Here is a 51,075-nt window from a genome sequence, read left to right on the forward strand (position 1 = left end):
CGCCGCCCACCGCCCCTCCGGCCTTATCGCGCCCACAACCCTGCGCGAGGGCGCCGAGAAACACAACCCGGTCTAAATCACCAACCTCTGACGGGGTACGCGCGCCCCCGGCCGCCCAGCCGGGCCGGGGGGCGCGCCACACCGGAGGGAACACCATGGCACTGCCTGCGAAAGGGCCCGCCACAGGCCCGGTCTCCACCCCGCCGGAGCACATCGAGGACGCCGTCACGTCCGTGCACCCGGTGGACGAAAGGCTCCACCCCTCGCGGCTCGTCCCCGCCGCGCTCCAGCACATCGCCGCCATGTACGCGGGCGTCGTCACTCCTCCGCTCATCATCGGCCAGGCCTGCGGGCTCGGCCTCGAGGCCCGCACCCGGCTCATCGCGGCCTCGCTGCTCATCGCCGGCGTCGCGACCCTGCTGCAGACCCTCGGCGTGAAGGGCTTCGTCGGCAACCGGCTGCCCTTCGTCAACGCGGCCTCCTCGGCCGGCATCGCCCCGATCCTCGCCATCGCCGAGACCAACTCCCCGGGCCACCAGCTCCCCGCCGTCTACGGCGCGGTGATGGTCGCGGGCGTCTTCTGCCTGGCCGTCGGCCCCTTCTTCGGACGACTGCTCAGGTTCTTCCCACCGCTGGTCACCGGCGTGGTCATCACCCTGATCGGCGTCACGCTGATGCCCGTCCCGGTGGGCTGGGCCCAGGGCGGTGACAAGACCGCCGCCGACTTCGGCTCGATGGGCAACCTCGCGCTCGCCGCCTTCACCCTCGGCGTCATCCTCGTGATGCAGCGCTTCGGCCGGGGCTTCCTCCAGCAGGTCGCCCTGCTCCTCGGCCTGCTGATCGGCACCCTGGCCGCCATCCCCTTCGGCATGGCCGACTTCAGCGCCCTGCGGACCGCACCGGTCGCCGCGCTGCCGACGCCCTTCGCCTTCGGCGCCCCCGAGTTCCAGCCCGCAGCCATCCTGTCGCTGTGCATCGTGATGCTGGTCCTGATGACCGAGTCCAGCGCCGGCATGCTCGCACTCGGCGAGATCTGCGACCGCCGCGCCGACGCCCGGGTCATCACCCGCGGCCTGCGCACCGACGGCCTCGCCACCCTGTTCGGCCCCGTCTTCGGCGGCTTCCCCACCTCCGCCTTCGCCCAGAACGTCGGCGTCGTCTCCCTGACCCGGGTCCGCAGCCGCTACGTCGTCGCCGTCGCCGGCGCCACCCTGCTGGTCCTCGGCGCCTTCCCGGTCCTCGGCGCGGTCGTCTCCCTGGTCCCCATGCCGGTCCTCGGCGGCGCGGGCATCGTCCTCTTCGGCTCCATCGCCGTCAGCGGCATCCGCACGCTGTCCGAGGCCGGACTGGACGACAGCTCCAACATCATCCTGGTCGCCGTCGCGCTCGGCGCGGGCATCATCCCGCTGGCCGCACCGACCTTCTACGCCGGCTTCCCGGCCTGGGCGCAGACCGTGCTCGGCTCCGGCATCAGCGCCGGAGCGATCGTCGCGGTCGTCCTCAACCTGTTCTTCCACCATCTCGGCACCCGGAGCGGCAGCACGGTTCCGGCACTCAAATCCTCCTAGGGTCCTGCCGTGCCCCCCTCGTGGGTACCCACCCAGCCCACGGGCCGCACCGACAGACAAGGAAGCAGCATGGCAGCAGCATCGCGGGCCGAGCGTACGGTCATCGAGAACTGCGCGATCGCCACCGTGGACGCGGACGACACCGAGTACGCCCTCGGACATGTGGTGATCGCCGGCAACCTGATCGAGTCCGTCGGCGCGGGACCGGCACCCGAGGGCCTGGAGAACGTGGTCCACCGGATCGACGCGACCGGCCACCTGGCCACGCCCGGTCTGGTCAACACCCACCACCACTTCTACCAGTGGATCACCCGGGGACTGGCCACCGACCACAACCTGTTCGACTGGCTGGTCGCGCTGTACCCGACCTGGGCGCGCATCGACGAGCCGATGGTCTACGCGGCGGCCCAGGGCTCGCTCGCGACGATGGCCCGCGGCGGCGTCACCACCGCCGTGGACCACCACTACGTCTATCCGCGGGGCTCCGGCGACCTGTCCGGCGCCATCGTCCGCGCCGCCCGCGAGACGGGCGTCCGCTTCACCCTAGCCCGCGGCTCCATGGACCGCGGCGAGTCGGACGGCGGGCTGCCGCCGGACTTCGCGGTGGAGAGCCTGGACGACGCGCTCGCCGCCACCGAGGCCACCGTCGAGGAGCACCACGACGCCTCCTTCGGCGCGATGACCCAGGTCGCGGTGGCCCCCTGCTCGCCCTTCTCCGTCTCCACCGAACTGATGCGCCGGGGCGCCGAACTGGCCCGCCGGCTCGGTGTGCGGCTGCACACCCACGGTTCGGAGACCGCGGAGGAGGAGAAGTTCTGCCACGAACTGTTCGGCATGGGCCCGACCGACTACTTCGAGTCCACGGGCTGGCTCGGTGCGGACGTGTGGATGGCGCACTGCGTCCACATGAACGACTCCGACATCGCCGCCTTCGCCCGCACGGGCACCGGCGTCGCCCACTGCCCCTCCTCCAACGCCCGCCTCGCCGCAGGCATCGCCCGCGTCCCCGACCTGCTCGCCGCCGGCGTCCCGGTCGGCCTCGGCGTCGACGGCACCGCCTCCAACGAGTCGGGCGAACTCCACACCGAACTGCGAGCCGCCCTGCTCATCAACCGCCTCGGTGCCCACCGCGAGGCCGCGCTGAACGCCCGCGAGGCGCTGCGTCTGGGCACCTACGGCGGCGCCCGGGTCCTCGGCCGCGCCGCCGAGACCGGCTCCCTGGAGGCGGGCAAGCTCGCCGACCTGGTGCTGTGGCGGATGGACACCCTGGCCCACTCCTCGATCGCCGACCCGGTGACCGCCCTGGTCCTCGGAGCCCCGGCACCGGTCACCGCGTCGTTCGTGAACGGCCGCCGGATCGTCGAGGACGGCAGGCTGCTCACCGTCGACGAGGACGCCGTCGCCCGCTCCACGCGGGACGAGGCGAGGCGCCTCGCGCGGATCGCCGCGCGGGGCTGAGCACCGTACGACCGAACACCCCATGATCTCCGGCGAGAGGGACGGCTCCCGCCGGTAGCCGTGGACCCGAGCGGGGTCCACGGTGGCCGTCTCCGGGGTGCGCGCACCCGCGCGCGCCCCGGAACGGTGCCGTTCTCCCCCGACGGACCGTCCCGGTCCCTCCCCCCTCCTCGGCACCGTCCGAGCAGGAGGTACCGCTGCCCACCCGCACCACCTCCCTGACACCCACGTCAGAGTCGACGTGTACCCGACCGGAGGGACGCCGCCGTGGCCGACCACCCTGTTGACGAGAAACTCCCGCCACTGAAGATGGCGACGACCGGCCTGCAGCACGTGGCCGCCATGTACGCCGGAGTCGTCGCCCCGCCCCTGATCGTCGGCGCGGCCATCGGCCTGAGCGCCACCGAGCTCACCTTCCTCACCGGCGCCTGCCTGTTCACCGCGGGCCTCGCCACCTTCCTGCAGACCCTCGGCATCTGGAAGATCGGAGCCCGCCTCCCGTTCGTCAACGGCGTCACCTTCGCCGGTGTCGCCCCCATGACCGCCGTCGTGGCCTCCACCGAGGACAAGTCCGACGCCCTGCCGATCATCTTCGGCGCGGTCATCGTCGCCGGCCTGCTCGGCTTCCTGGCCGCCCCCGTCTTCTGCAAAGCGATCCGCTTCTTCCCGCCGGTCGTCACCGGCACGGTGATCACCCTCATCGGCATATCCCTGCTCCCGGTCGCCTTCGGCTGGGCGCAGGGCCCCAGTCCCACGGCCGGCGACTACGGCTCGTCGACCAACCTGGGCCTGGCGGCGATCACGCTCGTCATCGTCCTGCTCCTGCGCCGCTTCACCCGCGGTTTCGTCAAGCAGATCGCGGTGCTGCTCGGCCTGGTCGCGGGCACGCTCATCGCGATCCCGTTCGGCGTCACGGACTTCGGGCCGGTCGCCGACGCGGACGTCGTCGGCTTCCCGACGCCGTTCCACTTCGGCGCCCCGCAGTTCCAGATCGCCGCGATCCTGTCCATGTGCGTGGTGATGGTGGTCTCGATGACCGAGTCCACCGCCGACATGCTCGCCCTGGGCGAGATCGTGGAGCGCCCGGCCGACGAGAAGACCATCGCGGCCGGTCTGCGCGCCGACACCCTCGGCTCGGCCCTCAGCCCGGTCTTCAACGGCTTCATGTGCAGCGCTTTCGCGCAGAACATCGGCCTCGTCGCGATGACGAAGATCCGCAGCCGCTTCGTCGTGGCCGCGGGCGGCGGCTTCCTGGTCCTGATGGGCCTGTGTCCGATGGCCGCCTCGCTGATCGCCGTCGTTCCCCGGCCGGTGCTGGGCGGTGCCGGCGTGGTCCTGTTCGGCTCGGTCGCGGCGAGCGGCATCCAGACCCTGGTCCGGGCGAGCCTGGACAAGGACAACAACGTCCTGATCGTGGCCGTCTCCCTGGCCGTCGGCATCATCCCGATCGCGGCGCCGGAGTTCTACCACGCGTTCCCGGAGAACGCGAAGATCATCCTGGACTCGGGCATCTCGACGGGCTGTCTGGCCGCCGTCCTGCTCAACCTGGTCTTCAACCACATCGGCGGCAGTGGCCGGGACGCGGAGGACGTGACCCACCCGATGGAGGCGGGGGAGGAGATCAGCGAAACGTCCCGCACCGCCGTCGCACCGTGACGGCGGCACCCGGTGCGCCCGGGGCGTTAACGGGGGCCGGCGCCTCGAGGAGAGGCGCCGGCCCTCACCGCGTGCTACAGGCCGAACAGCTCCGGCTGGGCCGCGAGTTCCTTGAACCGCTGCCGCGGGTCGGCCACCAGCCGGCGCTCGCGCAGGTCCATGAGCCCGCCGACCGCCTCGATCTCGGCCGCCACGGTGCCGTCGGCCTTGCGGACGGTCTGCCGGATCCGGAACGTCTTGCCCTCGCCCCACTCGAAGACGCAGGTCACCGCGACCTCGTCACCGGCGAGCAGCTCCCGCCGGAAGCGGATCGTCGTCTCCAGGGCCACGGGCCCGACTCCCCGGGCCACCAGGTCGGCCTGGCGGACACCGGCGGCCTGGAGCAGCGACCACCGGGCGTGCTCGGCGTAGTTGAGGTACACGGCCTGGTTCAGATGCCCCTGCGTGTCGGTCTCGTAGCCGCGGACGGTCACCGGAACGGAAAACGGCTCGCTCACCACGCCTGCCTCTCCTCGTGGACGTACTGACCGGACGATCCTGGCACGGGCGTCACACCTTCCGCGGAGAGGCCAGCAGATAACGGGTCCGGCCGCGGGGCTCGGTGTGCTCCCCGGTCTGCCAGCCCGCCGCCTCCAGCGTCGCCGCGCAGGCGCCCAGCTCGGTGCCGTCGGCCGCGTGGACGGCGACGGCCTCCGGCTGCGGTGTCGCGCGCACCCGGTACCCGTCGTCGCCGCCGGGACCCGCGGGACGGTGTCCCGCCGCCTCCAGCGCCAGCGCGGCGGCCCGCACCAGATGCGTCCGCTCCCACCCGCACGGCCGGTCCACGGCCCCGTCCGGAAGCGTCATCCGGCGCAGCTCCAGCAGGCCCTCCCAGGCCCCCCGTACCTCGCGCAGGCGCGCCGGCCCGGCGTCGAGCGGCCCGTCCTCCTCGCCCCCCACCCGCGCGGCGAACACGCCGTCGGCGGCAGCGGGGGCGGCGGGCTCCGGAGCCGGTGCCGTCGCCGGCTCGGCGGGCGCCTCCCGTATCCGGTGCCCGGCCGGGGTGAGGAAGCAGTCGTGCGGAGGGCGCGGGTGCCGGAAGGCGAGTCCCCGCTTCACCAGCGCCGCGAGCTGCGTCTGCGTGCCCCGCAGCCGTCCGGTGACCGGGTCGGCGGCGTCGATGACACGACGCTGCGCGGCGGTCGGCGGTCGTGTCACGGCATCCCCCTCTCCTCACCGGCGGCACCTTCGAAGACTACGACGGGGGTCTGACATTCCACGCGGCGATCACCGGCCGCCCGTGCTCCGTTCCCAGCCGGCACAGGGTGCCCGTACCCAGCTGGAACAGTGCCCCGTGGGACGCCGGGAGCCCCAGGTGCCGCGCGGTGAGCACCCGCAGGAAGTGCCCGTGCGCCACCAGTACCACGCACCCCTCGGTGTCGGCGAACGCGGCGTCCACCCTGGCCAGCACCCGGTCGGCCCGCTCACCGACCTGCTCGGGCGTTTCGCCGGGGTGGTCCGCCGGCCCGGGAGTGACGCCGTCCGTGAACAGGAACCAGTCCGGCCGGGTCCGCTGGATCTCGACCGTGGTGATCCCCTCGTAGCCGCCGTAGTCCCACTCGTGCAGGTCGGGGTCGACGCGCACGCCGTGCAGCCCGATCAGCTCGGCCGTCTCGCGCGCCCGCTGGGAGGGGCTGACGAACGCGGCCCCGATGCGGTGCGACCGGATCAGCGGCACGAGACCGCGCGCCTGCTTCCGTCCGTTCTCGGTCAGCGGCACGTCCGTCAGCCCGGTGTGCCGCCCGGACCGAGACCACTCGGTCTCGCCGTGCCGGACCAGAAAAAGATCACCCATGGACACCGATCCTTCCCACGATGCTCGTCAGCACGGTGTCACACGTGTGCCGCGACCGGCGGAACCGACTCGTTCACACGTACGCGTTCCAGGCGGATCCGGCGCCTGATGCGCGGTCATTCCGGTGCAGGACGCACGAGTTGGCCCGGCGTTGTGATCATGAACACGTGTGGTCGGCCGCTACTGGCGGTACCCGCTCAGGAAGCGCCCGATCCGGCCGATCGCCGCCTCGAGGTCGTCCGCGTACGGCAGGGTCAGGATGCGGAAGTGGTCGGGGGAGGGCCAGTTGAAGCCGGTGCCCTGGACCACCTGGATCTTCTCGCGCAGCAGCAGGTCCAGGACGAACCTCTCGTCGTCGTGGATGCGGTGCACCTTCGGGTCGATGCGCGGGAACGCGTACAGCGCGCCCCTGGGCTTCACGCACGAGACGCCGGGGATCTCGTTCAGCTTCTCCCAGGCCACGTCGCGCTGTTCGCGCAGCCGCCCGCCCGGCGCGGTCAGCTCACGGATGGACTGGCGGCCGCCGAGCGCGGCCTGGATGGCGTACTGGGCGGGCGCGTTGGCGCACAGGCGCATGGAGGCCAGCATGGTCAGGCCCTCCAGGTAGTCCCGCGCGTGCTGCCGCGGTCCCGTGACCACCAGCCAGCCGGAGCGGAAGCCCGCCACCCGGTACGTCTTGGACAGGCCGCAGAAGGTGAGGACCACCAGGTCGGGGGCGAGGGCGGCGGCCGAGTGGTGGACGGCGTCGTCGTACAGGATCTGGTCGTAGATCTCGTCGGCGAAGACCATCAGGCCGTGGCGCCGGGCGAGGTCGAGGATGCCCTCGACGATCTCCTTGGGGTAGACGGCCCCGGTCGGGTTGTTCGGGTTGATGACGACGACCGCCTTGGTGCGGTCGGTGATCTTCGACTCCATGTCGGCCAGGTCCGGGTACCACTCGGCCTGCTCGTCGCACAGGTAGTGGACGGCCTTGCCGTCGGCGAGGGTCGTCACCGCCGTCCAGAGGGGGAAGTCGGGGGCGGGGATCAGGACCTCGTCGCCGTCCTCCAGCAGGGCCTGCACGGCCATGGAGACCAGTTCGGAGACGCCGTTGCCGAGGAACACGTCGTCCACGCCGACCTCGAGGCCGAGGGCCTGGTAGCGCTGGGCGACGGCGCGCCGGGCGGAGAGGACGCCGCGCGAGTCCGTGTAGCCGTGTGCCTGCGGCAGCATCCGGATCATGTCCTGGAGGATCTCCTCCGGCGCCTCGAAGCCGAACAGGGCCGGGTTGCCGGTGTTCAGCCGCAGCACGCTGTGGCCCGCCTCCTCCAGGGCGTTGGCGTGCTCGATCACCGGGCCGCGGATCTCGTAGCAGACCTCGCTGAGCTTGTTCGACTGCCGGAACTCCATGCGCCGATTCCCCTCCGGTATCTGGTGTTGCTTGGTTTTACCAAGTGTGAGCTTGGAAAGTCCAACAACGTGTCTACACTGCGTCGCATGTCACCTCGCCGAAGCTACGACCAGTACTGCTCCGCCGCCCGCGCGCTCGACGCCGTCGGCGACCGCTGGACCCTGCTGATCGTCCGGGAGCTCCTCGCCGGTCCGCGGCGCTACACCGACCTGCACGCCGACCTGCCCGGCGTCAGCACGGACGTACTGGCCTCGCGGCTGAAGGACATGGAGCGCGAAGGACTGACCACCCGTCGCCGGCTGCCGCCGCCCGGAGCGGCGTACGTGTACGAACTCACGTTCAGGGGGCGGGAGTTGCTGCCCGTCCTGGAGGCGCTCGGGGCGTGGGGCGCCGGTGAGCTGGGGGAGCGGCGGCCCACGGACGCGGTGCGGGCCCACTGGTTCGCGCTGCCCCTGCTGCGGGCCCTGCGGGCGGCGGGAGCGGCGCAGGGGCTTGTCGAGGTCCGGCTGGAGGAGGGCGACTTCCATCTGTACGCCGGTGCGGACGAGGGCCCGGTCTACGGCGACGGACCCGCGCCGGGCGAGCCCGACGCCCGGCTGGGCATGGACGCCGGGACGTGCGCGGCCCTCAGCCGCGGGGAGCTGGATCTGCGGGACGCGGTGCGGGACGGGCGCGTCGAGGTGACCGGCGACGGCGCGGCGGCCAAGGCCCTCGGGGAGGGGTGAAACGGCAGGAGGCCCGCCGGGGGCGGGCCTCCTGACCGGGTCTCAGGCGCCCGGCGGCACCCGCGAGGGGCGTCCCGAGCCGCGCGTCAGCGCGTAGCCGCCGATGCCCGCCAGCGCGGCCAGCACGGCGCCGATGCCGGTCCACACCCACCGGTCGGACCACCAGCCCGACGACCAGCCGTCCTCGGGCTCGATCGCGGACAGCACGGCGCCGCGCCCGGAGTCGTCGTCCTGCCCGGACTTCACCGCGACGCCCGGCACCAGCGGCTCGGCCAGCGAGCCGTCCACGGCCGCCGCCCCGCCCATGTCACGGGAGTCGACCCGGACCTCGGCGCCGACCGGTATGCCGAGGTCGGACGTCGGCAGGTTCACCACCGTCAGCCGGACGTAGTACGTGCCCGGCAGCGGGTCGTTGGCCCACGCCTCGGACCAGGCGCGGACCGTGCGCAGCACGCAGGCCAGCTCCACGGAGGGGGTGCCCTCGGCCGCCGTGCGCGTCTGCGCGCCCCACTGGCAGGCCTGGCGGCGGCGCAGACCGTCGTACACGTCGATCCGCCAGGTCTCGGCGGCGTGCTTCTGGGGCAGCTTCACCGTGGCCTTCACGGTCGGCCGCTGTTCCGCGTCCGCCGGGAACGACCAGTACAGGTAGTCGCCCGCGGAGCCGCTCGCCGTGGCCCGCTGTCCCTGCTCGATCTCCGTCGCCGTGCGGAAGGACGTGCCCGCCGAACTCGGCGCGCCGCCGTCGCCCGACGGGCTCGCGGAGGGCGAGGAGTCGGCCGCCGCGGGCGCCGCGGCGAGGCCGAGCAGCAGCAGGCCGGCGCTCAACGCTCGGGTGATACGCATCAGTGGGTCCTCCAGACCGCGAACCGCCAGCGCGACAGCCAGCCCCACAGCAGACCGGCGAGGAAGCCGACGAGCACCAGTACGCCCAGCAGCCACCAACCGCGCCCGAGGCCGAAGGCGGCCACGTCGGCGGCCTGGTTCGGGCCGTCCACGACGTCGACCGTCAGCTCCAGCGGCAGACCCGGAGTGGTCTTCACGCCGGGCGCGACGGAGAAGGAGTTGGTGACCTGGAGGCACACGGTCTCCGCGGCCGGCTTGTCCGTGTCCGCGTCGTCGATCTCCGGCTTCGGGTAGCGCAGACCGGTCGAGACCACGTCCGTACGGCCGTTGTCCGCCGCCTCGCCGCGCACGATCTCCCGGCCGTGCACGGTGACCGCCCGCAGCAGCACGCCGTAGGACGGATTCACGGCCCGGTCGGCGGACACGCTCACCGAGGCGCGCAGCTCCTCGCCGGGCAGCACGTCCACCCGGTACCAGCGCTGCTTGCCGAACTCCTCGCGGTCGGTGTACAGCCCCGACTTCAGCGCGGGGGCCTTCGCGCACGCGTCGGCGCCCTCGACGGCGACCGGGGTCACCACCGGGTCGGCCGCGCGATCCACCAGCTGGTTCACCTTGTCGGTGAGTTCGTCGGTGTGCTCCACCGAGGTGTAGGTGCCGCCCGTCGCCTCGGCGATGCAGCTCAGCTGCTGCCGCATCTTGGCGTTGGGGACCAGGCCGAGCGTGTCGATGGTCAGCCCGATGCCCTTGGACGAGATCTCGCGGGCCACCTCGCACGGGTCGAGCGGGGCGCAGGTGTCCTCGCCGTCGCTGATCAGCACGATCCGCTTGGAGCCGGTCCCGCCGTCGAGGTCGCCGGCGGCCTTGAGCAGCGCGGGTCCGATGGGCGTCCAGCCGGTGGGCGACAGGGTCGCCACCGCGGTCTTGGCCTCGGTGCGGTCCAGCGGGCCGACCGGGTAGAGCTGCGCGGTGTCCTTGCAGCCGGTCGCGCGGTCGTCGCCCGGGTAGTCGGCGCCCAGCGTCCGGATGCCGAGCTGCACCTCCTCGGGCGTCGCGTCGAGCACCTCGTTGAACGCCTGCTTCGCCGCGGCCATCCGCGTGCCGCCGTCGATGTCCCGGGTCCGCATCGACCCGCTGACGTCGAGCACGAGATCGACCTTCGGCGCGTCCTCGCCCGTGGGTTCACCGGCGGCCGCACCGGCCGGCAGGGCGATCCCGGCCGTCAGTGCGGCGAGCAGAGCGCACACGCCCGCCGCCAGCCGTTTTCTTGTGATCATCGGCGGATCCTATTGACCGCGACTGCCGTGCTCCAAAACGAGACCGCCCGGACGCCGCAACGTCACCTGGCAGAAAGGGGATTGGGCAGCTCCGTCCACAAGTCGCCCTCCGTGACGGGCGACATGCGCATCAGCGTCAGCGCCTTCACCGGCAGCGGTTCCTCACGCAGCGCCACGAGGTCCGGCGTGGACGGAAGTTCGCCGACGGCCGAGTCCAGGGCCGCGCCCAGCACCGCCCCCGAGCCCGCCGCCCCCGCGAGAGCGCCTGCGACCAGCGAGCCGAACAGCTTGCGGCGCAGGGCGGCCGGATCGTCGGTGAGCATGCGCGCGGGCAGGTCCGGGGCCGCCAGGCCGTGCCGGGCGAGCCGGGCCGGGCTGACCCGGATGTCGGCCAGGTCGCGGTAGACCAGGCGAAGCGGCTCGCCCGACGCGGAGAGCACCACGAGCAGGTTCTGACCGTGCGCCTCCAGCGCCACGCCCAGCTCGAGCAGACCCAGCCCGACGGTGAGGCAGAGGCGCGCGAAGCCGGCCAGCCACGCGGCGGACCGCGGCAGCCCGGTGGCCGCCAGCGCCGCCACCGGGACGACGTGCTCGCCGGCCGCCGCGTACGCGCCGGGCGGCTCGCGCAGGACGGCGGCCAGGTCGGGGGAGTGCGCGGTGGCCGCGCCCAGGGTGCGGGTGACGTCCAGCAGCCCGTCCGTGCGCCCCGCCACCGCCCGGCCGAACGCCGACAGGGTCTCCGACGCGGCGACCGAGGCGACGGAGATGTCCCGGACCGAGGACGTCAGCCGTGCGCTCACCGCCGTCTTGACGTGCGGACCGCCGGGCACCGCGAGCGTGCGCAGGGACATCAGCGGATGCGCGGGAAGCGTCGCCTCGCCCGGCCGTTTCAGCACGTGGGCGGCCTGCCACGGATGCACCGGGATCAGCAGCCGCCCCCCGTCCCGGAGCTCCGGCGGCCACACCCCCGTCACCAGGCACCCGGCCGCCGGGACGGGAATCAGCCCGAGCTCCACGACCGGGCCGTGCTCGGGCCCGTAGGCGAGCTGCTCGGCCACCGAGAAACCCGGCCGGGACCGGCAGGCGGGGTGGAACGGATGACCGTCGACCACCCGCTGCTCCCAGCCCCAGTCGCTCTCCGGCCACTCGTCCGGGTGATCCTGCCCGGCCCGCGACAGGGCCGTGGACGCGACACTGTGCCCGAGTTCGGCGGCGAAACCCGCCGAGTGCGGCACGGCGAGGTCCGTCACCAGCCGCGCGGGGTCGTCGTACGGGGTCCCGCCGAGCCGCACCGAGGTGACGTACGCGTCGGTGCGGTACGGGTCGGCGGCCGGGCCGCGCAGCCGCCTGCCGTCCCCGAGGCGCAGCACGAGGCCGCCCCGCGCGGACTCCCGGCCGGTGATCCACGGCAGCGGCTCGTGGGCGAGCGCCCGCCACAGCCGGGTCAGCACGGCCGCGCGGGCGCCGGGCAGCTCGGCCCGGTACCGGGGGACGAGACCGGGCCGGACGACGGCCAGTTCGTCGGCGACCTCGGCCTCGGCGGTGGCGGGACGGTGCACGGGCGGGCTCCTCGGGTACGGGACGGGTACGCGGGCGGGACGAGCGGGACGTCACGGCGATCGGACCACGGCAGACATACTGATCGTCCCCGCCCTCTGACAGACCGTAGGGAACGAGTGGAACGCGTGGATCTCCTGCCCCCGTCCTCCGGCGCGGACGCCGCCTCGCCGGACGGCGTCGCGGAACGTGCCGACGCCCACGCGGCGGTGCCGTTGCTGAACTGCCTGCTGCGGGAGGTGGCCGAACCGGGCCCGGCCTCCGGCGACCGGCCGGTGTACCGGCTGCCCGGCGGCCGGCTGCTCCGGGTCCGCGGCGGCCGGCGCCCCGCCGAGCCGGAGGTGCGCGCGGCGGACGGCTGGCACCGCGTCGGCCACGCCGAACTGGTGAGACTCGTCGCCGAGGAACTGCGCCGCCACACCGGCCTGCCCAACCACGAACTGCCCACCGAGATGACCGACAGCCGGGACGCGGTCGCCGCGCTGCTGACCGCCCGCGCCGGGGCGGCCCCGCCCGACGACCCGTACCTGCGCTCGGAGCAGTCCCTGCTCACCGGCCACACCCACCACCCCGCCCCCAAGGCGCGCGGCGGCGGCCCGCACTCCGGCTGGCTCCCCTACGCGCCGGAGGCCCACGCCCGTTTCCCGCTGGCCCTGCTCGCCGTGCGGGCCGACTCGGTGGTCGAGGAGGGCGACACCAGCGCCCTGGACGCCCTCGGAGCGGCCCCGCCCGGGTACCGGCTGCTGCCCGCCCACCCCTGGCAGCTCGGCCTGACGGCGACGGCCCTCGCCCCGGCCTTCGCCGACGGACGGCTGCTCAGGCTGGGCACGACCCCGTTCCCGGTGTGGCCGACGGCCGCGGTCCGCACGGTGTACGCGCCCGAGTACCCGCCGGGTGGGGACCTGTTCCTGAAGTTCAGCCTCGACGTGCGCATCACCAACGACATCCGCCGCCTGTGGCGCCACGACCTGCTGAACCTGCGCCGCACCGACACGGCCGTCACGGAGGCCTTCGCGTCGGTCGGTCCGCCGGCGGCCTGGCTCTCCGACCGCGGCTACCGCACCGCCGACTTCGCCTTCGAGGAACTCGCCGTCGTGGTCCGCGACGGGCTGCGCACCGGCCTGCTGCCCGGTGCGACCCCGCTGCTCGCCGCGGCCCTCGCGGAGGGCTTCCCCGGCAGCCCCCTGGCGGCCGCGCCGGACCCCGCGGCCTGGTGGGAGGGGTACCTCGACGCCGTCGTCCCGCCCGTCCTGACCGCCTTCGCCGACGACGGCGTCGTCCTGGAGGCGCACCTGCAGAACACGCTGGTCGCCGTGGACGCCGGCGGCACCCCGGTGCAGGCCCTGTTCCGGGACGCGGAGGGCGTCAAACTCCTCCCGGACATCCCCCGCGCGGCCGGCTGGGAGCGGCTGGTGTACTGCCTGGTCGTCAACCACCTGCTGGAGATCGCCGGCGCCCTCGCCGAGCACCACCCGGGCCTCGACCCGCGGCCCGCCCTGCGCGCCGCCCTCGCCCGCCACGACCTGCCCGAGATCCCGGCGCTGCTCACCGCCCCGGCCCTCCCCGCCAAGACGAACCTCCTGCTGCGCTGGACCAACGCGGACGGCGCCGCCGCGCGCTACCGTCCGCTGCCGAATCCGCTGCTGCCCGGGGCGTGAGACCCGGCGCAGTCCGGGAATCCCGCGCGCGGCCGGTACGGCGCCGTGTCCGCACGCACCTCGGCGTCGCCGCCGTCGGGGTCAGGCCGGGCAGCCTGAGTCCGCGAGGACGTAGTAGCCGGGAGCGGTCTGCTCCAGGGTGTGCGTGGTGAACGTGTTCCACAGCCCCATGGACTGCCCGGAGCCGTCGGCATAGGTGAGGCCGCCGCTCTGGTGGGCGCGCCCGGCGGTCGTGTGGCCGTAGTTGCTCGCCGTGTGACAGGAGGGCGTGTACCCGGTGGTGGTCGCGCTCACCGGCGGGGAGGCCGCACCCGTCGCGCCCGCGGCGTCGACGGCCGCCACGGTGTAGCGGTGGGCCGTACCGGCGGCGAGACCGGTGTCGGTGTACCCGGCCGACGTGGTGGTGCCCACCGTCGTCCCGTCGCGCCGGACGGCGTAGGACTTCGCGTCGGCGACCGGCTGCCAGCCGAGGGTGACCGTGGTGTCGGAGACCGCGGTGACCGTGAGTCCGGTGGGCGCGGGCAGGGTGCCCGTGTCCGGGGCGCCGCCGTCGAGGCCCCAGAAGCGGGCGGTGTGGTAGCTGGAGCAGATGGTGTCGAGGTAGTAGGTGCCCGTGCTGCCGCACTGTTCCGGGCCGGTGCCCGGATCGACGGCGAGTCCGTGGGCCATGCCGGAGACGGAGTAGACCTCGACGGCGGGCCGTCCGGCGGGGTCGTCGTAGACGCTCAGCGTGGTGCCCCCGCCCAGGCTCTCGGTGCGGGAGGGCGTCTGGCCGGTGCCCCACACGTCGGTCCACTGGTCGCGCAGTTCGGTGGCGTTGGCGGGGCGGACGGTGGTGTCGGCGGTGCCCTGCCAGATCGCCACCCGGGGCCAGGCGGCCGTGCCGGCGGGGGCGGCTGAGCGCACCAGGTCGCCCCACTGCGCCGGAGTCCTGTCCGGTGGGCTGTACATGCAGGTGTACGCGCTGGAGACGCTGTTCGCGCAGTACGCGGGCAGGCCCGAGTCCACGGCGCCGCCGGCGAACACGTCGGGGTAGGCGGCGAGCATGTTCGCGGTCATGCCCCCGCCGGCGGACAGGCCGGTGATGTACACGCGCCGGCTGTCACCGGCGTACAGCGAGAGGGCCTTGTCGACCATCTGCCTGATCGACAGGGCCTCGCCCCGCCCCCGCGCGCTGTCGCCCGGCTCGAACCAGTTGAAGCACGAGTTGGCGTTGTTGCCGCTGCTCGTCTGCGGGAGGACCAGCGCGAATCCGTAGCGGTCGGCGACCTCCGGCCAGCCGGAGTGCGTGTAGTAGTCGTTCGCGCTCTGCGTGCAGCCGTGCAGGGCCACCACCAGCGGGGCGCCGGCCGGCAGCCCGTCGGGCGCGTAGGTGTACATGGACAGGGCGCCGGGATTGGTACCGAAGCCGGTGACCTGGGTCAGGCCCCCTGCGGCGGACGCGTTCGGTCCCACGGCGAGCAGACCGCCCGCGAGGACCAGGACGGTTCCGGCCACGGCGGCGAACCGGCGGCGGACACGAGCGGCGAAGCGGCGGCCCTTCGTGCGGCGGGCCGGAGGATGTGACTGCCCCATGACGACTGCCTCCTCGGGGATGACCCCGTCCGGCGCCGCTGCCGGCCGCGGACGGGACGCGGTGTGCCGTGCATCATGCGGGCACGCTCGGCGGCGGTGACATGGGGGAGGCGGCCAGGCTTGCGGTGACCCCTGTGTGACGGGCGTCCATGGCCGGTGCGCGGCCGGCCGTGTATGGCGGGACGGCCCGGGCCCGGCCGGGAGCCGTGGGGGCGCCGGGCACTCCGTGCCGGCCGGCACCCCGGTTACCCTGGTCCCTTCATGCCGGAGGCCGCGACGGGCGGCGGACCGGCGCGGAGCTCCCAGGGACGGCAGGGCGAAGAGATGCTGCGGGCAGGGAAATGCTGACAGAGGTCACCGCGACCCGCTACCTCGAGCCCCTGCACACCGGCGGCTCCGTCCCCGGCGTCGTCGAGGCCGACGACCTAGGCACCTACGTCGTGAAGTTCACCGGCTCCGCGCAGGGACGCAAGGCGCTGGTCGCCGAGGTGATCGTCGGCAGGCTGGCGCGGGCGCTGGGACTGCGCGTGCCCGAGCTGGTCGCCGTCCACTTCGACCCGTCGCTCGCCGCCGGGGAGCCGCACCAGGAGGTGCGGGACCTGCTGAACGCCAGCGCGGGACTCAACCTCGGCATGGACTACCTGCCGGGCGCCGCGGACTTCACGCCCGAGGTCGCCAGGACGTTCCCGGTGGACCCGGCGGAGGCCGGGCGCATCGTCTGGCTGGACGCCCTCACGGCCAACGTCGACCGGACGGTGCACAGTTCCAACCTCATGGTGTGGCCGACCTTCGGCGCCGTGCCCCCGCGCCTGTGGCTCATCGACCACGGCGCGGCCCTGGTCTTCCACCACCGCTGGGACACCTCCGCGCCGGAGAAGGCGTACGACTTCCGCCACCACGCCCTCGGCCACAGCACGCCCGACGTCCGGGCCGCCGACGCCGAGCTCGCGCCGAAGGTGACCGACGAGCTGCTGCGCGCGGTCGTCGCCGAGGTGCCGGACGCCTGGCTGACGGGGGAGCCCGGCTTCGCCGGCCCGGACGAGCTGCGGGCGGCCTACGCGGACTACCTCTCGGCGCGCGTGAAGGCGTCCGCGCGGTGGCTGCCGACCGACTTCCCCAGCCGGGAGGAGCTGGCCGCCGAGGAGGAGCGGCGGGCGGCGCGCAGCCGGCGTGGCCGCCCCGCCTGGCTCAAGCAGGTCCCCGACCTGCACGGCAGACCGCCCGCGGAGCAGGACTGGTCCGTGCACCTGGAGTGACCCGGATACGGCGGTGCCCGGGCCCCGGTGCCCTGCGGTACCGGGGCCCGGGCGTGCGGTGGGCGGCGGGCCGGGCGTCAGCCCTTGAGCTGCTCGTACGCCGGCAGCGTCAGGAAGTCGGCGTAGTCCTCGTCCAGGGCGACCGTCAGCAGCAGGTCGTGCGCCTGCTGCCAGTTCCCGGCCGTGAAGGCCTCGTCGCCGATCTCGGCGCGGATGCCGGCCAGTTCCTCGGCGGCGACCCGGCGGGCCAGCTCGGCGGTGACCTGCTCGCCGTTGTCGAGGACGACCTCCGCGTTGATCCACTGCCAGATCTGCGAGCGGGAGATCTCGGCGGTGGCCGCGTCCTCCATCAGGTTGAAGATGGCCACCGCGCCGAGGCCGCGCAGCCACGCCTCGATGTAGCGGATGCCGACCTGCACGGCGTTGACCAGGCCCGCGTACGTCGGCCTGGCCTCCAGCGAGTCGATCGCGATCAGGTCGGCCGCCTTCACGTCCACGTCCTCGCGCAGCCGGTCCTTCTGGTTCGGCCTGTCGCCGAGGACCTTGTCGAAGGACTCCATGGCGATCGGGACCAGGTCGGGGTGGGCGACCCAGGAGCCGTCGAAGCCGTCGCCGGCCTCGCGGTCCTTGTCGGCGCGGACCTTCTCGAAGGCCACCTTGTTGACCTCGGGGTCCCGGCGCGAGGGGATGAACGCCGCCATGCCGCCGATCGCGTGCGCGCCGCGCTTGTGGCAGGTGCGCACGAGGAGTTCGGTGTACGCCCGCATGAACGGGGCGGTCATCGTCACCGCGTTGCGGTCCGGGAGCACGAACTTCTCGCCGCCGTCACGGAAGTTCTTGACGATGGAGAACAGGTAGTCCCAGCGGCCGGCGTTCAGCCCGGAGGCGTGGTCGCGCAGCTCGTAGAGGATCTCCTCCATCTCGTACGCGGCCGTGATCGTCTCGATCAGGACGGTGGCGCGGACGGTGCCCTGCGGGATGCCGACGTAGTCCTGCGCGAAGACGAAGATCTCGTTCCAGAGGCGGGCCTCCAGGTGGGACTCCGTCTTCGGGAGGTAGAAGTACGGGCCCTTGCCCAGGTCGAGCAGCCGCTGGGCGTTGTGGAAGAAGTACAGGCCGAAGTCGACCAGGGCGCCGGGGACCGGGCGTCCGTCGACCTGGAGGTGGCGCTCGTCGAGGTGCCAGCCGCGCGGGCGCACGACAACCGTCGCCAGTTCCTCGGCCGGGCGCAGGGCGTACGACTTGCCGGTGCGCTCGTCGGTGAAGTCGATGGTGCGGGTGTAGGCGGCGGTCAGGTTGAGCTGGCCGAGGACGACGTTCTCCCAGGTCGGGGCGGAGGCGTCCTCGAAGTCCGCGAGCCAGACCCGCGCGCCCGAGTTGAGGGCGTTGATGGTCATCTTGCGGTCGGTCGGGCCGGTGATCTCGACCCGGCGGTCGTTCAGCGCGGCCGGAGCGGGGGCCACCTTCCAGGAGTCGTCCGCGCGGACGGCGGCGGTCTCCGGGAGGAAGTCGAGCGTGGAGGTGCGGGCGATCTCGGCGCGGCGCTCCGCACGGCGGGCGAGGAGCTCGTCACGCCGGGGCGTGAACCGCCGGTGCAGCTCGGCCACGAAGGCGAGCGCCGCATCGGTGAGGACCTCCTCCTGCCGGGGCAGGGGCTCGGCGTCGACGATGGCCAGCGTGGACGGCGCTGGTGCGGACATGAGCTGTCACTTCCTTCAGCGGTGGCACCGGGTGCCAACGGGCACGTATGGGGCAAAGTGCACCCTCTGTGCGGTGGGGTGCTTCTGGTCAGTGGATAGTAGTTTCCTCATCGTGGAACTTCAATGGTTTGTTGATGTCGAGATTCTCCGGGTCGAGGGACAGTGGCGCTCAGTGCCACCTCCCTCACTCAAGGTGGCGCAGGTCGGCCGGTGTGTCGATGTCGTACGGCCGCGCCACGTCGCCGCACTCGACGAGTGCGATCTCGGCCTCGTGTTCCCTCAGGTAGGCGCGTGCCCCCCGGTCACCGGTCGCAGTCGCCGTGACGCCCGCCCAATGGGCCGCGCCGAGGAGGACGGGGTGCCCTCGCACACCCCCGTACGTCGCCGAGACGAGTGACGTCCCGTCCCGGTGGCCGGCGCGCACCCGTGCCGTCGCCTCCACGCCGATGCCGGGCTGGTCCACCAGCGACACCAGCGCCGCCTCCGCCCCCGTGCCGGAGAGCGAGGCGAGTCCGGCGCGCAGTGAGGTGCCCATGCCCTGCTCCCAGGCGGGGTTGTCCACCAGGACGCATCCCCCGAGCGCGGACGCCGCCCGCGCGCGCACCTCCTGCGCCCGGGCCCCCAGGACCACGTGCACGCGGGCGCAGCCGGCCGCGCGCAGCACGCCGACCGCGTGTTCGACGAGCAGATGTCCGCGGTGCTCGAGCAGTGCCTTGGGCCGGCCGCCGAGCCGCCGTCCGCCGCCCGCGGCGAGGAGCAGTCCGGCCACCTGGTCTTCGTTGTCCGCCATGGGTCCTGCATACCTGACCGCATGTCAAACGTCCCGGCGCGCCCCCGTTCCCATGGGACTGAATTTCGGCGGGCGCGGTGGCGCGTCCGGCGCCCGGTGGCGTTTACTGGCCCGCGTCCCCGGCGCCCGACCACCGCCAGGGGGCGCTCGGCACGTTCACCACGCAGGGGTGCACGAACGGAGTGCGAGGGGGAGGGGCTGTGTTGCGGAGCCTGGGGCAGAGGCAAGTGGCCGTCGGTGACGAGGACGTGAGAGTGGCGGCACTGCGGACCGCGGTGTCCCGGTTGCGCCGCCGGCTCGCCCTGCTGCCCGCCGACTTCCCGGACCGGCTCATCGCCGAGGACGAACTGGCCGACCTGGCCGCGATGGCGGACAACGGCGCCCCGGAGGTGCCGAGGCTGCGCCGCTCCCTGCTGCTGATAGCCGGTGCGATCGGCTCCGTCAGTGCCCTGTCGCAGGGGCTGGCGGACGTCCGGCACGCCGTCGAGCTGTTCGGGGACCCGCCGGGGCGGTGAGGCGCCGCCGTACGACGGGCGCGGCCCCCGGCGCCGCCGCCGGGGGCTCCTGGGTGTTCCTGCCGCGGATCAGGCGGCCGGGTTGCCGTTCGAGGCGAGCAGCGCCTCCGAGAGTTCGGCGGCCACCTGCTGGAGCAGCGGCACCATCCGGTCGGTCGCGGCCTCCGTGACGCGGCCCGCCGGACCGGAGATGGAGATGGCCGCCGCGGAGGGGGAGTTCGGCACGGACACGGCCAGGCACCGCACCCCGATCTCCTGCTCGTTGTCGTCGATCGCGTATCCCTGGCGCCGCACGTCCTCCAGCGCCGCGATGAACCCGTCCGGCGTGGTGATCGTCTTCTCCGTCGCGGCCGGCATGCCGGTGCGGCCCAGCAGGGCCCGCACCTCCTCCGCCGGGAAGTCCGCGAGCAGCGCCTTGCCGACGCCCGTCGAGTGCGGCAGGACCCGGCGGCCGACCTCGGTGAACATGCGCATCGAGTGCTTGGACGGCACCTGGGCGACGTAGACGATCTCGTCCCCGTCCAGCAGCGCCATGTTCGCCGTCTCGCCGGTCTCCTCGACCAGCCGGGCCAGGTGCGGGCGCGCCCAGGTGCCCAGCAGCCGGGAGGCGGACTCGCCGAGCCGGATCAGGCGCGGGCCGAGCGCGTAGCGCCGGTTGGGCTGCTGGCGTACGTAGCCGCAGGCCACCAGCGTGCGCATCAGGCGGTGGATGGTGGGCAGCGGCAGCCCGCTGCTCGCGGAGAGCTCGCTCAGGCCGACCTCGCCGCCCGCGTCCGCCATCCGTTCGAGCAGGTCGAAGGCGCGTTCCAGGGACTGGACGCCACCTGTGGCGGACCTGGCGGAGTCGGTGGTGCTGGCGCTGGACGTCGGCACGGCACGTTCCTTTCGGGGCTGGCGGGAGGGCAGAAGCCTACCCGGCGGCCGGTTGACTCCCCGCTTGTACATAGCTACGTTCTGTCTGTCGGAATTCTAATTCCGCTTTGTGGAAACGTCCAGAGCGGGGCCGTCGGATGCGTCCTTCCAAAGGGTGCCTCTTGACGGCGTGGAACGGGAAGTGAAGACTCCTTCAACAGAACGTTGAAGTCCGTTACGTGGTGAGAGATCCCGTTTCCCGGATGTGGACCGGCGGGCCGGCGATGGCCCGGCGGCGGAACGACTGCAGAGAGAGGGGTCCGGGTGTCCCAGGCCGAACTGGTGCTGCGCTCGACGCGCGTCGTCACTCCCGAGGGCATACGCGCCGCGTCCGTCGTGGTGAGCGGCGGCACGATCACGGACGTGCTCCCGCACGACGCGCCCGTACCGGCGGGTGCCCGCCTGGAGGACGTCGGCGACCACGTCGTCCTGCCGGGTCTGGTCGACACCCACGTGCACGTCAACGACCCCGGGCGCACCGAGTGGGAGGGCTTCTGGACCGCCACCCGCGCCGCGGCGGCCGGCGGCGTGACCACCCTCGTCGACATGCCGCTCAACTCCATACCGCCGACCACCACGGTCGCGAACCTGCGCACCAAGCAGCAGGTCGCCGCCGACAAGGCACACATCGACGTCGGTTTCTGGGGCGGCGCCCTGCCCGACAACGTCAAGGACCTGCGCCCGCTGCACGAGGCCGGCGTCTACGGTTTCAAGGCGTTCCTGTCGCCGTCGGGCGTGGACGAGTTCCCGCACCTCGACCAGGAGCAGCTCGCCCGGTCCCTCGCCGAGATCGCCGCCTTCGACGGCCTGCTCATCGTGCACGCGGAGGACCCGCACCACCTGGCCGCCGCCCCGCAGCAGGGCGGCCCGAAGTACGCGCACTTCCTCGCCAGCCGCCCGCGCGACGCCGAGGACACCGCCATCGCCACGCTCGTCGAGCAGGCGAAGCGTTTCAACGCGCGCGTGCACGTGCTGCACCTGTCCTCCAGCGACGCCCTCCCGCTGATCGCCGAGGCCCGGGCCGAGGGCGTCCGCCTCACCGTGGAGACCTGCCCGCACTACCTCACGCTCACCGCCGAGGAGGTGCCGGACGGGGCGAGCGAGTTCAAGTGCTGCCCGCCCATCCGCGAGGCCGCCAACCAGGACCTGCTGTGGCAGGCACTGGCGGACGGCACCATCGACTGCGTGGTCACCGACCACTCGCCGTCCACCGCCGACCTGAAGACCGACGACTTCGCCACCGCCTGGGGCGGCATCGCCGGTCTCCAGCTGAGCCTGGCGGCCATGTGGACCGCGGCCCGCGAGCGCGGCCACGGCCTGGAGGACATCGTCCGCTGGATGTCGGCGAACACCTCCCGCCTCGTGGGGCTGGACGCCCGCAAGGGCGCCGTCGCGCCGGGCCACGACGCCGACTTCGCCGTCCTCGCCCCCGACGAGACCTTCACCGTCGACCCGGCCGGCCTCCAGCACCGCAACCGCGTCACCGCGTACGCGGGCAAGACCCTGTACGGCGTCGTGAAGTCCACCTGGCTGCGCGGAGAGCGCATCGTGGCGGACGGCGCGTTCACCGACCCGAAGGGACAGCTCCTCACCCGGACCCCCTGACACGTCCGGACCTGCCCCAAGACCCATCCCGAACGACCCCGGAAGGAACACCTGATCACCGTGACGGCCCAGCAGAACACCTCGTTGGCCAGCTTCACCGGAGACGCGAACCCCTACGGAGGCGGTGACCCGTACGCGGACTACCGCACGGCCGACCTCCCCTTCACCCAGTACGCCAACCTCGCCGACCGGCGACTGGGGGCCGGTGTCGTCGCCGCCAACGACGAGTTCTTCGCCCAGCGGGAGAACCTGCTGGTGCCCGAGCGCGCCGAGTTCGACCCCGAGCACTTCGGGCACAAGGGCAAGGTCATGGACGGCTGGGAGACCCGCCGGCGCCGCGGGGCCTCGGCCGAGGACCCCTGGCCCACCGAGGACGACCACGACTGGGCGCTGATCCGCCTGGGCGCACCCGGCGTGATCCGCGGCATCGTCGTCGACACGGCCCACTTCCGCGGCAACTATCCGCAGGCGGTGTCCGTCGAGGGCGCCTCGGTCGCGGGCTCCCCGTCGCCGGAGGAGCTCCTCGCGGACGACGTGAAGTGGACGACCCTCGTCCCGCGCACCGCGGTCGGCGGCCACGCGGCCAACGGCTTCGCCGTCTCCGCCGAGCAGCGCTTCACCCACCTGCGCCTCAAGCAGCACCCCGACGGCGGCATCGCCCGCCTGCGCGTGCACGGCGAGGTCGTCCCGGACCCCGCGTGGCTCGCGGCGCTCGGCACCTTCGACGTGGTCGCGCTGGAGAACGGCGGCCAGGTCGAGGACGCCTCCAACCTCTTCTACTCGCCGGCCACCAACACCATCCAGCCGGGCCGCTCGCGCAAGATGGACGACGGCTGGGAGACCCGCCGCCGCCGCGACCGGGGCAACGACTGGATCAGCTACCGGCTGGCCGGCCGCTCCCAGATCCGCGCGATCGAGATCGACACGGCGTACCTGAAGGGCAACTCGGCGGGCTGGGCGTCGGTTTCGGTGAAGGACGGTGCGGACGGCGAGTGGCGCGAGGTGCTGCCCCGCACCCGCATGCAGCCCGACACCAACCACCGCTTCGTCCTGCCCGAGGCGGCCGTCGGCACCCACGCGCGCGTGGACATCTTCCCCGACGGCGGCATCTCCCGGCTGCGCCTGTTCGGCTCCCTGACGGAGGACGGCACGGCCGGCCTGGCCGCCCGCCACCAGGAACTGGGCGGCTGACGCACGGACCGGCCGGCCCGGCGACGGGGAACGGCCGGTCCCGCTCACCCGCGGGGCGCACCGGCAGGACAGCACCGGTGCGCCCCGCGCGCATGCCCTTCAGGGCCCGCGCCGCGTGTCGCTACGCCGCGTGGCCGCCGTCCACCGCGAACTCCGCGCCGCGTGTCGTTACGCCGCGTGGCCGCCGTCCACCGCGAACTCCGCGCCGGTGACGTAGGAGGCGGCCGCCAGGTACGCCACCGTCGACGCCACCTCGTCCGCCGTACCGAAACGGCCCAGTGCCGTCATGGCCGCCTGCCCGTCGGCGTAGGGGCCGTCCGCCGGGTTCATGTCCGTGTCGATCGGGCCCGGGTGGACGATGTTCGCCGTGATCCCGCGCGGGCCCAGCTCCCTCGCCAGGGCCTTGGTCAGCCCGATCAGCGCCGACTTGCTCATCGCGTAGAGCGTGCCGCCGGGGCCCGGGACCCGCTGGGTCATGCAGGTGCCGACGGTGATGATCCGCCCGCCCCCGGTCATCCGCGCCGCGGCGGCCCGCGAGGTCAGGAAGACGCCGCGCACGTTCACGGCCAGCAGCCGGTCCACGTCGGCGAGGGACAGGCTCTCCATCGGGCCCAGCAGTCCCAGGCCCACGTTGTTGACCAGTACGTCGAGGCCGCTACCGAGCGCCTCGGCCGCCCGCTCGACCGCGCCCGCCGCCTCCTCCGCGTCCGCGGAGTCCGCCCGCAGGGCCACCGCCCGGCGCCCCACTGCCCCGACGGCCCGCACGACGTCCTCGGCCGCGTCCTTGTTGTTCACATAGGTGAGGGCGACGTCCGCGCCCTCCCGCGCCAGGCGCAGCGCGGTGGCCGCGCCAATGCCACGGCTGCCCCCCGTCACCAGGGCCGTCCGGCCGGCCAGGGGAGCGGATGCGTTCGTGTTCGTGTTCGTCAGCATGTCCATGGGTCCATCCCAGCGGGCCCCGTACGCCGTCGCTGGCGGCGGACGGACATCGACCTCGCCCGTGGTGGGCGTGCCCGGCACGGGGTGAGGTCGCAGGAAACACATGGGACGTCCGGCGAAGCTCCACAGTCTTGTCATTGACATGCCATCGTCTACGCGCGTCATCATGAGGGCATGCGATTCCCCCCACGCGCCGCACGGATCGGCGCCGCAGCCGCAGTCCTCTCCGCCCTCCTCGTGGGCGGTTCCGTCTCCGCGACCACGGCGGGCGCCGCCACCGCCGCGGTCGGCGACATCTGCTACAGCGACCTGCCCTCGCAGGCGCACGACACGCTCGGCCTGATCGAGCAGGGCGGGCCCTACCCCTACGACCAGGACGGCACCGTCTTCCAGAACCGGGAGGGCGTCCTGCCCGACCGGTCCACCGGCTACTACCACGAGTACACGGTGATCACCCCGGGCTCCGACACCCGCGGAGCGCGCCGCATCGTCACCGGCGAGGCGGACCAGGAGGACTACTACACGGCCGACCACTACGCCTCGTTCGACCTGGTCGACCACGGCTGCTGAGCCCCGGGCGCCCGGAAGGCGCCCCCGCGCCCGCCGGTGATCAGCCGTCACCGCTGTGCTCGGCGGCGGCGAACAGGGCGAGTGCCAGCACCACGAGGGCGACGCTCGCGTAGACCTCGTAGCCGTCCAGTACACCGAGCCGGTGCACGAACCCCCAGTTCCAGTCGGTGAACTCGTGCACCAGGCCCGCCACGCCCTGCACCAGGGCGAGGAATCCGACGATCTCCAGCAGCTTCTTCATGCCCCAGACCCTCGCCCCGCGGACCCCCCACCCACATCGGCCGCGGGGCGAGTGATGCCCTGCCGAAGTCCGCGTCGCCCGCCGCCCGGTACGCCGAAGGTCTACGGCCCCGCGACTTCGGTAGGGGATGCGCCGCGCGCCGCTGCCGGGGCGGCCGGCCCTGCGTAGATTCGACCGCGTGAGCGACAACAGGACGGTGCCGACCACCCCGGCGTTCCCCGCGCGGCGCTGGCTGCTGCCGTCGGCGCTGGCCGACGGGCTCGACCCGGACGCCCGCGGGTCCGGGTGCCGGTCCCGCCGCACCGCCCGGGACTGGCTCGTCGACTTCACGTGCTTCGCGCTGGCCGTCCTGATCGGCCTGCTGAGCGTCGACACCCTGGACCAGGAGCCGGGCCTCCCCCACGGCTGGGGGATCGCCGACCAGCTGATCGGCGCCCTGGCGTGCGCCGCGGTGTGGCTCAGGCGCCGGTGGCCGGTCGGGCTGGCCGTGGCGCTCGTGCCCGTCGGGCTCGTCTCGGTCACGTCGGGCGGCGCCGCCCTCGTCTCCCTGTTCACCGTGGCCGTGCACCGGCCCTTCCGGTACACGGCCTGGCTGACCGGCGTCAACGTGCTGATGCAGCCCGTCCTCTACTGGCTGCGCCCCGACCCCCAACTGCCCTACCTGGCCGCGAACCTCCTCGGCATCCTGCTCGCGATCACCACGGCGGCTTGGGGCATGCTCGCCCGGTCCCGGCGCCAGCTCCTGCTCAGCCTGCGCGACCGCGCCCGGCGCGCGGAGACCGAAGCGCGGCTGCGGGCCGAGCAGGCGCAGCGCCTGGCACGGGAGGCCATCGCCCGCGAGATGCACGACGTCCTCGCCCACCGGCTGACGCTGCTCAGCGTGCACGCGGGCGCCCTGGAGTTCCGGCCCGACGCGTCCCGCGAAGAGGTGGCGCGGGCGGCCGGCGTCATCCGCGAGAGCGCGCACGAGGCCCTCCAGGACCTGCGGGAGATCATCGGCGTGCTGCGGGCCGGCGAGTCCGACGACGGACGCCGTCCGCAGCCGACTCTCGCGGCACTGGACACCCTGGTCGCGGAGTCCCGGCAGGCCGGCATGGAGGTGGCCTTCGTCCGGCACGTCACCGACCCCGCCGCCGTCCCCGCCTCCGTGGGCCGCACCGCCTACCGCGTCGTCCAGGAGGCCCTGACCAACGCCCGCAAACACGCGCCCGGTACCGAGGTCGCCCTCTGGGTCACCGGAGCACCGGGCGACGGCCTCGCGGTGCGCGTGCGCAACGCCCCGCCCGCCGGGGACGTGCCCGAGGTGCCGGGTTCCGGGCAGGGCCTGATCGGGCTGACCGAGCGCGCGACGCTGGCGGGCGGCGGCCTGGAGCACGGTCCCACCGCCGACGGCGGCTTCGAGGTGCGGGCCCGGCTGCCGTGGGGGTGAGTGCCGGGACCCCGCCCCGGCGTCCTGACGAGTCGTCACCCGCCGTGCGCCGCACGTGCGGTGACCCGTGTGCGATCCCTCCGGCGACCGTGATTACGTGAGGCCATGACTGCGATCAGACTGCTCCTCGTCGACGACGACCCGCTGGTGCGGGCGGGACTGTCCTTCATGCTGGGCGGCGCCGACGACGTGGAGATCGTCGGCGAGGCCGCCGACGGCGACGAGGTGCCGGCGCTCGTCGACCGCACCCGCCCGGACGTCGTCCTCATGGACATCCGGATGCCCGGGGTGGACGGCCTGACGGCCACCGAACGGCTGCGGGGCCGCCCGGACGCCCCCCAGGTCGTCGTGCTGACCACGTTCCACGCCGACGAGCAGGTGCTGCGGGCCCTGCGCGCGGGCGCCGCCGGATTCGTGCTCAAGGACACCCCGCCCGCGGAGATCCTCGACGCGGTGCGCAAGGTCGCCGCCGGCGACCCGGTCCTGTCGCCCGCCGTGACCCGGCGGCTGATGGAGCGGGCGGCCGGCACCTCCGCCGACACCCGGCGCGTGCGGGCGCGGGCCCGCATCGCCGCGCTGAACGACCGTGAACGCGAGGTCGCCGTCGCCGTCGGGCGGGGCCTGGCCAACGCCGCCGTCGCGGCGGAGCTCTACATGAGCGTCGCCACCGTCAAGACCCACGTCTCCCGCATCCTGGCCAAGCTGGACCTCGACAACCGGGTGCAGATCGCGCTGCTGGCGTACGACGCGGGCCTCCTGGACGAGCGCCACGACGACGCCGCCGGCTAGGGCCCCGGCCCGGCGGGGCACACGTCGCCGGAGCGACGAGCCCCGCGGCCGCGGGAAGCACGCCGGTGAGCCGAGCCCCGCGGCCGCGGGAAGCACGCCGGTGAGCCGAGCCCCGCGGCCGCGGAAAGGGCCGGTGCGACGACCCCGCAGCCGTCGGATGCGGCCGCTCAGCCCGCCGCCGGCTCCGTCCCGCCCGGCAGTTCCGCCGGCCGCACCGCCCTGCGCTCCCGCCGGGAGATCTCGCACGCCTCGGCGATCCGCAGGGCCAGCAGCGCCTCGCGGCCGTCGCACGGGTTGGCCCGCTCGCCGCGCACCACCTCCACGAACGCGGCCAGCTCCGCCTCGTAGGCGGGCCCGAACCGCTCCACGAAGCCGGTCCACGGCTTGTCGGCGGCCGGCGGCCCGGTCGGCTCGGTGGACGCGATGGGCGTACGGTCGTCCAGCCCGACGACGATCTGGTCGAGCTCCCCGGCCAGCTCCATGCGCACGTCGTACCCCGCGCCGTTCAGCCGCGTCGCGGTCACCGTGGCCAGCGTGCCGTCGTCCAGCGTCAGCAGCGCCGCGCCCGTGTCCACGTCGCCCGCCGCGCGGAACGCCGGCGGCCCGGCGTCGGACCCGGTGGCGTGGACGTCGACGACCTCCCGGCCGGTCACCCAGCGCAGCGCGTCGAAATCGTGGATCAGCGTGTCCCGGAAGAGCCCGCCGGACTGCGACAGGTAGGCGGCGGGCGGCGGCGCCTGGTCGCTCGTCACCGCCCGGACGGTGTGCAGCCGGCCCAGCCGCCCGGACCGCACCGCCTCCCGCGCCCCGGTGTACCCGGCGTCGAAGCGGCGCTGGAACCCCATCTGCAGAATCGTCCCCGCGCTCTCCACCTCGGCGATCGCCTGCAGGGTGCCGGCCAGGTCGAGCGCGATGGGCTTCTCGCAGAACACCGGCAGCCCCGCGCGCGCCGCCCGGCCGATCAGTTCGGCGTGGGCCGGCGTCGCCGTCGTGATCACCACGGCGTCCACGCCCCACCGGAAGATCTCGTCCACCCCGGGCGCCGCCGTCTCGCCCAGCCGGTGGGCCAGGTCCTGCGCCCGCGCCAGGTCCGCGTCCGTGAGGATCAGGGACCCGACGTCGCGGTGGCGGCTGAGCGTGTTGGCGTGGACCGTGCCGATGCGGCCCGTACCGATGACCCCGATGCGCATGGAATCAAAGTGGGCTCACCGCCCGCGCACTGTCAATGCGTATGTCCGGACAACCGAACTACACGACTTCCCGTCAACAGCGCACGGAGCTACGCTCGGCCCGTGCCGAAACCAGAAGTGGACCCGACCGTGGCGCTGGAGCTCAGCGTGGATCGCAGCAGCCCCGTGCCGCTATACTTCCAGCTGTCGCAGCAGCTGGAGGCGGCGATCGAGCACGGGGCGCTGACGCCGGGGAGCCTGCTGGGCAACGAGATCGAGCTCGCCGCGCGGCTCGGCCTGTCCCGGCCCACCGTCCGCCAGGCCATCCAGTCCCTGGTCGACAAGGGCCTGCTCGTGCGCCGCCGCGGAGTCGGCACCCAGGTGGTGCACAGCCAGGTCAAGCGCCCGCTCGAACTCAGCAGCCTCTACGACGACCTGGAGGCGGCCGGGCAGCGTCCGGCCACGAAACTCCTGGTCAACACGGTCGTCCCGGCCACCGCCGAGGTCGCCGCGGCGCTCGGCGTGGCCGAGGGCGGCGACGTGCACCGGGTGGAGCGGCTGCGCCTCGCGCACGGGGAACCGATGGCGTACCTGTGCAACCACCTGCCGCCCGGTCTCCTCGACCTGGACACCGCGCAACTGGAGGCCACCGGCCTCTACCGGCTCATGCGCGCCGCCGGGATCACCCTGCACAGCGCCCGCCAGTCCATCGGAGCCCGCGCCGCCACCGCCGCCGAGGCCGAGCGGCTCGGCGAGGAGGAGGGCGCACCGCTGCTCACCATGCGGCGCACGACGTTCGACGACACCGGTCGCGCGGTCGAGCTGGGCACGCACACCTACCGGCCGTCCCGCTACTCCTTCGAGTTCCAGCTGCTCGTACGGTCCTGACCCGCGCCGGCCGGCGGGCCCGGTCCGCCGTGCGCGTTGGTCTCAATGTCCGGACAATGTGACCGACCGCCGCTCCCCGGCACCACGTGACCGACGCCCGTGACGGACAATGGGGCGTTTGGGGTTTCCAGAGCCCACCAGCACAGCACGGCACAGCAAGAAGGGCACGGCCTCGTGGCACGGTTTCGGACCTGGGTAGGCATCGCACTGGCGGGGGCACTGTCGGTGTCCCTGGCCGGCTGCAGCAGCACCGGCGGCAAGCGCGCCGAGGACGCCCGCAAGGCCGCGGCGGCCCAAGGGAAGGCGGCGGTGAACACCCCCCGCTGGACCTTCGCGATGATCACCCACTCGGGTGACGGCGACACCTTCTGGGACATCGTCCAGAGCGGCGCCGAGCAGGCGGCACTGAAGGACAACATCAACTTCGTGTACTCGCACGACGACGAGGCGCAGCAGCAGGCGCAGCTCGTGGACGCGGCCGTCGACAAGAAGGTCGACGGGATCATCGTCACACTCGCCAAGCCCGACGCCATGAGGGCCGCCCTCGCCCGCGCCGCGAAGGCCGGCATCCCGGTGGTCACCGTGAACTCCGGCTCGCAGGAGTCGAAGGAGTTCGGCGCGCTCAGCCACATCGGGCAGGACGAGACGATCGCCGGCGAGGCCGTCGGCGAGGAGCTGAACGAGCGCGGCCGCAAGCGCGCGCTCTGCGTCCTGCACGAGCAGGGCAACGTCGGTCACGAGCAGCGCTGCGACGGCGTCGAGAAGACCTTCGACGGCAAGGTCGAGCGGCTCTACGTCAACGGCACCAGCATGCCGGACGTGCAGTCCGCCCTCGAGGCCAAGCTCCAGACCGACAAGTCCGTCGACGCGGTCATCACCCTCGGCGCCCCCTACGCCGACACGGCCGTGAAGGCCAAGCAGGGCGCGGGCAGCAAGGCCGAGATCGACACCTTTGACCTCAACGCCAAGGTGGCCGCGGGCCTCGAGGACGGCACCCTCGGCTTCGCCGTCGACCAGCAGCCCTACCTCCAGGGCTACGAGGCGGTCGACCTGCTGTGGCTGTACCGGTACAACGCCGACGTCCTCGGCGGCGGCCGGCCGGTGCTCACCGGACCGCAGATCATCACCAAGGACGACGCGGCCGCGCTGGCCGACTACACGGAGCGGGGCACCCGATGAGCGCCACGGGGGTGAAGGACGCCGACGAAAGGATTCTGCACACCTCTGTGCCGCGGAAGCTGCTGGGCCGTCCGGAGCTCGGGTCCGTGGTCGGCGCGATCGCGGTCTTCGTCTTCTTCGCGTTCTTCGCCGACAGCTTCCTGCGCGCCTCCAGCCTGAGCACCGTGCTCTACGCCGCCTCCACGATCGGCATCATGGCCGTGCCCGTGGCGCTGCTGATGATCGGCGGCGAGTTCGACCTGTCCGCGGGCGTCATGGTCACCTCGTCGGCCCTGGTGTCGTCGATGTTCAGCTACCAGATGACCGCCAACGTCTGGGTCGGCGTCGGTGTGTCGTTGCTGGTCACCCTGGCGATCGGCGCCTTCAACGGCTTCATGCTGACCCGTACGAAGCTGCCCAGCTTCATCATCACGCTCGGCACGTTCCTGATGCTGACCGGCATGAACCTGGGCTTCACCAAGCTGATCGACGGCACCGTCTCCACCAAGTCGATCGACGACATGGAGGGCTTCCCCTCCGCCCGCGACGTCTTCGCCTCGACGATCACCGTCGGCGGCGTCGGCTTCAAGGTCACCATCCTGTGGTGGCTCGCCCTGGTCGCCGTCGCCAGCTGGATCCTGCTGCGCACCCGCGCCGGCAACTGGATCTTCGCGGTCGGCGGCAACAAGGACGCCGCCCGCGCGGTCGGCGTCCCGGTCACCAGGACCCGGGTCGGCCTGTACATGGGCGTGGCGTTCGGCGCCTGGATCTCGGGCCAGCACCTGCTCTTCTCGTACGACGTCGTCCAGTCCGGTGAGGGCGTCGGCAACGAACTGATCTACATCATCGCCGCCGTCATCGGCGGCTGCCTGATCACCGGCGGCTACGGCAGCGCCGTCGGCTCGGCGGTCGGCGCCCTCATCTTCGGCATGACCAGCAAGGGCATCGTCTTCGCCGAGTGGAACCCCGACTGGTTCAAGTTCTTCCTCGGAGCGATGCTGCTCCTCGCGACCCTGCTCAACGCCTGGGTCCGCAAGCGCGCGGAGGCCACCAAGTGACGCAGACCGACAGCCGCCCGGCGCTCGTGGAGCTGTCCGGCGTCAGCAAGCAGTACGGCAACGTCCGCGCCCTCGAGGGCGTGTCGCTGGCCGTCCACGCCGGTGAGATCACCTGCGTGCTGGGCGACAACGGCGCCGGCAAGTCCACCCTGATCAAGATCATCGCGGGCCTCCACCAGCACGACGGCGGCACGCTCGCCCTCGACGGGGAGGAGACCCGCCTCTCCTCCCCGCGCGAGGCCCTGGACCGGGGCATCGCCACCGTCTACCAGGACCTGGCCGTCGTCCCGCTGATGCCGGTCTGGCGGAACTTCTTCCTCGGCTCCGAGCCGCGCAAGGGCACCGGCCCCTTCAAGCGCATGGACGTCGACCACATGCGCCGCACCACCCGCGCGGAACTCCTGCGCATGGGCATCGACCTGCGCGACGTCGACCAGCCCATCGGCACCCTCTCCGGCGGCGAACGCCAGTGCGTGGCCATCGCCCGCGCGGTGCACTTCGGCGCGAAGGTCCTGGTGCTCGACGAGCCGACGGCGGCCCTCGGCGTGAAGCAGTCGGGCGTCGTCCTGAAGTACGTGGCGGCGGCCCGCGACCAGGGCCTGGGTGTTGTCCTCATCACCCACAACCCGCACCACGCGTACCTGGTGGGCGACCGGTTCGTCCTGCTCAAGCGCGGCACGATGGTTGGCAACCACGAGCGCGACGACATCACGCTGGACGAGTTGACCCGCCAGATGGCAGGCGGAAACGAGCTGGACGATCTACGCCACGAGCTGCAGCGCACCCAGGGGCGCGGGACCGTGTAACTCGCGGCTCCGCCGCGTGGGCGCGAGTAACCACGACGCACCCGCATCCGGCGACGAACCGATCCACCCGCCCCCGTCGCATTCGGCACCCGGCGGAGCCGTGCGGCACAATCGCACCCGATGAGCACCTACCGCGACTTCACCGCCCCCATCGGCTCCCGCCGTGCCCCGGTCCTGCGCACCGTGGGCACGAGGGAACGCCGCTCGCACCTCACGGCGCCCCGCGTGCCGACGGTCGGCATCGACATCGGCGGCACGAAAGTCATGGCGGGCGTCGTCGACGCGGACGGCAACATCCTGGAGAAGCTGCGCACGGAGACCCCGGACAAGTCCAAGAGCCCCAAGGTCGTCGAGGACACCATCGTCGAACTGGTCCTGGACCTGTCCGACCGGCACGACGTGCACGCGGTGGGCATCGGCGCGGCCGGCTGGGTCGACGCCGACCGCAACCGGGTCCTGTTCGCCCCCCACCTGTCGTGGCGCAACGAACCGCTGCGCGACCGCATCGCCGGCCGCCTCGCGGTCCCCGTCCTGGTGGACAACGACGCCAACACCGCCGCCTGGGCCGAGTGGCGCTTCGGCGCCGGCCGCGGCGAGGACCACCTCGTCATGATCACGCTCGGCACCGGCATCGGCGGCGCGATCCTGGAGGACGGCCAGGTCAAGCGGGGCAAGTACGGGGTCGCCGGGGAGTTCGGCCACATGCAGGTCGTGCCGGGCGGCCACCGCTGCCCGTGCGGCAACCGCGGCTGCTGGGAGCAGTACAGCTCCGGGAACGCCCTGGTCAGGGAGGCCCGCGAGCTGGCGGCCGCCGACTCGCCGGTGGCCTACGGGATCATCGAGCACGTCAAGGGCAGCATCGGCGACATCACCGGCCCGATGATCACCGAGCTGGCCCGCGAGGGCGACGCCATGTGCGTCGAGCTGCTCCAGGACATCGGCCAGTGGCTGGGCGTCGGCATCGCCAACCTCGCGGCCGCGCTCGACCCGTCCTGCTTCGTGATCGGCGGCGGCGTGAGCGCGGCCGACGACCTGCTGATCGGCCCCGCGCGCGACGCGTTCAAGCGCCAGCTCACCGGTCGCGGCTACCGCCCCGAGGCCCGCATCGTCCGCGCCCAGCTCGGCCCCGAGGCCGGCATGGTGGGCGCCGCCGACCTGGCCCGGCTGGTGGCCCGCCGGTTCCGGCGCGCCAAGCGGCGCCGGGTGGAGCGTCACGAGCGCTACGAGCGGTACGCGGAGGCCCGCCGCACGTCCGGGGAGGCGCAGTGACGGGTCCCGGCCCGGACGGGGACGGCGCGCCGGAGGAACCCGGGCGCCCGGCCGAGGACCGCCGGCACATGATCCGCCGACGGGCGCTCACCCTGCTGATCATCGTCCTGCTCATCGGCGTCCCGGCCGGTTACCTGGTGATCTCCGCCAACCAGAGCCGCGACAGCGGCAAGGTCAAGGAGGCCAAGTACTCGGCGACCGGCCTGACCGAGGGCTGGCCGTCGAAGCTCCAGCGCCGCCTCTACGAGGTCCCCGTCCCGGTCCCCTCCGAAGAGGTCGCCTACTACGAGACGAACAACTGGAAGACCAGCCGTCTCTACGTCCAGTTCGAGACCACCGGCGCCGGCCTGGACGCCTTCCTCGCGGGCGTGGGCGTCACACGGGAGGACCTGAAGCGCGACGAGCCGGCCATCGGCGACCGCGACCAGCACATCACCGGCTGGAACTTCGAACGGCCCGGACCCTGGTGGGGCCTCGTCCACCAGCAGCCCGCCCCGGCACCCACCCACGATGTCCTCGTCAACCTGTCCGACCCGGACCGGCCGATGGTGTACGTGGTCTCCCGCACGGTTCCCTGACCGCACCCGCACCCGCACCCGCCCCGGCGCAGCCGGCCCCGGGCCGCGGTCTCCCCGCCCCGTGGACCGCCGGGGCCGATTGTCGGACCCCGCCCGTAGAGTCGAAGACAGCTGATCCGGGACGCGGGCGGGAGGTGACAGAACGTATGAGCGACACGACCGGAGCGGTCGCCACGGCCCTCCGCGCGCACGAGCGGGCGGAGGACGGGCGGCCCGCCGCCCCGGTGCCGGCCCGGCTCGCCGCCGTCTTCCTGCCCGCGCCCCTCCCGCGCGACGGACGGATCGCCTTCTGGGACCCCGCGGGCGGCCCCCTCCCGGGCGCGGCGCCCGCGGACGGGGACCGGCCCACCGGGCACCCGCACGGCGAGACCGCCGAGGACGCGCCCGAGCCCACGCGGCTCACCGTCGTACGCCGGCACGGCACCGGCGTGCGGCGCGGCACCACGCCCGCGCTGTCGCTCCCGCTCGCCGAGGCCCTGCCCCTGCTGGTGCGCGCCCGGCACGACCCGGCCGCCCACCCGGCCACCGCCTGCTGGGGCGCCGCCGCCCTGCACGCCCTGCGGCTCACCGCGCGCGGGCGCCTGCTGCCCGGCCTGACGGCGTCCGGGCACGACGCCTGGCGGGCCGGCCCGCTCGATCCCGACGACGTCGCGCACCTGCGCGCGGTGGCCGCCGCGCTGCCCCCCGAGGGCCACGCGGTTCCGCTGGACGGGCCCGGCCCGATCCGGCTGCCGGCCCCCGAGGCGCTGATGCGCTCCTTCCTGGACGCGGTGGCCGACACCCTGCCCCGCACGCCCGCCGCGCCCCACGCCTCGGGCCGCCCCTTCGCCGCACGCGGCGCCCAGCGCCTGCCCGAAGCCCACGACTGGGCCGCGGAGGTCGCCGCCGGCATGGACGCGGGCGTGCGGATCTCCCTGCGCCTGGACCTCTCGGCACACGACCTGTTCGACGCCGACCCGGCCGCCGCCGGGGCGCGGGGCGCGGGGGCGGCCGTCGTCCAGGTGCACAGCCTCGCCGACCCCACCCTCGTGGCCGACGCGGCGGACCTGTGGTCGGGGCAGGCCGACGCGGCGTTCGGCGCCCGCGCGCGCGTGGACGCCGCCCTGGCGGTGCGGCGCGCCGCGCGGGTCTGGCCGGCGCTGGACCGGCTCACCGAGCAGGACGTGCCCGACGTCCTCAGCCTGTCCGAGGACGAGGTCACCGACCTGCTGGGCGTGGCGGCCGGCCGGCTCGCCGCCGCCGGAGTCGCCGTGCACTGGCCCCGCGACCTCGCCCAGGACCTCACCGCCACCGCGGTGGTCCGGCCCGCGCCCGGTTCGGCGACCGACGGCACGGGCTTCTTCGAGAGCGAGGACCTCCTCCAGTTCCGCTGGCAGCTGGCGATCGGCGGCGACCCGCTCACCGAGGCCGAGATGGACACCCTCGCCGAGGCCCACCGCCCGGTCGTCCGGCTGCGCGACCGGTGGGTGCTGGTCGACCCGGTGCTCGTCCGCCGGGCCCGCGCACGCGACCTGGGTCTGCTCGACCCGGTCGACGCCCTGTCCGTCGCCCTCACCGGCACCGCCGAGGCCGACGGCGAGACGGTCGAGGTGGTGCCGGCCGGTGCGCTGGCCGCCCTGCGCGACCGGCTGACGGCCGGCATCGGTCCCGCCGAGCCCCCGCCCGGCCTGCACGCCACCCTGCGCGACTACCAGCTCCGGGGCCTGGCCTGGCTGGACCTCATGACCTCGCTCGGCCTCGGCGGCTGCCTCGCCGACGACATGGGCCTCGGCAAGACGGTCACCGTCATCGCCCTGCACCTGAAGAGGGCCCGCACCGAGCCGACCCTGGTGGTCTGCCCGGCCTCCCTGCTGGGCAACTGGCAGCGGGAGATCACCCGGTTCGCACCCGGCGTCCCCGTCCGCCGCTTCCACGGCGCCGACCGCACCCTGGACGGTCTGGAGGGCGGCTTCGTCCTCACCACGTACGGCACGATGCGGTCGGCCGCGGCCAGTCTGGCCGAGCAGTCCTGGGGCATGGTCGTCGCCGACGAGGCGCAGCACGTGAAGAACCCGTACTCGGCGACCGCCAAGGCGCTGCGCACGATCCCGTCCCCGGCGCGCGTGGCGCTCACCGGCACCCCGGTCGAGAACAACCTCTCCGAGCTGTGGGCCCTGCTCGACTGGACGACCCCGGGGCTCCTCGGCCCGCTCAAGTCCTTCCGCGCCCGGCACGCGCGCGCGGTGGAGAACGGCGAGGACGAGGAGGCGGTGCGGCGCCTGTCCCGCCTGGTCCGCCCCTTCCTGCTGCGCCGCAGGAAGTCGGACCCCGGCATCGTCCCCGAGCTGCCGCCGAAGACCGAGACGGACCACCCGGTGCCCCTCACCCGGGAACAGGCCGCGCTGTACGAGGCGGTGGTGCGCGAGTCGATGCTCGCCATCGAGACCGCGGGCGGCATCGCCCGGCGGGGGCTGGTGCTGAAGCTGCTGACCTCGCTGAAGCAGATCTGCGACCACCCGGCGCTGTTCCTGAAGGAGGAGCACCCGCCGGGCGGCGCCGAGCGGCTCACCGCCCGCTCCGGCAAGCTCGCCCTGCTGCACGAGCTGCTGGACACGGTGCTCGCGGAGGACGGCTCGGTGCTCGTCTTCACCCAGTACGTCGGCATGGCCCGCCTCATCACCTCCCACCTGTCCGCCCACGCGGTCCCGGCCGAACTCCTGCACGGCGGTACGCCGGTGCCCGAGCGCGAGCGCATGGTGGACCGCTTCCAGAGCGGGGCGACGCCCGTCCTCGTCCTCTCCCTGAAGGCCGCCGGCACCGGCCTCAACCTGACCCGCGCGGGCCACGTCGTGCACTTCGACCGCTGGTGGAACCCGGCCGTCGAGGAGCAGGCCACCGACCGCGCCTACCGCATCGGCCAGACCCAGCCGGTCCAGGTGCACCGGCTCATCACCGAGGGCACCGTCGAGGACCGCATCGCCGAGATGCTCCAGTCCAAGCGGGCCCTCGCCGACGCGGTCCTCGGGGGAGGCGAGTCCGCCCTGACCGAACTGACGGACCGTGAGCTGTCCGACCTGGTGTCCCTGCGGAGGCCGTCATGACCCCCAGCCCCGCCGACGAGGCCCGCCGCGCCCTGCGGGCGGCACGGGCGCGTGGTGAGGCCACGCCGGCCGACGCCGGCGCGGCGGACCCGGGCGCCGCCGGGGCCACCGCCGCCGCGGACGCCGAGGCCGGTGCCGCGGACCGTGAGCCGTCCCGGGAGCACGACCGCGCCCCGGACCGGAGCGACGGGCGGGACGGGAGCGAGCACACCGGGTCACGTCCCGGGGACATCGCGCGCGCGGCGTTGCGCAGCGCGCGGAGCGCACGCCACGCGGGCACCGACGGCGCGGCGGGGGAGACCTCCCGGGACACGGCGGACCGGTCCGGCACCGCCCGATACGCCACCGCGGGGCCGGACGCGACCGCGGACCGGTCGCCCGGCACCCCCAGTGCCCGGGCAGAGGAGTCGGACGGGTCCGGAGACGACACGGAGACCGCTCGCCCCGCCGATCCCGGCGGATCGCCGGCCACCACCGCGGGCGAAGACGCTTCGGCCCCCGCCGGCGGCCCGGCACCTTCCCCGGGCCGAGCGGCCGCCTCCGCCTCGACATGGCCTCCCGCCGGCGCGGCACCCGCGACCGCCCCCGACGCCGGCCCCGGCGCGGAGGACAGCCGGCCGGCGGACGCGGCGCGAGAGGCGTTGCGAGCGGCCCGTCGGCAGGCGAGGGCGGAAGCCGCGACCAGGGGACCGGAGGGAACACGACGGCCCGCCCGCCCGGCCCGGCGTCCGCACGGGACCGGCGGTTCGACCACCGACGACGCCCGCGCCCGCGCCGTACGGGACTTCGTCGCGGACGCGTTCCGGCTGCCGCCGGAAGCGGACCCCGCCGACGACGCGATCCGGCCACCGGGGGAGTCCGCCGACGGAGCCGCGGTCGAGGGCCCCCGGAGCGCGGTGCCTCCCGTCGCGGAGTCCGCCGCCGGGCACACCGCGGGGCCCGCCGAAGCCGAGTCGTCCCCCGGCGAGCCGGCGCTCCGGCCCCCGTCGTCGCACGAGCCGCCACCGCGGCGGGCCGCGGCGCACCCGGAGCGGACACCGGCGGCGCGGGACCGGACTCCGGACCCGGTGACGCACGACCGGGCCCCCTCCTCGCCGCCGGCGGCCCCCCGCACCCCGCGCTCCATGGCCGCCCCGAACCGCGACGGCGATCTCCGGCGCACCTTCCCCGCCCTCCCGCCGCGGACGGCACCGGACGGCGGCTTCGCCGGGACCTGGTGGGGCAACGCGTGGGTGACCGCGCTGGAGGAAGGCGCGCTCGACCCCCAGCGGCTGGCACGCGGCCGCGGTTACGCCGAGCAGGGGCACGTCGACGCCATCACGGTGACCCCCGGACTCGTCCTCGCCTATGTGCAGGGCAGCCGCCCGAGGCCGTACCGCGTACAGGTGCGGCTGCGGACACTCGGCGACGCCGACTGGGAACGGTTCCTCGACGCCGCGGCCGAACGGCCGGGGCACATCGCCGCCCTGCTCGACGGGGAACTGCCCCACTCCCTCGCCGACTGCGGGGTCCCGCTGCTCCCCGGCCCCGGCGACCTCGCTCCGCGGTGCAGCTGCCCCGACTCCGGCCACCCCTGCAAGCACGCGGCCGCCCTCTGCTACCAGACGGCGCGGCTGCTCGACGCCGACCCCTTCGTCCTGCTCCTGCTGCGCGGCAGGGGCGAACGCGAGCTCCTCGACGCCCTGTCCCGGCTCAGCGCGGCCCGCGCCGCCCGTGCCGCCCAGGACAAGGGCCCGGCGCCCCTGCCCGGCGTCCGGGCCACCGAGGCACTGGCCGCGCGGCCGCTCCCGCCCCTCCCGGCGCCGCTGCCCGCGCCCCCGCACCCCGAACAGCCCCCCGCCTACCCGGCGGCACCGGGCGGCCCGGACCCCTTCGCGCTGGACCAGCTGGCCACCGATGCCGCCGCCCGGGCCCACGTCCTGCTGACCACGGGACGCGATCCGGTCGGCGGCCTGACGCTGTGGCAGGACGCCGTCCGGCACGCCGCCGCACGCCCCGGCTCCGGCCTCACCGCCGGCTCCCGCGCGCTGTACTCCGCCCTGGCCCGGGCCGCCGGCCGCAGCACGTCCGAGCTGGCGCGTGCCGTGGCCGCCTGGCGCCAGGGCGGCCTCGACGGTCTCGCCGTGCTGGAGGAGCCCTGGGACCCGCCGGCCGGCCGTTTCGACCGCGCCCGCCCCCTGCTGCTCGCGGCCGACCTCCCCGCCTTCCGCCCCTCGCGCAACCACCTGACGCATCCCGCGGGGCACCTGCAACTCCGCCTGGGCCGGACCGGGCTGTGGTACGCCTACGAGTCCGAACCGGGCCGCGACGACTGGTGGCCCCGCGGCACCCCCGACCTCGACCCGGTCGGCGCCCTCACGGGCCTGGGCGGCTCCGAGGACCTGTGACCCGGCGCGGCACCGCGCGGCGGTCGCCGGGAAGACCATGCCGGTGCGACGACGGAGGTGGACGGGACCGCGGCACTGGGTAGGTCGCACACGTCATGTCCGGGGAGGCATGACCCCCATGACGTGAGGGGCCACCGTGGACGAGACGACCGCCCTGGCGGAGAAGTTCTGGGCCTGGCGGGAGGAGACCCGACCCGACTCGGGCGACGACCTGCCGCGGGTGGAGCGGCCCCCGGGGTGGGTGGCCGACTGGTCCGCCGAGGCCGTACGGGAACGGGGCCGCAGACTCCGGGAGTTCGAGGAGGCTCTGCACGGGGCTCCGGACGGGGTGAACACCCGGCTGCTCGGGTCGGCGCTGGCGCGAGTGCGCTGGGAGCTCGACCACCTGCGGGGCTGGCAGCGCAATCCGTGCTTCTACGTCGACCAGGCGCTGGTACCGCTGTACGAGGTCCTGCTCGACAGGCGGGCGTTCGCCGGGGAGCGGGCCGAGGCGGTCCTGCGCCATCTGCGGCGGGTGCCCGAGACGCTGCGGCACGCCCGGGAGAACCTCGCGGGACACGCGGCGCGGCCGTTCGCCCGGTCGGCCGTCCGCGCTCTCGACCGCGCCGGGGAACGGCTGACCGAGGCCATGCGGGCACTCGCGCCGCACCTGCTGTCCCCGGACGTGGCGCGCGCACTGCCCGAGGCGACGGAGACGGCCGCACGGGCACTGGCCGACTACCGCCGCTGGCTCGCCGACGCACAGGCCGGCTTCGCGCCGGACACCCGCGTGGACGACCTGGACCTGCTGCTGCACCGGGTGGCGCTGCTGCCGTACCGTCCCGAGCGCATCCGCGCGATGGCGCGGCAGGAGTGGGACCGGGCCGCGGTCCTGGAGAAGGCGCTGCGCGCACGGCACCGCGACCTGCCGCCGGCCCGTCTGCCGGCCACCGTCGGCCACCAGGTGGCCCGGCAGGAGGCGGCCGAGCGGGAGATGCGCGCCTTCCTCGCCGAACGCGGGCTGTTCCGCGATCCGCAGGACCTGCGCCGCTACCGGTTCGTGCCGATGCCCGCCTACCTGGCGCCACTCACCTGGCTGGGGGTGTGCGACGACCTCACCTCCAGGGAACGACCCGGGCAGGACGCCGTGCGGTACGTCCCGGAACCACGCCCCGACCTGCCGTACTTCCCGTACGCGGACGCGCTCGACCCCCGGCTCGGCATCTGCCACGAGGGGGTGCACGCCCAGCAGCTCGCGCTGTCGTGGCGGCATCCCGACCCGGTGCGCCGGCACTTCTACGACTCGACGCCGAACGAGGGCGTCGCCTTCCACCAGGAGGAGCTGCTGCTGTCGGCGGGGTTGTTCGACGACGCCCCGCACAGCGCCCTGACGATCGTCGGATTCCTCCGGCTGCGGGCACTGCGCGCGGAGGTCGACATCGGCCTGGCCACGGGCGAGCTGACCATCGAGGAGGCGGCCGAGCGGCTGGACGTGGTGCTGGCGGACCGCCGGACCGCCTGGGAGGAGGCGGTGTTCTTCGCCGGCAACCCCGGGCAGGCACTCAGCTACCAGGTCGGGAAGCTGCAGATCAACGAGTTGATCGCGGAGCTGCCGGCCGGCGCCGACTTCGCCGACTTCCACCGCCGCCTGTGGCAGGAGGGGAACGTGCCCCTGGCGCTGCGGCGGTGGGAGCTGCTCGGCCGGCGTGACCACCTCGACCGGGCGGACCTCCTCGCCGGTCACTCCAGCGCGACGTCGTAGGCCTGCATCCAGCGGTCCACTTCGATCAGCGGCAGCAGCAGGTGGAGCGTGTCGGCGACGGCCATCAGGGGGCCCCTGCGCGCCCCGAGACGTCGGATCGCCCCGGCGTCCAGCAGGCCGGCCAGGGGGGAGTCCGGGTCGGACAGCAACGCGTCGAGTTCGGCCCGGACCCGCTCCCCGTACGCGGGCGCGAAGGTCGCGGGGTAGGCGCTCTTGCGGCGGTCGAGTACCTCGGTGGGCAGCAGGCCGGCGACGGCGGCGCGCAGCACGCTCTTCTCGCGGCCGTCCCCGGTCTTCGTCTTCCAGGGCACGTTCCAGACGTACTCCAGGAGCCGGTGGTCGCAGAAGGGCACCCGCACCTCCAGGCCGACGGCCATGCTCATCCGGTCCTTGCGGTCCAGGAGGTAGGTGAGCGGGCCCTGGAGGCTGAGGTACAGCACCTCGCGCATGCGGGCCTCGAGCCCCGTCTCGCCGTCCAGGCGGGGCGCGCGGGCGACGAGGGTGGCGTAGCGGTCGTGTTCGTCGTCCTCCGGCCGCACCCGGGCGCGGACGTCCGGGGCCAGGCAGTCGGTGAGGCGGGGGCCGTTGCCCAGCCACGGGAAGGTGTCGCCCCGGACGGTGGCGGGGTCGAAGAACCACGGGTAGCCGCCGAACACCTCGTCCGCCGCCTCCCCGGACAGCGCGACGGTGAAGCGCTCCCGGACGCGTGCGAACAGGAGGTACATCGAGGCGTCGAACTGGCCCAGGCTCGGCAGGTCGCGCGCGGCGAGCGCGGCCGGTACGGCGTCCGGCAGCCGGGCGGGGTCGATCAGCACCTCGATGTGCTCGGTGCCGATGTGCTTGGCGGCGGCGTGGGCGTACGGCGCGTCGCGTTCCGGTCGCAGGGGAGTGGGCCGGAAGTCCGAGTCGGCGTCCTCGAACTCCATGGAGTAGGAGGTGAGCCCGGGGTTGCCGACGGCCGCGAGCGCGGTGAGCGCGCTGGAGTCGAGACCGCCGGACAGCAGGGTGCAGCGGGGGACGTCGGCGACCATCTGTTCCGAGACGATGCGGGTCAGCAGGTCGCGGACGCGGGCGACGGTCGTGGCCTCGTCGTCGGTGTGCTCGTGGGCGACGAGCCGCCAGTAGGGGGAGGTGTGCACCCCGGAGCGGTCGACCCGGACGAGATGGCCGGGCGGGACCTGGTACAGGTCGCTCAGCGGGGTCTCCCCGGGCATCAGCAGCCGGGGGTTGAACAGGACGGGCAGCGCCTCGAGCCGGGTCCGCGCGCGGAACAGCGGGTTGGCGAGTACGGCCTTGGGCTCCGAGGCGAACAGCACGCCGCCCGGCCGCGGGTGGTAGTAGAGGGGCTTGACGCCGAGCCGGTCGCGGACGAGCAGCAGCTCCTCGCGCTCGGCGTCCCAGATGCCCAGCGCGTACATCCCGACGAGGTGGTCGACGAAGCCGGCCCCCCACTCCAGGTAGGCGCGCAGGACCACCTCGGTGTCGGACTCGGTGGTGAACCGGTGCCCGCGCGAGGTCAGCACCCGCCGCAGCTCACGGTAGTTGTAGACCTCACCGCTGTAGGTGAGGACGACGGGCGGGCGGTCCGGGGCGCGGACGGCCTCCATCGGCTGGCGACCGCCGTCGAGGTCGAGCACCGAGAGCCTGCGGTGGCCGATCGCGGCGTGCGGGGAGAACCAGGTTCCGGAGGCGTCGGGACCGCGCCGGCCGAGGGTGGCGGTCATGGCCTCGACGGTCGGCCGCTCCAGCCTGAGGTCCCGGGTGAAGTCGACCCAGCCCGTGATACCGCACATGGCACTCCCGTCAGGAAATCGTCGAGATCGACCCGAGTGGCGCCCACGACACCGCTGGTCTCCCAGCGCAGGTCCGTCCGCGGCGCCCGGTGGCTGTCGTGGAAGTACGTGGCGCGCAGCCCGCCCCGCTCCTGCGCCAGAACGGGATTGGCGACGAGGAAATCCCGCACGGCGGGAGTGTCCCGGCGCACCCAGAGCCACAACCGCTTGCCCGTGAAGTGCGTCGCGGGCGACGCCACGTGCGGGTGCAGCTTGCGTTTGAACTGGACGATGCCCTTGCTGAGGAAGGGCTCGGCGCCGGACAGGTCGACCCGGCGCAGCCCCTCCCGCTGTGCCCACTCCAGGATGGCGACGTACAGCGCGATGTACGTGCCGGAGCGGTAACGCTCCGCGGAGCCGTCGAGCACCCCGGCCAGCCGCAGGACGAGCGTGCCGGGCTCCAGCCTGCACAGCATCCCGGCGACCCGCTCGCCCCGCTCGCGCAGGAAGAAGAGCACACCGTGCCGGAAGAGGCTCTGCCAGGCGGTCTCCCGCGGCACGGAGCGGGTGGCCGCGCCGTGTCTGCGGAGCATGGTCGGGCGGTGCATGCGGTCGTAGAAGAAGGCGAAGTCCACCCTGGTGGTGCCCACTTCGAGAGTACGGTCGAGAGTCCGCTGCTCGCGCTGGTACTGCTGGCGGGACTTGCGGGAGAGACGGGCCGGGACGGCCGTGCGGTCGGTGTCCAGGGGCACCACCAGACCGATGCGGAAGGGGGCGACGACCGTGGGCTGCCGGGCCGGCGGCCGGAACGTGCGTCCCGCCGGGCAGCCCACGGCGAGCAGGTCCGCCTCCGGCACACCGTGGGCGGCGAGCCGCGCCCAGGTGGTGCGCCGCTCCTCCCGCAGCGCGGTGGGGCCGCGCCGCTGCTCCAGGAAGGGCAGTACGTGGTCGAGCCCGGCGTCGAGTCCGGCGTACGCGACGGTGAGCGTGCCGTCCTCGGGGTACGAGACCGTCACCCTGGGGCGGAGGGTGGTGAGCGTGTCGACGGCGTGGTGCAGCCGCACCAGCCGCGGGTCGGTGCTGTTGTGCCAGCGGTAGCGCCCTTCCGCGGCCACGCTCATGCGCCGACCGAGGCGGTGAGCACCTTCGCCAGCTCCTGTGCGGTGCGTACGGGTTCGGTGTGCTCCACGGCGAGCGGGGGAACCGTCTCGTCGGTGTAGTAGCCGGACGCGTGGGCGACGATCTGGGTGCCGGGCGGGACCAGGCCGCGTTCGCGGGCGATCAGGACGCCGGTGAGCACCTTGATCAGGGACCATTCGCGGATGCGCGCGGGGTCGCCGTCGATGGTCACGCCCGCCCCGGCGGCGAGGTCCCGGACCCGGTCCAGCCGGTCGAGGCACTCACGCCGGGACACCACGACTCCGCCGCCGCCGTGGCGCGCTATCAGCGGATCGATGTCGCGGGAGGTGACCGGCCTCTTGGTGTAGAAGGTGGGGTCGAGGACCTCGGCCGGGTCGTCCGTGACGGCGGGGAACGCCGGGTCGCCGCTCTGGCGCCACAGCGCGGCGGCGGGGTCGTGGGTGTAGCGGGGCACTTCCCTGCCGAGGGTGCTGACGACCATGTCGGCCGTCGCGAGTTGCTGGACGAGGAAGAATCCCGGGTGCCGGGCGGGAGCCGGCAGGCCCGGGTGCAGGCCGTCGGTGAGCACCTGGTGGCCGAGGTGGTAGCCGAGCAGTCCGTATCCGCTGGAGACCGCGTGCGCGTGCCAGCGGGGCGGGGAGTCCGGGAGGAGCGGCAGGAGTTCGGCCTCGGCGAAGGCGCGTACGGAGTCGGCCACCCGGTAGTTGTCCAGGTCGAGGGTGTACCAGCAGCGGAACCCGGTGCCGGCCAGGGCCTCCTCGGCGTACTGGTCGACGACCTCCCTGGCGAGGTCCTTCACCCCGGCCGGGGTGTCGACGTCGGCCAGGGCCACCGGGTTGGCCGCGCGCAGGGCGGAGTCCTCGGACAGCGGGCCGCCGCGCAGCTTGGCCGTCGACGCGGAGGGCGCGACCATCACCACGCGGAGTTCCTCGGGGCGGGCGAATCCGGTGGCGTAGGCCCGGGCGACGGCGTCGCGCAGGGCACTGCCCTTGTTGCCGGAGGTGGGGGTGAGGAAGACGATGCGCTCACCGGTGCGCCGGACGTGGTCCACGGCACGGGCGACCATGGTCAGCGAGGCGAAGGTCTTGGTGGTACGGGTACCGGGGCTGCGCATCAGGTCCAGTAGGTACAGGTCCTCGGCGAGCCGGGTGAGGGCGACGTCGGTGACGTCCGTGAAACGGCGGGACACCTCGTCGGGTTCCGGCAGCGCCAGCGGCACCGGCAGAGGCGCGGAGGCATCCCGCAGTGCCGTCAGGCGCCGTGCGGCGGCCTGGAGGCCGGCGTGGTGGCGGGCCAGTGCGTTGCGCACGGTGCCGATGTGTTCCGGGTGGGCGTCGGACACGGGGGCTTACCCTTCTGTTCGGTTCTGACGCGCCTGCAGCGCGGGCAGGATGTCGGTGGCGACTCGCTCGAGGACGGAGAGGTCGGCCTGGTGCGGCGGCTCCGTCCGGGGGAAGGGGACGACCAGGTCGGTCACGCCCAGTTCGGCGTAGCGCCCCGCGAGTTCGGCGAACGCGCCGGCCGATCGCAGCGCGGAGTGCGTGCGGTCGCCGTGGTAGACGAGCCGTGCGACTCCGGCCGGGTCGCGGCCGACCCGCGCGCACGCCTCGTCGAACCGCTCCAACTGATGCCGCACGACGGCCGAGTCCACGGTGGCGGCGCGCAGCCCCGGGTGCGGCGAGGTGCCGTTGGTGATCCAGACGTCCGCGTGGCGGGCGGCCGTGCGCATGGCGCGCGGACCGGTGGCGGCGACGGCGAGCGGCAGCCGTGGGCGCTGCCGGCAACCGGGGTGCATCCGGGCCCCGTCGGCGCGGTAGAAGCGGCCTTCGAAGTCCGTGACGTCCTGCCGGAGCAGACGGTCGGTCAGGTCGGTGAACTCGGCGAAGCGGGCCGTTCGGGTGGGCGCGTCCACCGCCGGCTCGCCGAGCACCCGGGCGTCGGGACCGTCCACTCCGGCGCCCAGGCCGAGGATCATCCGCCCCTCGGAGAGGTCGTCCAGGGCGACGGCCTCCTTGGCGAGGGTGACCGGGTGCCGGTAGTTGGGTGTGCAGACGAGGGTGCCCAGCCGCAGGGTCCGGGTCACCCCGGCCGCCGCCGCGAGGGTGGGCAGGGCGGCGAACCAGGGGCGGTCCATCAGGTCCCGCCACGCGAGGTGGTCGTGCGTCCAGGCGTGGTCGAAGCCCATCTCCTCGGCCATGCGCCAGTACGGGGCGGACACGCTCCAGGACTCGGCCGGGAGGATCAGCACTCCGACGCGCATCACCGCCTCCGGTCCGTCATGTGTCCTCCCCCGGTACCGCCAGGGCCTCGATCTCCGCCGCGTCCAGCATGCGGATCTCCTCGATGACCGCGTCCTCGACGGCCCGGGCCAGCCGGCGCACGGTCGCCTCGCGGAACACCAGACTCACCGGCAGCCGTACCTGGAACTCGGTGAGGATCCGGGTGGCGACGCGCGCGGCGGCCAGCGAGTTGCCGCCCAGCTCCGTGAACTCGTCGTCGACCCCGACCCGTTCGACGCCGAGCACCTCGGCGAAGACCGCGCACAGGATGCGTTCCTGGTCGTTGCCCGGCGCGGTGTACGGCGTGTCGGGTTCCCGGCTGCCGGGTGCGGGCAGTGCCGCCCGGTCGACCTTGCCGTTCTGGTTGAGCGGCAGGCGGTCCAGCCGCTGGATCGTCGCCGGGACCAGGTAGTCGGGCAGCCGTTCCGCCACGTAGGCGCGCAGCGCCGCGGAGTCCGCGGAGCCGGCCGCGTAGCCGTCCAGCCGCCACGACCCGTCCGGGGTGCGGCGCGCGACCACCGCGGCCTCGCGCACCTCCGGGTGCCCGGCGAGGACCGCTTCGGCCTCGGCGGGTTCCACCCGGAAGCCGCGCACCTTGACCTGGTCGTCGTACCGGCCGAGGAACTCCAGGCCGGCGGCGGTGCGGCGAGCCCGGTCGCCGGTGCGGTACATGCGGGAGCCGGGCCGGCCGGCGAAGGGGTCGGGAACGAACCGCTCCGCGGTCGGCCCGGGCTGCCCGACGTAGCCACGGGCGACGCCACGCCCGCCGATGTACACCTCGCCCTCGTCGACGGGGCGCAGCCGCTCGTCGAGGAGATGGACCGTCGCATTCGGGATCGGACCGCCCAGGGCGGGAGCGGCGGCCCAGTCCGCCGGTCGCCCCGGCAGGGGGTTGGCCGTCGCCTGGTGGGTCTCCGAGGGCCCGTACTGGTTCTCCAGCGCCGCCCCGGTCTCGGTGAGGAACCGGCGCACCTCGTCGGTGACCCGCAGCACCTCGCCCGCCGCGATCACCTCGCGCAGGGCGAGCCGGGGGCGGCCGGGCCGGCTCAGGTGGGCGCCGGCGAGCTGCCGCAGGAAGCTCGGCGACAGGTAGAGCCGTTCGACCCGTTCACGTTCCAGCAGGTCCAGCAGCAGGAAGGGGTCCGTGCGCCGTTCCTCGTCCACCGTGACGAGGCGGCCGCCTGCGAGCAGGGTGCCGAAGACCTCCTGGAGGGACATGTCGAATCCCAGCGAGCAGAACTGGGCGCAGACGCGGGGGCCGGGGACGCGCATGGCCCAGTCGGCGACGTTCTCGATCGTCCGTGACGGCAGGCCGATGCCCTTGGGGCGTCCCATGGAGCCCGAGGTGAAGATCACGCAGAGCAGGCCGTCGGGTGACGAGGGGCGCTCGGGCGCGGTGGCCGGCAGGGCGTCGGTCTCGGGGCCGGGCAGCAGGGCCGGCACGCCGAACCCGGCCGCGCCCAGGACGAGCCGGGCACCGGAGACGGCGACCATGTACTCCAGCCTGTCGTGCGGGTGCGCCCGGTCGAGCGGCAGGTAGACGCCACCCGCCTTCATGATCGCCAGCAGTCCGGTGATCGCCTCCCGGCCGCGCGGGAGGTGCGATCCGACGACGGCCTCGTTCCCGATGCCGTGCGCCCGCAGCCGGTGGGCCAGCCGGTTCGCCCCTTCGTCCAGTTCGCGGTACGTGGTGCGGTGGCCGTCGTCGACGAGGGCGACGGCGTCAGGGGTGAGCGCCACCTGCCGGTGGAAGCGGTCAACGAGGTCCATCGGTGCCCTCCCGTGGTGGGGTGCCGAGGCGGCCCATCAGTGCGGCCAGTTCGCCGTGCAGGCCCCGGCCGCTGCGCGCGAACGCGTCGGAGACGCGGGTGCGTCGTTCGGGCGACTGGTCCTGGCTCAGCTTGAACATCCCGTCGACGGAGACGATGTCGATCTCGAACGCGCCGACCCCCGGCAGCAACCGGTCGAAGTAGCCCAGCGACGACCGCATGTCCCAGCCCGTGCCCTGTTCGCGCTCGTACGTCGCCACGGTGGCCCGGACGATCTCCAGGGTGCGTTCCGGGGACTCGATGCGGCGCAGCGTGCCCTGCACGTGGACGGCGGTGAAGTTCCACGTCGGCGCGGCGGGCTCGGCGCGGTAGACGGTCGGTGAGACGTAGCCGTGGGGCCCCTGGAAGACCAGGACCGCCTCCGAGGGCCCGGCCAGCCCCTCCCAGTGCGGATTGGCCCGGTTGAGGTGGCCGTACATCCGGGTGCCGACCAGGTCGGCCGGCGCCTCCCCGGTCCCCTCGACATCGGCCTCCAGGAGGGCCGGCAGATGGGTGACGTACGGCCGGCGCGGGCCGTGGGTGACGAGGGTGGCGAGGGGGAAGCCACGGATCAGCTCGGTGATCCAGCCGGGTTCCGGTGGTGCGAACGCCTCAGGTACGAACACGGTCGGCCGCCCTTCCGCGTGCCACCGAGTCGACGATCTCGCCGGCCCGTACGGCGGCCGTCGACAGGAGTGACGAGGAGATGCCATGGGTGTGCTCGGTCCCGCCCTGCAGGTAGATCCCGCAGCGGACGTGCTCGCCGGTGGTCACGCGGTAGTCGCGCTCGACCCGGAACCGGCCGTCGTCGGTGCGCGCGCACAACCCGGCCGTCTCGCCGAGGATCGCCGCCGGGTCCATCGGCTCGTACCCGGTGGCGCAGACGACGACGTCGACCTCCAGGTCGTGCTGCCGTCCGTCGAGGAGCGTCTCGACGGTCAGCAGGGCGTGGTCGGGTTTGGTCACCACGTGCGCCATCCGCGCCATGTGGTGGATGCGCAGCCGGGAGTCGCCCCGGACGCGCTCGGCGTAGACGCGGCGGTACAGGTCCTCGATGAGCTCCAGGTCGACCACCGAGTAGTTGGTGTTGGAGTGGTAGGCGTAGAACATCTCCTTGACCGCGGCGGGAGCCCGGTGGAAGTCGTCCACGGCGCCCGGGTCGAAGACCCGGTTGGCGAAGGGCGAGTCGTCCGCCGGGCTGTAGCCGTAGCGGGTGAACACCGCGTGGACCTCGGCGTCGGGGAACCGGTCGTGGAGATGGGCGGTCACCTCGGCGCCGGACTGTCCGGCCCCGACGACCGCGAACCGCCGCGCGTCCCCGGCCGAGGGCAGCCTGTCGAGCAGTTCGGAGCTGTGCCAGACGCGGTCGGAACCCTCGACGCCCGGGGGCAGGACGGGGGAGATGCCGGCGCCGATCACCAGGTTGCGGGTGCGCCGCACGACGAGTTCGCCCGGGGCGTCCGGGCGGCGGCCCACGACGTCGAGGTACTCCACGTCTCCGCCGGCGGACACCGGCCGGACGTCGACGACCTCGACGCCGTACTCCACCTGGTCGGCGACCTGGGTGGCGGCCCATTCGAGGTAGTCGTGGAACTCGATCCGGGTCGGGAAGAACGTCTTGTGGTTGACGAAGTCCACCAGCCGTTCCCGCTCGTGCAGATAGGTGAGAAAGGTGAACCGGCTGGCGGGATTGCGCAGCGTGGCCAGGTCCTTCAGGAAGCTGACCTGCATGGTGGCGCCGTCGAGCAGCATGCCGCGGTGCCAGCCGAAGGCCGGTTTGCGCTCCAGGAAACCGATGGTGAGCGGGTCCCCCTCCGGCAGGGCCTCCCGGTGTTCGCGGGCGGCGACGGCGAGCGCCAGGTTGGACGGTCCGAAGCCGACCGCGAGCAGGTCGTAGACCTCCGGTCGGGTGCTGGGGGCGAAAGCCACACTGATCCTTTCGACGCGATGCGGTCAGGCATCGACTTCCGAACGACTGGTCTCGGTCACCGGGCGGCCGGTGCCGGCCGCGCGCACCTCGTCCGCCAGCGCCCGTACGGTCTGGGAGCGGAACAGCACGCGCAGCGGCAACGTGACACCCAGCTCGCGGTTGACCCGGAGCACGACCTGGGGGATCAGCAGGGAGTGGCCGCCCAGGTCGAAGAAGTTGTCCCGGATCCCGAAGTCCGCGCGCCCCAGGACCTCCTGCCACACCGCGACGATCCGGCGGTCCGTCTCGTCCCGGGGCGGGGCCGGTCCGTCGGCCTCGAAGCGGGGCTCCGGCAGGGCCTTGCGGTCGACCTTGCCGGTCGAGGTGGACGGCAGCCGGTCCAGGACGAGACAGGCATGGGGCACCATGTGGTCCGGCAGCCGGGTGCGCAGGAAGTCCAGCAGTGCGTCCGCGTCGGGTGCGGCCTCGCCGGCCGGCGGTGACACGTAGGCCGCCAGCCGCACCCCGGCGTCCGTCGCGCGGGCCGTGACGGCGGCC

43 protein-coding genes are annotated in these 51,075 nt (G+C 73.9%); 21 read left to right on the forward strand and 22 right to left on the reverse strand.

The window, feature by feature from the left end; all coding sequences use genetic code 11:
* Positions 1-155 precede the first annotated feature (155 nt).
* The 3 genes from ACFWJB_RS12560 to ACFWJB_RS12570 all read left to right on the forward strand — a co-directional run bounded on the left by ACFWJB_RS12560 (position 156) and on the right by ACFWJB_RS12570 (position 4,682).
* Positions 156-1,568: a nucleobase:cation symporter-2 family protein gene (locus ACFWJB_RS12560; protein WP_385463233.1), complete on the forward strand. Its 1,413-nt coding sequence runs from the start codon at positions 156-158 to the stop codon at positions 1,566-1,568.
* Between the two features lie 69 nt (positions 1,569-1,637).
* Positions 1,638-3,026: an 8-oxoguanine deaminase gene (locus tag ACFWJB_RS12565; RefSeq protein ID WP_386922035.1), complete on the forward strand. Its 1,389-nt coding sequence runs from the start codon at positions 1,638-1,640 to the stop codon at positions 3,024-3,026.
* Positions 3,027-3,293: 267 nt separating this feature from the next.
* A complete protein-coding gene (locus ACFWJB_RS12570) occupies positions 3,294-4,682 on the forward strand; it encodes a nucleobase:cation symporter-2 family protein (protein ID WP_385463226.1) in 1,389 nt (462 codons plus the stop codon).
* 74 nt (positions 4,683-4,756) lie between these two features.
* Here the strand turns inward: ACFWJB_RS12570 and ACFWJB_RS12575 are convergent, their stop codons facing one another.
* The 4 genes from ACFWJB_RS12575 to ACFWJB_RS12590 form a co-directional block, all read right to left on the reverse strand.
* Positions 4,757-5,179 (reverse strand): acyl-CoA thioesterase, encoded by a 423-nt coding sequence (locus ACFWJB_RS12575; protein WP_385463223.1) that lies wholly within the window; start codon positions 5,177-5,179, stop codon positions 4,757-4,759.
* A 52-nt stretch (positions 5,180-5,231) separates the two neighbouring features.
* Positions 5,232-5,879 carry a hypothetical protein gene (locus ACFWJB_RS12580; RefSeq protein ID WP_385463220.1) on the reverse strand — a complete coding sequence of 216 codons (648 nt, stop codon included), beginning with the start codon at positions 5,877-5,879 and terminating at the stop codon, positions 5,232-5,234.
* A 37-nt stretch (positions 5,880-5,916) separates the two neighbouring features.
* Entirely contained in the window at positions 5,917-6,516 is a 600-nt protein-coding gene (locus tag ACFWJB_RS12585; RefSeq protein ID WP_385463217.1) for a histidine phosphatase family protein, read from the reverse strand.
* A gap of 180 nt (positions 6,517-6,696) precedes the next feature.
* Positions 6,697-7,905: a pyridoxal phosphate-dependent aminotransferase gene (locus tag ACFWJB_RS12590; RefSeq protein WP_386922038.1), complete on the reverse strand. Its 1,209-nt coding sequence runs from the start codon at positions 7,903-7,905 to the stop codon at positions 6,697-6,699.
* 87 nt (positions 7,906-7,992) lie between these two features.
* Here ACFWJB_RS12590 and ACFWJB_RS12595 point away from each other — a divergent pair, with 87 nt between their 5' ends.
* Positions 7,993-8,631: a winged helix-turn-helix transcriptional regulator gene (locus tag ACFWJB_RS12595; protein ID WP_386922040.1), complete on the forward strand. Its 639-nt coding sequence runs from the start codon at positions 7,993-7,995 to the stop codon at positions 8,629-8,631.
* A gap of 42 nt (positions 8,632-8,673) precedes the next feature.
* Here the strand turns inward: ACFWJB_RS12595 and ACFWJB_RS12600 are convergent, their stop codons facing one another.
* The 3 genes from ACFWJB_RS12600 to ACFWJB_RS12610 form a co-directional block, all read right to left on the reverse strand.
* Positions 8,674-9,474, reverse strand: a complete 801-nt coding sequence (locus tag ACFWJB_RS12600) for a hypothetical protein (protein WP_386922042.1) — start codon at positions 9,472-9,474, stop codon at positions 8,674-8,676.
* Positions 9,474-10,748 (reverse strand): vWA domain-containing protein, encoded by a 1,275-nt coding sequence (locus tag ACFWJB_RS12605; protein WP_385463205.1) that lies wholly within the window; start codon positions 10,746-10,748, stop codon positions 9,474-9,476. The genes ACFWJB_RS12600 and ACFWJB_RS12605 overlap by 1 nt, the downstream gene beginning before the upstream one ends.
* 62 nt (positions 10,749-10,810) lie before the next feature.
* Complete coding sequence (locus ACFWJB_RS12610) at positions 10,811-12,307, reverse strand: IucA/IucC family protein (RefSeq protein ID WP_386922044.1); 1,497 nt, start codon at positions 12,305-12,307, stop codon at positions 10,811-10,813.
* 117 nt (positions 12,308-12,424) lie between these two features.
* Between ACFWJB_RS12610 and ACFWJB_RS12615 the strand changes: the two genes are divergently transcribed.
* Positions 12,425-13,963 (forward strand): IucA/IucC family protein, encoded by a 1,539-nt coding sequence (locus ACFWJB_RS12615; protein WP_386922046.1) that lies wholly within the window; start codon positions 12,425-12,427, stop codon positions 13,961-13,963.
* An 81-nt stretch (positions 13,964-14,044) separates the two neighbouring features.
* Here the strand turns inward: ACFWJB_RS12615 and ACFWJB_RS12620 are convergent, their stop codons facing one another.
* The gene (locus ACFWJB_RS12620) at positions 14,045-15,538 is read right to left on the reverse strand and encodes a PHB depolymerase family esterase (protein WP_386922048.1); all 1,494 of its coding nucleotides are present in this window, start codon (positions 15,536-15,538) and stop codon (positions 14,045-14,047) included.
* Between the two features lie 341 nt (positions 15,539-15,879).
* On the opposite strand from ACFWJB_RS12620, the gene ACFWJB_RS12625 reads away from it, so the two are divergent.
* Positions 15,880-16,794 (forward strand): HipA family kinase, encoded by a 915-nt coding sequence (locus ACFWJB_RS12625; protein ID WP_385463193.1) that lies wholly within the window; start codon positions 15,880-15,882, stop codon positions 16,792-16,794.
* Positions 16,795-16,871: 77 nt separating this feature from the next.
* Here ACFWJB_RS12625 and aceB read toward each other — a convergent pair whose 3' ends face one another.
* Both aceB and ACFWJB_RS12635 read right to left on the reverse strand, forming a co-directional pair.
* Entirely contained in the window at positions 16,872-18,494 is a 1,623-nt protein-coding gene (gene aceB, locus ACFWJB_RS12630) for a malate synthase A (RefSeq protein WP_385463190.1), read from the reverse strand.
* A 184-nt stretch (positions 18,495-18,678) separates the two neighbouring features.
* Positions 18,679-19,284, reverse strand: coding sequence for an NTP transferase domain-containing protein (locus ACFWJB_RS12635; protein ID WP_385463187.1), 606 nt, complete (start codon positions 19,282-19,284; stop codon positions 18,679-18,681).
* Between the two features lie 200 nt (positions 19,285-19,484).
* Here ACFWJB_RS12635 and ACFWJB_RS12640 point away from each other — a divergent pair, with 200 nt between their 5' ends.
* Positions 19,485-19,799, forward strand: coding sequence for a DUF5955 family protein (locus tag ACFWJB_RS12640; protein ID WP_385463184.1), 315 nt, complete (start codon positions 19,485-19,487; stop codon positions 19,797-19,799).
* Positions 19,800-19,868: 69 nt separating this feature from the next.
* Here the strand turns inward: ACFWJB_RS12640 and allR are convergent, their stop codons facing one another.
* Positions 19,869-20,672, reverse strand: a complete 804-nt coding sequence (gene allR / locus ACFWJB_RS12645; RefSeq protein WP_385463181.1) for an allantoin degradation transcriptional regulator AllR — start codon at positions 20,670-20,672, stop codon at positions 19,869-19,871.
* A 303-nt stretch (positions 20,673-20,975) separates the two neighbouring features.
* Between allR and allB the strand changes: the two genes are divergently transcribed.
* Together allB and alc are read left to right on the forward strand one after the other, a co-directional pair.
* Entirely contained in the window at positions 20,976-22,316 is a 1,341-nt protein-coding gene (gene allB, locus ACFWJB_RS12650; RefSeq protein WP_385463178.1) for an allantoinase AllB, read from the forward strand.
* Between the two features lie 60 nt (positions 22,317-22,376).
* Positions 22,377-23,507: an allantoicase gene (gene alc, locus ACFWJB_RS12655; RefSeq protein WP_385463174.1), complete on the forward strand. Its 1,131-nt coding sequence runs from the start codon at positions 22,377-22,379 to the stop codon at positions 23,505-23,507.
* Between the two features lie 168 nt (positions 23,508-23,675).
* Here alc and ACFWJB_RS12660 read toward each other — a convergent pair whose 3' ends face one another.
* Positions 23,676-24,440, reverse strand: coding sequence for an SDR family oxidoreductase (locus tag ACFWJB_RS12660; protein WP_386922052.1), 765 nt, complete (start codon positions 24,438-24,440; stop codon positions 23,676-23,678).
* A gap of 180 nt (positions 24,441-24,620) precedes the next feature.
* Here ACFWJB_RS12660 and ACFWJB_RS12665 point away from each other — a divergent pair, with 180 nt between their 5' ends.
* Positions 24,621-25,016, forward strand: a complete 396-nt coding sequence (locus ACFWJB_RS12665) for a ribonuclease domain-containing protein (protein WP_385463168.1) — start codon at positions 24,621-24,623, stop codon at positions 25,014-25,016.
* Between the two features lie 40 nt (positions 25,017-25,056).
* Here the strand turns inward: ACFWJB_RS12665 and ACFWJB_RS12670 are convergent, their stop codons facing one another.
* On the reverse strand, positions 25,057-25,257 hold the full coding sequence (locus ACFWJB_RS12670) for a hypothetical protein (RefSeq protein WP_386922054.1): 201 nt from the start codon (positions 25,255-25,257) through the stop codon (positions 25,057-25,059).
* 178 nt (positions 25,258-25,435) lie between these two features.
* Here ACFWJB_RS12670 and ACFWJB_RS12675 point away from each other — a divergent pair, with 178 nt between their 5' ends.
* Together ACFWJB_RS12675 and ACFWJB_RS12680 are read left to right on the forward strand one after the other, a co-directional pair.
* A complete protein-coding gene (locus ACFWJB_RS12675) occupies positions 25,436-26,686 on the forward strand; it encodes a sensor histidine kinase (RefSeq protein WP_386922056.1) in 1,251 nt (416 codons plus the stop codon).
* 105 nt (positions 26,687-26,791) lie between these two features.
* Positions 26,792-27,475 carry a response regulator gene (locus tag ACFWJB_RS12680; RefSeq protein ID WP_386922058.1) on the forward strand — a complete coding sequence of 228 codons (684 nt, stop codon included), beginning with the start codon at positions 26,792-26,794 and terminating at the stop codon, positions 27,473-27,475.
* 167 nt (positions 27,476-27,642) lie between these two features.
* On the opposite strand, the gene ACFWJB_RS12685 is transcribed toward ACFWJB_RS12680, so the two are convergent.
* Positions 27,643-28,665 carry a Gfo/Idh/MocA family oxidoreductase gene (locus tag ACFWJB_RS12685; protein WP_385463156.1) on the reverse strand — a complete coding sequence of 341 codons (1,023 nt, stop codon included), beginning with the start codon at positions 28,663-28,665 and terminating at the stop codon, positions 27,643-27,645.
* A 129-nt stretch (positions 28,666-28,794) separates the two neighbouring features.
* On the opposite strand from ACFWJB_RS12685, the gene ACFWJB_RS12690 reads away from it, so the two are divergent.
* From ACFWJB_RS12690 to ACFWJB_RS12730, 9 genes are all read left to right on the forward strand, one after another.
* Entirely contained in the window at positions 28,795-29,532 is a 738-nt protein-coding gene (locus ACFWJB_RS12690; RefSeq protein WP_385463268.1) for a GntR family transcriptional regulator, read from the forward strand.
* Between the two features lie 174 nt (positions 29,533-29,706).
* Entirely contained in the window at positions 29,707-30,711 is a 1,005-nt protein-coding gene (locus tag ACFWJB_RS12695) for a sugar ABC transporter substrate-binding protein (RefSeq protein WP_386922060.1), read from the forward strand.
* Positions 30,708-31,748, forward strand: a complete 1,041-nt coding sequence (locus ACFWJB_RS12700) for an ABC transporter permease (RefSeq protein ID WP_386922062.1) — start codon at positions 30,708-30,710, stop codon at positions 31,746-31,748. The genes ACFWJB_RS12695 and ACFWJB_RS12700 overlap by 4 nt, the downstream gene beginning before the upstream one ends.
* Entirely contained in the window at positions 31,745-32,554 is an 810-nt protein-coding gene (locus ACFWJB_RS12705; protein WP_385463147.1) for an ATP-binding cassette domain-containing protein, read from the forward strand. The genes ACFWJB_RS12700 and ACFWJB_RS12705 overlap by 4 nt, the downstream gene beginning before the upstream one ends.
* Before the next feature lie 120 nt (positions 32,555-32,674).
* Entirely contained in the window at positions 32,675-33,823 is a 1,149-nt protein-coding gene (locus ACFWJB_RS12710; RefSeq protein ID WP_385463144.1) for an ROK family glucokinase, read from the forward strand.
* A gap of 68 nt (positions 33,824-33,891) precedes the next feature.
* Entirely contained in the window at positions 33,892-34,401 is a 510-nt protein-coding gene (locus ACFWJB_RS12715; protein WP_386922065.1) for a sugar kinase, read from the forward strand.
* Between the two features lie 146 nt (positions 34,402-34,547).
* Complete coding sequence (locus ACFWJB_RS12720) at positions 34,548-37,481, forward strand: SNF2-related protein (protein WP_386922067.1); 2,934 nt, start codon at positions 34,548-34,550, stop codon at positions 37,479-37,481.
* Positions 37,478-39,868, forward strand: a complete 2,391-nt coding sequence (locus tag ACFWJB_RS12725; RefSeq protein WP_386922069.1) for an SWIM zinc finger family protein — start codon at positions 37,478-37,480, stop codon at positions 39,866-39,868. Before ACFWJB_RS12720 ends, ACFWJB_RS12725 begins: the two co-directional genes overlap by 4 nt.
* A 136-nt stretch (positions 39,869-40,004) precedes the next feature.
* Positions 40,005-41,609: a DUF885 family protein gene (locus ACFWJB_RS12730; protein WP_386922071.1), complete on the forward strand. Its 1,605-nt coding sequence runs from the start codon at positions 40,005-40,007 to the stop codon at positions 41,607-41,609.
* Here ACFWJB_RS12730 and asnB read toward each other — a convergent pair.
* The 8 genes from asnB to ACFWJB_RS12770 form a co-directional block, all read right to left on the reverse strand.
* The gene (asnB, locus tag ACFWJB_RS12735) at positions 41,588-43,402 is read right to left on the reverse strand and encodes an asparagine synthase (glutamine-hydrolyzing) (RefSeq protein ID WP_386922073.1); all 1,815 of its coding nucleotides are present in this window, start codon (positions 43,400-43,402) and stop codon (positions 41,588-41,590) included. The genes ACFWJB_RS12730 and asnB overlap by 22 nt on opposite strands.
* Positions 43,330-44,502 (reverse strand): GNAT family N-acetyltransferase, encoded by a 1,173-nt coding sequence (locus tag ACFWJB_RS12740; protein ID WP_386922075.1) that lies wholly within the window; start codon positions 44,500-44,502, stop codon positions 43,330-43,332. Before ACFWJB_RS12740 ends, asnB begins: the two co-directional genes overlap by 73 nt.
* Entirely contained in the window at positions 44,499-45,863 is a 1,365-nt protein-coding gene (locus ACFWJB_RS12745; RefSeq protein WP_386922077.1) for a DUF6002 family protein, read from the reverse strand. Before ACFWJB_RS12745 ends, ACFWJB_RS12740 begins: the two co-directional genes overlap by 4 nt.
* A gap of 6 nt (positions 45,864-45,869) precedes the next feature.
* Positions 45,870-46,781: an LLM class flavin-dependent oxidoreductase gene (locus ACFWJB_RS12750; RefSeq protein WP_386922079.1), complete on the reverse strand. Its 912-nt coding sequence runs from the start codon at positions 46,779-46,781 to the stop codon at positions 45,870-45,872.
* Between the two features lie 16 nt (positions 46,782-46,797).
* On the reverse strand, positions 46,798-48,570 hold the full coding sequence (locus ACFWJB_RS12755) for an amino acid adenylation domain-containing protein (protein ID WP_386922081.1): 1,773 nt from the start codon (positions 48,568-48,570) through the stop codon (positions 46,798-46,800).
* Positions 48,557-49,234 (reverse strand): FMN-binding negative transcriptional regulator, encoded by a 678-nt coding sequence (locus ACFWJB_RS12760; RefSeq protein WP_386922083.1) that lies wholly within the window; start codon positions 49,232-49,234, stop codon positions 48,557-48,559. Before ACFWJB_RS12760 ends, ACFWJB_RS12755 begins: the two co-directional genes overlap by 14 nt.
* Entirely contained in the window at positions 49,221-50,537 is a 1,317-nt protein-coding gene (locus ACFWJB_RS12765) for a lysine N(6)-hydroxylase/L-ornithine N(5)-oxygenase family protein (protein WP_386922085.1), read from the reverse strand. Before ACFWJB_RS12765 ends, ACFWJB_RS12760 begins: the two co-directional genes overlap by 14 nt.
* Before the next feature lie 24 nt (positions 50,538-50,561).
* The coding region (locus ACFWJB_RS12770; protein ID WP_386922087.1) for a phosphopantetheine-binding protein at positions 50,562-51,075 on the reverse strand (514 nt) is incomplete at its 5' end.

Origin of the sequence: Streptomyces sp. NPDC127100 (assembly GCF_042724095.1) — a bacterium.
Taxonomy (GTDB): domain Bacteria; phylum Actinomycetota; class Actinomycetes; order Streptomycetales; family Streptomycetaceae; genus Streptomyces.

Coding starts and splice junctions, on each gene's coding strand:
- ACFWJB_RS12560 (WP_385463233.1), top strand. CDS start 156: ATGGCACTGCCTGCGAAAGGGCCCGCCACAGGCCCGGTCTCCACCCCG.
- ACFWJB_RS12565 (WP_386922035.1), top strand. CDS start 1,638: ATGGCAGCAGCATCGCGGGCCGAGCGTACGGTCATCGAGAACTGCGCG.
- ACFWJB_RS12585 (WP_385463217.1), bottom strand. CDS start 6,516: ATGGGTGATCTTTTTCTGGTCCGGCACGGCGAGACCGAGTGGTCTCGG.
- ACFWJB_RS12590 (WP_386922038.1), bottom strand. CDS start 7,905: ATGGAGTTCCGGCAGTCGAACAAGCTCAGCGAGGTCTGCTACGAGATC.
- ACFWJB_RS12595 (WP_386922040.1), top strand. CDS start 7,993: ATGTCACCTCGCCGAAGCTACGACCAGTACTGCTCCGCCGCCCGCGCG.
- ACFWJB_RS12600 (WP_386922042.1), bottom strand. CDS start 9,474: ATGCGTATCACCCGAGCGTTGAGCGCCGGCCTGCTGCTGCTCGGCCTC.
- ACFWJB_RS12605 (WP_385463205.1), bottom strand. CDS start 10,748: ATGATCACAAGAAAACGGCTGGCGGCGGGCGTGTGCGCTCTGCTCGCC.
- ACFWJB_RS12620 (WP_386922048.1), bottom strand. CDS start 15,538: ATGGGGCAGTCACATCCTCCGGCCCGCCGCACGAAGGGCCGCCGCTTC.
- ACFWJB_RS12625 (WP_385463193.1), top strand. CDS start 15,880: ATGCTGACAGAGGTCACCGCGACCCGCTACCTCGAGCCCCTGCACACC.
- aceB (WP_385463190.1), bottom strand. CDS start 18,494: ATGTCCGCACCAGCGCCGTCCACGCTGGCCATCGTCGACGCCGAGCCC.
- ACFWJB_RS12635 (WP_385463187.1), bottom strand. CDS start 19,284: ATGGCGGACAACGAAGACCAGGTGGCCGGACTGCTCCTCGCCGCGGGC.
- ACFWJB_RS12660 (WP_386922052.1), bottom strand. CDS start 24,440: ATGCTGACGAACACGAACACGAACGCATCCGCTCCCCTGGCCGGCCGG.
- ACFWJB_RS12665 (WP_385463168.1), top strand. CDS start 24,621: ATGCGATTCCCCCCACGCGCCGCACGGATCGGCGCCGCAGCCGCAGTC.
- ACFWJB_RS12670 (WP_386922054.1), bottom strand. CDS start 25,257: ATGAAGAAGCTGCTGGAGATCGTCGGATTCCTCGCCCTGGTGCAGGGC.
- ACFWJB_RS12680 (WP_386922058.1), top strand. CDS start 26,792: ATGACTGCGATCAGACTGCTCCTCGTCGACGACGACCCGCTGGTGCGG.
- ACFWJB_RS12685 (WP_385463156.1), bottom strand. CDS start 28,665: ATGCGCATCGGGGTCATCGGTACGGGCCGCATCGGCACGGTCCACGCC.
- ACFWJB_RS12700 (WP_386922062.1), top strand. CDS start 30,708: ATGAGCGCCACGGGGGTGAAGGACGCCGACGAAAGGATTCTGCACACC.
- ACFWJB_RS12710 (WP_385463144.1), top strand. CDS start 32,675: ATGAGCACCTACCGCGACTTCACCGCCCCCATCGGCTCCCGCCGTGCC.
- ACFWJB_RS12715 (WP_386922065.1), top strand. CDS start 33,892: ATGATCCGCCGACGGGCGCTCACCCTGCTGATCATCGTCCTGCTCATC.
- ACFWJB_RS12720 (WP_386922067.1), top strand. CDS start 34,548: ATGAGCGACACGACCGGAGCGGTCGCCACGGCCCTCCGCGCGCACGAG.
- ACFWJB_RS12725 (WP_386922069.1), top strand. CDS start 37,478: ATGACCCCCAGCCCCGCCGACGAGGCCCGCCGCGCCCTGCGGGCGGCA.
- asnB (WP_386922073.1), bottom strand. CDS start 43,402: ATGTGCGGTATCACGGGCTGGGTCGACTTCACCCGGGACCTCAGGCTG.
- ACFWJB_RS12740 (WP_386922075.1), bottom strand. CDS start 44,502: ATGAGCGTGGCCGCGGAAGGGCGCTACCGCTGGCACAACAGCACCGAC.
- ACFWJB_RS12750 (WP_386922079.1), bottom strand. CDS start 46,781: ATGCGCGTCGGAGTGCTGATCCTCCCGGCCGAGTCCTGGAGCGTGTCC.
- ACFWJB_RS12755 (WP_386922081.1), bottom strand. CDS start 48,570: ATGGACCTCGTTGACCGCTTCCACCGGCAGGTGGCGCTCACCCCTGAC.